Raw genomic sequence first — 56,542 nt, 5'->3', positions numbered from 1 at the left:
TCGCCATGAGATGTGTGGCGTTCACCGGGCCGCCGCGCGTCAGCACATAGATGAGCTGGAAATCGGTGAAGGTGAACAGCACCGAAAAGGTCATGGTGATGGCGATGATCGGCGTCAGCAGCGGCAAGGTGACATAGCGAAACAGCTGCCATCGACCGGCGCCGTCCAGCGTGGCGGCTTCGTAGAGTGATTGCGGGATCGTCTGCAGGCCGGCAAGCAGCGTTATGGCGACGAAGGGAATGCCGCGCCAGACATTAGCGGCGATCACCGAAGCGCGCGCGTTTTGCGGATCGCCAAGGAAGTTGATGTTGTGGTCGATGAGGCCCATCTGCTTGAGGGCCCAGGAGATGATCGAGAATTGCGAATCGTAGATCCACCAGAAGGCGATCGCCGACAGCACCGTCGGCACCACCCAGGGAAGAAGCACCACGGCGCGGAAAAACGATTTGAACGGCAGGTTCTCGTTGAGCAGCAACGCCAGCCAAAGGCCGAGGGCGAACTTCAGGACAGACGCGCTCACCGTGTAGAGAAGCGTGTTGAACACGGACAGCCAGAACACGCTGTCGTTCCAGAGGTATTCATAGTTCTCCAGGCCGATGAAGACGCCCGGCCTGCCAATGCGGGCGTCGGTAAAGCCGAGCCAGACGCCGAGCCCCAGCGGATAGGTCAGAAAGACCAGCAGCAGCACCACTGTCGGCAGCATAAAGCCAAAGCTAAGCAGACCACGGCTTTCGGCAATGCGCGACAAGAAGGAGGGGTGGGGCGGGGCGGCGGTTGTCACGGCCATGAAACGCTCCTGTGGCGGGTCTCGAGTTGCAGCAGTCCTTCGACTTTCGTGGACTGCAGGCGCGCGGGCCCATTGGTCCGCGCTCTCTCCTTGTGGGCGCGTGCCTTTCGGCGGCACGTCGCGACGCCTGCTGGGCTCGACCGAAAAACAAAGCGTCTTCCCCCCGCGAATGGAAGAAGACGTCCAGACTACACCCGGTAATACCTGTTGGCGCGCTTTTCGGCCTCTTCCATTGCCTCCTGCGGTGTCGCCCGACCAGTCACCGCCTTGGCGAACATGTCGACCAGCACGTAGTCGGCCATGGTCGCGGCGGACGCGTAGCCGAGCGGCCCTGCGTAGCCGTTGTTGCGCAGCGTCGCTGACGCCTTGGCATAGGGCGCATAGTTTGGATCGGCCTTCCAGATCGGATTGTCGTCGTAGGCCTTCAAGGTCTGGCAGCAATAGCCGGAAGAGCCCTTGATCCATTCCGACATCTGCGGTTCCTCGAACATGAACTGCAGATAGGCCTTGGCCGCGTTGGGATAGGGCGTGTAGTTGAAGATCACCGCCGAAGTGACCTGGTAAAGCTCCACCGCCTTGCCGACCGGACCGATCGGCAAGCTGGCCGTGCGGATGTCCTTGGCCATTTCAGCCAGCTTGGGATCCTTGTCCTTGTTGATCCTGGCTGTTTCATAGGCCGAGATACCGTTGGCGATGACCGACAACTCGCCGGCCAGGAAGGCACGATTGTTGTTCACATCGAGCCAACTTTCGGTGCCTGGGATAAAGGTCTTGTAGAGGGCCTGGGCATATTCGATCGCCTTCAGCGTCTCGGGACTGTTGATCACCACCTTGCTGTTCTCGTCGACCATCTTGCCGCCATGGCTCCATAAGAGCCAGTGGGCGTAATTGTTGCCGTCGCCGACGCCATGGCCATGGGTGAAGCCGGCTGGGTGGCCTTTGGCTTGCACAGCCTTGCACAATTCGAGGAAGCTGTCGGTGTCCTTCGGGAACTCGGAAAAGCCGGCCTCCTTAACCCAGCTCTCGCGGTAGACGATGGCGTTGCCTATGGTAGCTAGCGGCAGCCCAATGAACTTACCGTTCTTGGTGGCGTAGCTCTTGGGGCCCTCGTGCCAGCCGCCATATTTCTTGCCCAGATAATCTCCGAGATCGGTCACATCGAGGAGCTTGTCGGGATATTGGAAGGGATCGTCGAACCAGACGAACATCAGGTCGGGACCCGAGCCGACATTGGCGGCGACCGCCGCCTTGGGACGAATGTCCTCCCAGCTCTCCTTGTCGACGCGCACCTCGACACCGGTGGCATCGGTGAATTTCTTCGTCTGCGCCAGCCAGGCGTTCTCATCGCCCTGGACAAAGGGTGACCAGCGAAGGAGCCTGAGCTTGGCGCCCTTTTCGGGCGTGTATTTCGGCCCATCCTGGGCAAAGGCTGACGTGCCAAGCAGCCGGCTACCGATTGCTCCGGCAGCCGCAGCACCGGCGCTGGTGCGGATCACGTCTCTTCTGGTGTATCTCATGGCCATTTCCTCCTGTTTGATTGACTGACCTCGACATATTCAAAGCCGGCGACCCGTATCTGCGTCAAAGAGATGGACCAGGCTTGGCTCGGCGGCGAGCCTGACGGTTTGGCCCGGCTGAAACGGGTGGCGCTCTCGAAAATTCGCGACGATCTCTTCGCCGCCGGGCGCGCGGCCGATGATCTGCAACTCCGACCCGGTCGGTTCGATGACGGATATGGTGACGGGAAAGCCCTGGTCGCAGAGGCGCAGATGCTCTGGCCGGATGCCAAGCACCACTCGACCTCCATTCAGGCCTTTCGGCGTCTGCGGCAAGGGTACGGCGACGCCGGAGCTGCCTTCAAAGCCGCCGGCGCCAATGCGCCCTGTCAGCATGTTCATGGCTGGAGAGCCAATGAACATCGCGACGAAAAGATTGTCCGGGCGGTCATAAAGGTCGAGCGGACGTCCGATCTGCTCCACATTGCCGTCATGCATGACGACGATCTTGTCGGCCATCGTCATCGCCTCGATCTGGTCGTGAGTGACATAGACCGTCGTTGTCTTCAGGCGCTGGTGCAGTTCCTTGATCTCTGCGCGCATCTGCACGCGCAGCTTGGCATCGAGATTGGAGAGGGGCTCGTCGAACAAAAACACCTGCGGGTCGCGAACGATCGCCCGGCCCATGGCCACGCGCTGCCGCTGCCCGCCGGAAAGCTGCCGGGGATAGCGTGACAGAAGCGGCGTGAGGTTGAGAATTTCCGCGGCACGCGCAACCTTGGCATCGCTCTCCCGCTTGGAGACACGCTTCAACATCAGGGAGAACGCCATGTTCTCACGCACCGTCATATGTGGATAGAGCGCGTAGTTCTGGAACACCATGGCAATGTCGCGCTCCTTGGGGGCGACCGCGTTGACAACGCGCCCACCAATGGCGATCTCGCCGCGCGTGATGCCTTCCAGGCCCGCAATCATGCGCAAAAGCGTCGACTTCCCACAGCCCGACGGGCCGACCAGCGTGACGAACTCGCCGTCTTCTATTTCGATGCCGACGCCATGCAGAATCTCGGCGGCGCCGAAGGACTTATAGACATCGCGGATCGCAACGGACGCCATCGATTTCCTCCCGAGCGATGAGACGCCTGCAGGAAGACGTCCACTTCACATACGCAGCTTTCGGTCTTGCTGCGCCCTCCATCTGAAGTGGTAGCGCTACCAGCAGTGCGTGTAAAGCACAGCCGGATCTTCCCCGGACTGAGTGATCTAGATCGGATTTCCAATATTTCTCGAGGCACTCGGCCGCTCGGGACAAGCGCAGCATTCCATCGGACATCGCGGCCTCATCCTTGTGCAATTCCGATTCTCCAAGTATCGCCGAACGAGGCGGCGGCTAGGGGGGCCGCTGATGGTCGGCGACAAGTTGGTTCGGCCGGCGAGGCTCGACTCCTAACTAGGGCACTCGCGGTCAACTGCTAGAGCCCGGTCGTCCTCATCCATGCCGCCCGTCTCCTTCGCCGCATTGGTCCGCATCGCCGCCGCTGCCGGAGCGCTTGCGCGGTGGAATCTGCGCTGCCCAGCTTGGCGCAAAATTCTTGAGCCTTTCTCCAGCCGAACCAGTGACAATGTGATTGTCTTCGATCCCCGGAGCGCGGAATCGTTCCCTGCCGAGGCACGCGCTGTCGACGCCGGTGCGGGTGATCCGTGCGCGACTTGGCCTTAGCAGTGCCGCAGCAATACCGCTTGCACGTCTAGAGCCGTGCCAACCGGCCGCCATCCACGTTGAGCGCCGCGCCGTTGACAAAGGCGGCGTCGTCTGAAGCCAGGAAAGCGGCGGCCGCGGCAATCTGCTCCGGCTTGCCCACATCTTCCGGGCTGATGGATTCGACGCCTGATTTGATGTTCGGATTTTCCCAAAGCATCGGTGTGTCGATGGCCCCTGGCAGGATAGCATTGGCGCGTATGCCACGCGCCCGGCCTTCGACCGCAGTGGACCGGGTGAGCGACAGTAGGGCCGCTTTTGCCGCAGCGTAGGGGGCAACGTGCGGCGTCGTTTCAAGCGCGTGCACGCTCGAGATGTTCACGATCGAGCCGCCATGGGTCATGTGCGCGAATGCCTCACGCGTGAAATGGACTGCCCCCAGCAAGTCCACACTCAGCACCTTCAGCCAGTCGGCGCTGGTGAACGCCTCGATGGGCTTGAACATTATCAGGCCGGCGTTGTTGACGACGATGTCCAACCTGCCAAATCGCGCGAGGGCCAGTTGACAGCACTGCCCGACGGCAATCTCGTCTGAAACGTCGCAAACCGAGACGGCGGTGTCCAGCGCGCCGGCTTTTCGGACTGCCTGTGCGGCCGCCTGCGCACTGCCTTCATCCAGGTCGGCGATGATAATCCGGGCGCCTTCGGCGCCCAAGCGGGTCGCGATGGCCAGCCCAATGCCGCTTGCGGCGCCAGTCACAATCGCGCTCTTGTCAGCCAGGCGCATCGGGTTTCACCTTGTCTTTGGAGGGTTCCAGCGGTTCGGCCCCAGCCTCGGCGATCCGGTCCACATGCAAAAGGTCCCGCGCATAGTCCTGTTGCGCCCGAACACTTGGGTCGTCCTGCTCGGACGGCAAAAAGACGGGCAAAGCGAGGCAGACACTTTGGGTGGCCAGCAGCTTGTTCCAGTTGGCGATGAGCGCCTTATATGCGGTTCCCACCGCCCTGGGGTTGCGGTCCAGATCATAGAGGCCGACCGCATTGACCCTTCCGTTGTTCTCGCGCAGCGCGCTATCCCAGTCCACCTGATCGGTGAGCGAGTACCAAGTGAAGCCCACGATTGGTATGCCGTCGTTGCGGATCCTAAGCACGTTAGCCCACTCCTTCCACAACCAGTAAACGGCTTCGTCCCCGTTCGGCCCTTCGCGGATGTTTGTCTCTGTATGCATCACAGGCAGGCGGTAACGGTTGAAATACTGGCGCGTAATTTCGTCATAGCCGAACACCTCGCCGGAAGCCGACGTGGTTCCGTCTGCCCAAACCCGATGCTCGTTGGTCTGATAATAGTCAGTGCCCATCACGCAATGCCTGCGCAAATGATTTTCCAGGAAAAAGCTGTACTCCTGCGCGGTCATCCCGTTTTCGAGCAGGTAGCGATAAGTGCGCGCGTCGACGTCATGCCCGTAATTGAGGTCGAGCGATAGGAAACGCTGGCTATTGAAGCGCTCCGCCTTGCCGATGGCCGCGGGGGAGTCGGCGTGAAAGTACTCCGAGGACTCGCTTTGAATGAAGATAGCGTCGGGCCTCGCTTGCAGGATTGCCCGCATCGCCACCACGTTGCCCTTCACGATATGCTTGAGGGCGGTGACGAAGGCGGTGTCGGTGCTCAGTTGCTCGTTCCACCAACCCCAGCGCGCTGAAAAGGTGGCGCAGATGAACATCTCATTGACCGGCGTGTAGAGCTGGATCCAAGGAAAGCGGGTTGCGAAGTCGTGCGCATAACGTTCAAACAGCCGTGGAAAATCCGGGTTCTGGAAATTGCCCACCCAGTCTGGAACGCCGAAATGGCAGAGGTCGACGATCGGAAGAACATCCCTGGCCTTCAGGTCAGCGAAGGTCTCATCGGCGAAGGTCCAGTCATAGTGTCCGTCGCCCAACCAGGTCTTGTGAATTGGAGGCCCGTAGCGGAGAAAGCGAAGACCCAGTTCCTGCAGCAGCTCGAAGTCGGTGCGCCATTGCTGGTAGAAGCGACATTTCTCCATTTCGTCGACCCGCTCCCGTCCTCCACTGATCGTGGGAGCGCTGTTTTCAATGCCGGTGGCAAAGACGAAATTGAACATCAAAGGTCCTGAGCAGCCAAGCTGCAGCAATTTCGTAACGTCCAGCTTGCAACGCAGTTCCGGGCCGGCAGGTCAGCACGACTTTTGGCGATACGCGACTACGGTACCGAACGGACGGCGGGTCTCGCCAGCTATATGCGGGACCTGCGTGTTCAGTTCCTGCCGTTCGAGCCCGGGTGAAGCGGATTGCCGCCGAAGGTGATTGCGTCACATATCCACGCGACGAGATCGCCAGGCGATGTGGGATTGCGATCGTTGATTTTTCCGCCTGGATGGACGGGCGCCAAGGGGGAATGCCAAGCGAGGCAGGCATTTATAGGACGAATCTCCCGTTCGTTCGAATGATGGCAACTGAGGAACCACCAGTTAGGTTCCAACTGATGCTTTGGCGCGCGCGGTGGTGTTTCGCTCGCTTCGCGCTTTTGCTCGGCACCGGAAATTTCGACAGGTGGAGATGCAATGCGGTGAGGCTGCAGTCTCGAGGTTCAGCGATGGGTCATGTGCAGAGCACGAGGGCGAATTGTCTCCTCGATGCGTTCAGCTCGATTGGACGATGGACTTCTTTTTTGCCGCACGAGACGCGCGGAAGGCGGGCGGAGGCCATCGTCACCCTCTTTCCGTTATGCCTTGTTTTGCTGTTCGCATCTCCGGCACACAGTCAGCGCGCGCCTGACGCCTCAGCGCCTCTCCCAGCCAGCGACAGTTCGTCCGATGCATTTACGGACAACGTCGATGTCGGCAAAGAGCCCGGCAAGGCAACGGCAGGGGCATTCGGATCCCACGCAGTTGGAGAGCTGGTGCCCAGCGAAGCACAGGCACCCGACGCAGAGGCACAAACGCCGCCAGGCGAAAATCAGGAGATGTTACGACGCGAATTGGATGCCGCACGAGCGGAGCTAGCCAAGCAAGCACAAGTTCTAAAAGAGCAGCAGCGAAAGGACGAAGCCCTTTCGCTCGATCTGCAGACGGCGCAGCGCGCCATCGAAAGCTTCAGGGCCGAAGCCACTCTCTGGGGCGGTGACAAGCCCGCCGCCGGTGCAGCCCAGCCCTCCAAGGACGTCCCCGAGACTGCTGTGACGCAAGCTCTTGACGACGAACGGCACAAGGTTGAGCTCTTGGGACAAGAGCTCACAACGGCTCACCGAACCATCGAGGCCCTCAAGACAGCCGCAAATGCGGCCGCCGTCGAGCTGGCCAACGCCAATAAGAACCGTGAGACGGCCGAAGCAGGTCTACGGCAAACTGGAGAAGCGCTCGAGCTGGAACGCAACCGAGCCGATTCAGCTGCCCGTGACCTCGACGTAGTTCGCAAGGAGCGCGACGCTTCAAGCCGGACCTCGGTCGGGTTAAGCGCGGCGTTCGAAGAAGAACGTGAACGGGCGACCGGTCTAGCCCTGAGCCTCAGTGCCGCGCGCGAGGCAATCGACGACCTCGCAACCAGGAACCGGCCTGCGGCTGCAGCGCGCTCGCGAATGATCCATAAGCCGGCAGGTGTGGTTGCACGTGCACCACCCAGATCAGGTGTTGAACCGAGGCGCAAACCGCGCTCGCGAGAAAAACAGAAACAGGCTGCTGTCTTGGGCCCGCTCTCTCTTCCCCTCGCATTGCTGCCGACCCGACCACCGAAAGGACTCGACCCGCGCCAGTGAACAGACGTGGAGCCGAATGTATGCCGAGGTCAACATAGCAATGAAACAGTACGTCGCCGCCGCCCTGATGATCGGGATTGGAATCGGACCTGCCTACGCTCTCGACAAAGGGGTAGGCGCCAGCGTCGGCGGAATCGGAGTCGGCGCCGGAGTAAACGCGGGTTCGCAAGGCGCAACGGTCGGGGTGGGAGCGAGCGTCGGCGATGCAGGGGGATCACATGTCGGAGCTTCGGTTGGCGCGGCCAAGGGAGCAGTCGGCGTTGGCGTTGGTGCCAGCGGCAGTGTCCGCAACGCAGGCGCAGGCGTTTCGACCAGTATTGGTTCAGGCGACGATTCGGCGGTCGACGACGGGTCGCCTCCCGCTAGCGGCAGTCCAGCCACCACACCCAAAGGAACGGCTGGTCCCACCGCCGCTGCGTCCGCCAGGAGTGGTAAGCAATCGATTGCCTTGCCACCAATTCTTAAGCCTTCCATATCTGCTGACGGCGGCTTCACCGACGGCTATCCTGTCAAGCCTCAGAGACCCCTGAGAGCGAAGCCCGGTATACCAGCTGCTGTTGTGCAAGCCTGCCGCTCCGCGATCACGTCCGCCGCCACACCGCTTGGCGCCGTCCGCGTCAGGGCGTTAAGCGCAGGATTGTTGCGTCGACGTGGGGGTACACTCACGGCACCAATCAAGGTTCAAATAGATTATGCAAGGCAAGGGGGCGTCGAGGTTCGGCAGGCCGACGTCGATTGTCGACTGGACATGGCGGGCAGGGTCACGGCGATAAAATGAGAACTGGTTGGCCAGTTCGAACGCCGCGCCGTTCGGCTGCCTGGGAACTATACCGTCATCTTGCGAGCTTGTTGCAAGCCAGTGAACATCGTGATTTCTAAGCGATCATCGGGGGGCGGGCCATGGGGCATGTCAGGTATTTCATTTCAAAGACCGGTGACCAATGGCTGGTCCGGTTTGACGGTAAGGACTATCCCTATTCAGCGCATTCGGAGGCCGTGCGTGCGGCTGTCAAGGCAGCCAGCAGTGCCTCGGCCACTGGCTACGATGCAGAGGTATTGGTTCAAGGCGTCGATGGGAAGTGGCGAACGGAATGGCCCATCGATTGAGTGGGAACGCCCTGATGAGCGTCCTGCGCCGGCTGTACTGTGCGTTGGCGCTCATCTGTTCGCACTTTGCGCGCGCGCCTTTGGGGCGACCAACATAGGTACCCTCTTGGCACACGCCGGCGATGTTGGTCTCCGGTAGGTTGCACATTTCAGCTGGCCCATAGGCCCCGGCTGCCTCGCCTCAAGTAATTCGAAGAACCGATTGCGCGGCTTTACAGTCCGGTTCGAAACATCACATTGGAAACCTTGTAGGAAGTCGGGCGTTATCGCTGACCTCTCTCAAATGAGCAAAGAGTGCCTGAGAACGCCAAATCATCGTCAGCCCTCCATGGCGACGCGCCGGCCGCAGCAGCCACCACCGCATGGGCGGATCGCAAGGAGCTGGCATCGGCGGCGTTCGAGCGCACGCGCATGCCCATCGTCATCACCGATGCCCGGCAGCCCGACAATCCCATTGTGCTCGCCAACCGGGCCTTCCTGGATCTGACCGGCTATACATCCGATGAAGTCCTGGGGCGAAATTGCCGCTTCCTACAAGGGGAGGGAACATCACCCGCGGCCGTTGCTGAAATTCGAGCGGCGATAGAGCGTGAACGCGAGACCAATGTAGAGATACTGAACTTCCGCAAGGATGGTTCGCCGTTCTGGAACCAGCTCCATCTGAGCCCCATCAAGGACGATGAAGGCGCCCTCCTTTACTACTTCGCGTCGCAGATCGACGTTACGAAACATCGCATGATCCAGAGCCTGGAGGCGGCGGAGCACCGCCTCCTCATGGAGGTCGATCATCGCGCAAAGAACGTTCTAGCGGTTGTCGATGGTATCGTTCGGCTGAGCAAGGCAGACAATGCATCGCTCTATGCCGCGGCCGTTCAACGACGGATCCACGCTCTGGCAGTCGCACACGCTTTATTGGCCGAGCGCGGCTGGCGCGATGTGCCGCTGGACGAAATCGTCTCCAGGCAAGTCGCCCAGTTTGCGTCTGGCAGGACGGCAATGAGCGGTCCTGAAGTACTGATCCCGGCGGTGGTCGTTCAACCACTGGCTCTCGTGGCCCATGAATTGATCGTCAACGCCGCCACCCATGGAGCTCTCGCCCAGGATACGGGGCGGTTGGAGGTCAGCTGGCATGGGACGGGCCACCATGGCGGCTTTAACCTGCGGTGGGAGGAACGCGGGAGATGTAAAGCTGGATCTCCGCCAGGGGCGCCCGGCTTCGGGACGACCATGGTCAATGCGATTGTCCAGAAGCAGCTTCAGGGTGAGATCCTGCGGGATTGGACATCGGACGGTTTGAAAATCAGCATAAGCATCCCGGGAGCAGCTGCCGTTTCGACAGCCAAGGGTGCCTGAGACGCTCGTTGATCTGGCACTCCCATTTTCCATAGCTGCATCGCAGGCCGGCCCCCGCTAGACGAAGGTTCATCAAAAAGTCTGGCCATGAACTATTTCATCAAGCCGGCAGCGCGAAGGGCGCTTTCGATAAGCGGACCGGGCCCAGCCGTCAGACCGCTGCGCGGCTCGAAGGGTGGGTGTGCGACCACCAAGAGGGAGCGCCCAACAGATTTTGCCGGTAAACGCACATCTGGCGATGGGACCTGAGAGCCCGCTTCTTCAAATCCCCAGAACCGGGAGATGAGCGAGGTGGACGATATGCCGGTGTCGATCATAAAGGATCCGCCGTGACTCAATCCGTCCGCAGAGTCCACGGGGGTCCCGTGCGCCATGCCTGCGATCCAGTACGATTCGATGACTTCCTCATTGGCAGCGTTCTTCCAGACCTCGCGGCGGTAGCCCTGATGCACCTGCGTCTCGGGTTGCACTCTACTTTGACCGCGCAATGCAAGCCACTGCCCGACGAGCTGATCGGAGTTGACCGGACTGACTGTTGTGTCGGCGCTTCCATGCCAGACGGAGAGTTTCGGCCATGGTCCGTCGTGACCGGAAGCTTGCTGGACGGCCCTCGCCAACCGCTTGGCAGTGGGGCCGCCGTGGCCTCGCATGCGGTCGAAAGCCTGCGGCAGGCTACTGGCGCTGCCATAGGGTAGACCGGCTATGATGGCCCCGCCGGCGAAGACTTCCGGGTAAGTCGCCAACATGGCGGCAGCCATTGCCCCGCCGGCGGAAAGTCCGGTGATAAAGATCCTGGTGCGGTCGATGTCGTGAGCGGCGCCCACGGCCTCTATCATTTGGCGGATCGAAAGCGCCTCGCCGGAGCCCCGCCGTGTGTCGTCGGGGACAAACCAGTTGAAACAAAGATTGGCATTGTTGCTGCGCTGCTGTTCTGGAAAGAGGACGGCAAAGCCCTTGCGATCCGCCGTCCTCGACCAGCCGGCGCCGCTGTCATAGGATGCAGCCGACTGCGTACAGCCATGGAGGACAACCACCAGAGGGGCCTTCGCCGCAAGGTCCTTGGGGCGGTATGTCCAGCCCCGCAGGTTTCCGGGATTTGACCCGAACGCCTGAAGTTCGGAAAAGCGGTCGTTTTCGTCGGGACCATTCAAGACGCCGTCGATCTGTTTTCGCCGCGCAGCCAAGCGTGCAACGGTATCGGCGAGACTTCTCATGTCGGTATCCTTTCGCGTCGATCCAGAGCGGATCGAATAAACGGAACGCCGCGTCTCCAGGTTGGTTGCTGCAGTGCAGCATAAATTGCCTGCAAGCAATCGATCCGCATGGCATTTGCTTTGCATCGCCGGTGCAGAGAGCCCTCCGATCGAGCAGCAATGCCTGGAACGGACTGGCCGCTCTCGACTTTCACACACTGACATCCTCTTTTTGTGGCTCACAGAGCTTTCCCCAACAAGCCCACAAAGTGGCGGCTTGCTGCTCATCAGGTACACAACTGCTGCATGGCCTGTGTCCTCAAGAAATTCCCACGACGCTTTCGCACGGCTCGCGCAAGGCGCTGGGCGTTTATCTCGCCAAGGCAGAGGCCCTCCACAGGCAGCTTCTGACGTCTGAGACAGGACGATATTGACGACGCGGAACTCTGTCCTTGGCGACCAGAAGTCCGGTGAACCTGCCTTAACGGGGCGATCATCCCGCTTGGACACTGCGCCGGGAAAGGCTCGGCGTCCGGCGGATACCAACACGGTTTCGCCGCGCCGGTGATGGTTCCGGCTTCGGTCGAAGCAAGGCGAAAACGGTTGACACGGGGCATGCCGTCTCGGCGTCGAGAACGTCCAGAAGTGCCACACGGGAGCGGAACATCAGAGCTTGCTGACGGTTCTACCTTGTGGATCTTTCCAATTGAGAGGACGACCGTGTCAGCCTTTGAATTCGTCTATTTTTCTGGTCTGACGGGGAATGATTTCCTAGGCGGTGTCGTCTCGTTGTTGGCGTGCTGCGTTCTCTACAACGTTATCGCTGAGGATCGCCCGCACCGGTGAGAGCGGGACCGCAACGGGTGAGCCCTTGACCGGCCGCTCTCTACTTTGGACGCGTGTGGCCGGTATCAACTTCGTATCGCTCACTAATACTCGCCGCGGTCCTCATGTGACCTGCCGTTTGCTCGGCCGGGCATTCGCGACGACATCGCATGCGGTTCATTTCTGTTTCTACGGTGGGACCTACTCCGCCAGTCATAGTTGGCCCCGTCGGCCGACTGCAGAGTTGCCTGGCGGGTCCCGCCCGGCCTGGCGGGCTGGAACATCTGCGAGAGACCGAGGTTCGGGTGCCGGCCCGCCTGCTCCCGGGCGGTCCTTCCCATGTGAACTGCCCGTCTGACTTACCGGCAGCGGGCTTTTTTGCGGCTCTGGCCAACCCGCCCACCCGCCGCAGTTCTCTCCGCATTGAGGACACCCCCCCGGGAGCCCGTGAAGAACACTTACGAGAGACGCGTTCTGAGCAAATCTGCACGCCCGTCAGTCGGTGGCCACGACCTCTCGGGGCCATGATCGTGACAGGGCAGCTGGGGAACTTTCCGGACCAGAGCGAATTGAGCCACGGCGGCCGATTCCCACTCCGAATCCGCCGCTGACCAAAGACCCAATCTTGGTCGGCCCGCGACTCCTCAGGAAGGCGCGGGCCAATATTTTGGCAGGATTCGGGTGCGCGGCCTGGGGCGATTCAGTATCCATGTGAGATAGCGGCCCCCTCAACCACAGCTGATCTTGCCCTCTGCAGAGACCCGCGAGCGAAGGGTATGACTTCACCACGGCAAGGCAGTTGCGCGTTGCGTGAGAGATACAGACCTTGCGAGCAGGCCGGAGATCAGCCGCGCGTCAGGAAAACCGAACCGTCACGACCCCAAGATTCCGCACGACGAGGTGCCTTCATGCATGCGGAATTTTTCGCGTCCATTTGGCACAATGCGCATCTCGCACCGTGACGAACTCGCCTGCTGCCCCCGCAGCAGGGGGCGTCGGGATTAGGCGTGGCTGTCTGGGGAGGATCGCGACGAAAACGAGTCCCGCTCTTCCTCGACATGGAAAACGATGCTTGCTCTAAGGGCCAGATCGCCGCCCTCATCTCTTACGACAATCGCCAATTTGTGGTGATCACCGTCTGGAAGCGCGTCTTTGGTCATCTCCGCCAAAGCTTTGATCGCTTCATATTTGACCACGGGCAGGTCGGCATTCTGTTCCCTCACCGTCAGGGGATATCGTTCCGTTGTCGTCGAAGTCGAAATAATATAGCGCCATCGCCGCCGAACTCAAAGGCTCGCCGTTTGTTCCCGCTCTCCCCTGATGCTCCATTACCAGAGGCAGCCTCAACCACTCTCGCACGCGTCAAATGCGCAAAACCAGGTCCTGAGCGAAACGCGCGCCAATTCACCCTCCACAGCCTTCATCTTCGACCCGCTGAAAGCGGGAGCGCGGCCAAGTTCAGGCCACTCGATGCCTGTGCGTACAATCCGAGCTTCCGCGTTGCGAAAAATGGTATCGTGCAAAATTGCCTGCAGGCGTCTCGCCTGTCTGCGGGCTTGCGACACTGTGCGTCGGTAGAATTTCTTGGCCAATCAGCTGGACCCCGTGTTTGGTTCGGTGGTGGCCGACCTAGGATGCTTCGACTACCGATCGAACATTCGAGCTAGAATGTCCCGAGGGCGATCGATCCCGATTGGCTGCGGCCTTGGCGAGCAGAGTTTTGTCGGCTCGGCGCCCTGAAGGAGAGTTGCCTGAAAGACGCCGAGCCTAGCCAGAGAGATGAGCGGGGGGCCGCGTCCTCTCGCCGGCTAAGAGGTTATGCGCTCCCTTAGGCACTCGTGAAGCATTCGAATGCACTAGGAGGCCAGGACATTTTCCCTGAAATCCGACTTGCTGGACCAATTTATCCCGCGACGATACGAATTGTTTCGTCCGATCGTCTGGTCACGAAGGACCTGACTTTCCCTGTCCGCACTGCAACGCTACGCCGGCTCGGGAGGGACTTCTGGGTCGAGGCCGTCACGAGGTTCACCTGAATTCGCTGTGCAGGCAAGATCGTTCACGCGACGGCAGATCACCTTCATCGGCCGCGAGTGCCTAACCTCTTGAAGCGGGCCTATTCGTTAACCCGCTCGGCCAGAAACGCCGCAAACGGCTTCACATCCATGCTGCCGCTCGCCTCTTCCAGGCCCGCCAGGTACGCCTTGCGGCCTTCACCCTGACAACAGTCCACGGATAGCCACCGGACCTCTTCGTCGATCACGGTCACAGGGCCGACCGGCTAACTGAAAAGGGTATATCGTTATCACCCGCCCGCTGCCTCACTGGTCGCGGGCTTTTTGATCGCCTGCGGAACATGTGTCAGCGACAAAGGTTCGTGACATGGCCGCCTTACTCCAGCGGCCTTCCCAAGTGACCTGCCCGCTGGGTCACACCGGCGGGCTTTTTTGCTGTGCGGGAATAGCCTGATCAAATTGCAAGTTTGGGCCAACACAGCGCACTCCGACGCTCCTTCGCGCCGCTTGCCAAGGCCAAACCTGGTCGGTCCGCGCTTTTCTGCCGAGGGGCGCGAGCTTCCAGGTCGAAGGGACGCGCGGTGCGCTTGTCGATCAAACCTGGCGATCCTGGGCATAGATGGAGCGTGCCAGCGCGTCTAGGCGCTTGAGGCCCTTACTCGGCTGATCCGAAACAATCATGTCCTGATCTCTTGCGGCTTTGACAAAGGCTTCGAACGCGACGGATTGCCGGCAAGTTCCTGCCTGGGCCTCATCCAGCAAACGGAGTGCCTGTCGATAGGAATGCAACTTCTTGTTCTTCCATTCGCCATCCATTGCCGCTCTGGCTTCGGCAACGGACGAGACGGCCCTCGCCGTTTGGAGGCTCATAAATTTAATCTGCACAGGCAGGAAAGCGCTCAAGGCCAACCCTCTTGATGGTGATAAGGCCTTGCAAACTGTTCAGCCCGAGATTGGTTGCACTCGCCGGCGGGCTTTTGGAATTGTGCGGTGCGGAGCGATCGAGATTCACATCTGTCAGACAGCCACGGAAAAGGCCGAGCCTCCCGAACCGATACCGGACAGCATCCTCGTGCAGGTCCAAAGGGGCAGGCGCGATGCCGGAACTTGCCCTCATCGGAGGCGCCTAGCGGCCCGACAGTTGCAGCTATCGCCGGTTACAAGTCCCCTGAACCGGCCTTCACTACAAGACCCGTCGCCATTAGCCCGGTGGCGGGTCTGCCTCTTTTGGGACCATTTGCGTTTGCTGATTGAGGCTCGGCTGCTGGTTTCGGCTGCTGGTCAAGTTTCGCCATAACCTTGGTCGGCCCGCGTCCGCCGCAAATGGACGCCGGTGTCACCAAGGGGAACCGAATCAGAGGCTTACGACTTGTTAGCTTCACGAGTTTCATAAGGCGCGCCTAGTGTTCAGGGATAAAGAAACACGAATTTTAGAAGCGGCCCTGCTCGCGGCGGTACCAATCTCGGTCCTGGTTGCGGTGGCGATGGTCAGCCTTACGTTCGGTTGGTTCGGATGAGCACCCGAGACACAGACTTCTTCGACCAGTGGATCCAGTCCAACGTTCAACGCAGTGCCTCGACCGCGCCGGCCAAGGCAGCCCGCCGGTCCGCCGCGCGCCGACAGGAGGCATGACCATGGTCACACGGCAAACGGATCAGGCGTGGCTGTGTGGGGAGGATCGCGACCCCGGCTTCCCATGTGAAAGCCCGCTGGCTCGGGCCAGCGGGCTTTTCTGCATCTTGGAGGGAACGTCTCGAGGGCACACAAAGTCGGGTGAGCGCCTCCCAGTTCCGGCCGGAAAGGCGCCGGAAAGTTGTGCTCGAGGCGTGATCTCGGCATGAGGGCGCGCTTCGACGCGGGAGTGGCAACCAGGCTCTTCGCGATCTCTGGGACTTGCAAATATTTTCTCACTTTTGTGGAAACAGCTACACGGCCCCCCAAGATTGTCGCTTGCGTCGAGTTCCGCCGGCATCCAATTAAGGCGGGGCGAGGAGGGTTGCTGGCTTGGTCCTCTATCTGCTGTAAGCTTGGAAGAGCAGCGGCGTCTGAACGTGCCCGTTCATACCGACTGAGTGCCATCCGCTTCCTCAGGCACGAGGTTCCGGACTTGTACACCGGCCAAACGAGCTGCGCGCGGTCTCTCGGCTGCGCGAACAGCGCCGTATTGCAGCATAATGGACTGGCGTGGGCGCCGAGTTCGCGACCAAGGGCGGCCGCGCGGCCGTATTCTGCAGGGAAACCTAGCGAGTTTGATGCGGTCGGAACCAACGCCGATGCCAGAGATTTGCTTGGAGTCATTGACAATGCCGGAGGAACCATCATGCGGATCGGAGACTTCGATACCGGAAGTGTGAAACACAGCGCGTTGTACCGCGACGCCAGGCTCGCAATGCTCACCCACCACGTCCTGTATCGCATGCAGCTAACCGAAACGGCGGTGAGTGGAGTGGAGCACGCACTGGCGCAGTTCGCTCAAGCGACGGATCAGCCTGCCCACGACGCTGCTCGTCGCTCACTCGCAGCTTTCCTTCATCTGGAGCCCGATCAAACCTTGGGGATGTGACCCGCGGCGACACGTGGCAAGTGGATTCAGCAGACTGCGAATGCGAGTTTGGGGCATTTCCGCGATTCCACGAACGACTAGCCTCCACGGGCCGACGCCGCTGACCACCAACGCTCTGATCTCGGACATCCGACTGCGTGATGGGCATCCGCTTGGGAGGTGCCCGGCAGTGCGGCAATACAATGCAACGATGCCGGTGGTTGACATAGGCGGGACAATGCCTCGCATTGGGGCGCCGAGGGAGAAACCATCATGATCAAGAAGCCGTTTGCTTTGCCTCAGGTCATCACGGCCCTTTCCAAGCTGCTCAACCAAATCCGCAACCATCAAACGAACCAAGCGCGTAATTGCCTTCGCGCGCTTACGCGGAACGGACCTGCGGCAGCCAAAAAAGGCTCGAAGCGTTGCCTCTCTGCTAATCCCGGCCGATCCTTGGCAGTTGCTTAGCCCGGTGGCTCATCGCGGACTACCGCCGACAGCCCACCCGAGCGAGACAGCCAGGACGAACCCCAGTACTACGGCCGTAAAGAACCACATCACGCGTTCCTTCGCTGGTTGTGCAGCTCAACGCGGCAAGCGATTTATAGTTGCAGAACCGCACGGGCAGTGATCCGCTCGGGCCGCGCCCTCCGACGCGTGGAGGCCCATATCTGGTTCCCCGGTCTCTGAGGAGGTCCTTGTTGGACGTAGTTGCCACCCGTCGATGGACCGTTCCCGTTCCAGGTCGGTGGATATGGATTGTGCGGTGGTAGGGGCCGCCCATGAAAGCAGGGCAACGCTGATCGAGAAGGAGATCAGCAAGGCGAAGGCGGTCGCGAGCATGACATGGTCCCCAGTTGAAGGCCGGGCATAACCACCGCCAATCTGGTTCGTTCATCACGTTGTGCTTGCTCGTACGTCATAGTTACCGCGCAGTTAATAAACGGCCGCGCACCTTCCCAACTCAGTTGGCAGGCTGGGGAATAACTCCTCGGCCGCCCGCTGGAACTTTTTTCAGCCGCGCGGATTGCTGTGCATGACAAAAGCCCCTGAAGTTGCTCCACCCATTCTAGCCGAGACCAGCCCGGACCGACCTGTCAATTGCGAGGTCGCTTTGGAAACGGCCTTCGACGCCCTTGTCGCTACCTCCATCGCTCAAGGATGGACCCCGGAAGAGACGGCGGAAACGCTGCACAAGCTGGCCATAGAGCATCTCGAACAGCTCAAGGTAATAACAGCCTAATCGCTCCGGCGCGGCTCCAGAATTCGACACGTTACATGTCGAAAACGCTATGGATGCCACCTCCACATTCTGGGAGGAGAGCATGGCTCCCCACGAGCAGCATGCCGTTGAAATCATCCGCGAGAAGAAATGGACCGTGCGTGTAACCGTCTGTGGCAGCGCCGTCCGTTCACTTCCGAATCTGAAGAGTACGCTCCTCATACGCGCATGGGCAGGCGTTCCGCCTGGGCGAGGTCGTCGAATTCAAGCAATCCGCCTTGCTGCAAACCCTCGAACTTTTCCGCAGTTCCTTTCGGCCTGAAGGGGAACTTGGGGCCAAGGGCTTGAGCAGATCGCCAGTCTGCTCCGGCCAAGTCTGCGCATGCAGTCGGGAGGCGCCAGGATGCGGGCATGCGGTCGTAATCCTCGCAATCTGTCGTTGGGCTCATAGGTAGCGATCGCCAGCGTGCGCACGACTTCGCCGGTTGTGTTATCAGAATACACCTCTCAAATTCAGGCTATGCCGAAAGGGTTTGGACTTCATGGCCCTGCGGAAGGAACGCTGTTCCTTTTTACCGGCTCACCAACTTCTGCCGTTCGAAGTCACCGTCGACGCCACCAGGGCCTTTCTGGTTGCGAGATACGCTGCCGATGGTCTCACTAGGAGCATTGACGGCTAGTCGGCCAGCGCCTTCACGAGCTCAGCCCGCCCGACCCAGCCCGCCGAGACGAAGCGGCCATGTTGTGCAACAAAGCGAGGCGAACAACGTTGCCCCTGAGGAGTGGAGGAACGAAGATGGCGGACGACAAGAGCAAGAGAGACTCTCGGGATCGGAACCGCGTCTCGGTCGAAGAAGACTACGAAGTGCGATATCTCGCTGAGAAGGCCGGGATTACGGCCCAGCAGGTCCGCAAGCAACACGGTAGTGACCGCCCAACGCTCGAACGCGAAGCGAAGGGTTGCTGAGGCCAAGATGGCAAGGTACCAGGTGGAAGAGATCTACGGCGACACTGTCGTGTCGTCTGGCGTCGTCGTGGAGGACGATCCGATGAAAGCAGCCGAAGCGGCTGCCGGGCAAAGAATGTCCCCAAGGGCACTGCAGGAACATTGGTTCCGTGTGGTCGATGAAGAGCAAGCCGCCGTCTACGAGTACAGCTTGGCCGCACATGAGGAGCATCCAGATCCGTTTGAAGGGAAGGACCGCTCCGATCTCGGTCGGCGATCAACGGTAAGGTGCAGGGGTCACTCGCGGACGAGCACAACCATTTCAAACTACTTGCTGAAGGTAACCGACCAGCTTGCCGGCCGCGTCCGCACCTGCCCGAATGCCGACCCCCTTTCACTGAGCCCGCTTTTGCGGCCAATTTCGAAGGCGCAAACGCTCTGTTGGTGCTGCCGCGGGGTGCTGGTCGCGCGCGCTCACTTTGATCAACGGGCAACAGAAGCCCGCATCTCACGACACTCAACTCTTTGCAGGTGCTCTCGACAAGTGAATGACCTGCTGAATGGGCAAGCGCATTCCGATTCGACACGGTCCGGCTCCCGTGTTGGACGCATGGAGCCGGACCGCAGAGGGATCAGTCGTCCTGCTGGATAACGACGGGCCGATGGTGGTGACGATGCATCGAGCGGGTGATGACGACGGTGTCACGGCGATGATGCCGATGGCGCCAGGCGCGACGGCCGTTGTCATAGAATGCTTCCTGGCCGTGATGCCGGCGGTGAAGACGGCCACCTTCGTCGTTGTATATGACGGTGGTACCATGGTGATGCCGGTGATGTGTTGAAACCACCACGTCAGCTTCGGCGGCAGAAGCGACCACCGGAGCCGCAAGCGAAAGAGCCAAAGCGCTTAAGATCAAAACCTTCATTTTGCTATTCCTGTATGCCTGAAAGACGTCCCTTCACGAAGGCAACGAGGCAGGGGTGTCTTTGTTCCTGCCGCATTGTTCCAACATTGGTGAGGGCCATCCCTCCGTAGACACGCGTTCATTCATCAGCACCGTTTGGTCGGTTAGGCCACATGTGCGCTGCGCGCGAGAAGATCCCGCCACCGAAGCGATGCTGGGACTGGAAGAGGTATGGAGGTGATCGCCCCGGTTTGCAGCTTCAGCTTGCCGGTCTGGCGGCGAGGCGAGCGCTTCTTATCAGCCTGCGGCAGGCGAAGTGGGAGCGGGTGCGTTGCCGCCTTGGTTTTGCTCGGGGGCAACCTTAAGCGGTGTCGCTTGCCGCGAAGCGTTTGACAAGGGCGCAAATATAAAAAAGGCGAGAAGGCCTAGAAAAACGAGGGCGATCACGAGGACCGCCCAGCTCGCGATCCGAGCTGTACCTCGCCGTTCCTGATTGTGTGAGAGATCGTTGGTCATTGGACATCCTTCCGGGATCCAATAGTCGGATCCCAATCGGCTCCCGAACTTCAACTAAGCGCTGATGTTCCTTTCGTTCGGGAACACCAAAGCTATTTTCTGGGCTGATCCAAACGGTCACTTGCCAAGGGAGAGAGCAGCGCGCCGCGCGCAAGAGGTCGACGCCGAAGGCTCCCTGCGGAAGCGGCTGCATGGAACAATCCATCGCGTTCAGATTTCTCGGAGCCGGTTGGCCATAGCCTGGAGAATGCTCCAAGCCATTGGATGGCCAATGGTAACAGCGCTGCTGCCGCCGCGACCCTGCGCCAGCCAACCCGCCTCACCTGGGATCGTCAACACGCCTGAATTGCGCCGGGTTGCCCGATGTTCTTTCGGCGATTTGGATCGGCGCGGCAGTCCACTGCCAAACGGTCGTAGCTGGTGTGCGAAAGAACTGGATGTGGCCGCGAGTGCCGGCAACCTCTATGTGGGGCCATGACTCTGCAATGCTGTTCCGATCAGTGCCGTAGGACCGTATTGCCTGAGCAAGCACCACGATCGTGTCGTACCCTTCCAGAGCAACGAAGGAGGGCGCCTCGCGCAACTTCTCCCGCAGCGCCTTTTCGACGCGTGAGCCTAGCGGGTTGAGGTGTCCGGGTCGGTAGCGCAGGAAGGGGATCGCGGCGCTATCTTCGCCTAGCAATGCGGCCCATTCAGCGAATTCCGGTTGCCCAGCTGGAGCACCGATCTTGATAGTGGACAGGCGACCGTCCTTGCGAACTGACTTGACTATTGAGATTGCTGGCTCTGGCTGGCCTACCAGAAGAAGAAGGACCGTTGCGCGAAGATCCATGAGTTGGTCGCACAACATTGATGGGTCCAGCGAGCTCATGCTGATGTCCGATAACGTCGCGCCATTTGCCTGCAGGCGATCACGCAGAATGTGAACGCCAGATGCCCAATAGACACTCTGCTGCGATGCAACTGCGATCCGATCGTGGCCAGCGCGCGACAGGAAGTCGGCATATGTTTGCCAGCCGCGGGACTGTGGCGGGGCAAGACGTGCGACACACTTGGTTGGTTGATCCGTTAGCTTGTCGAGTACCGCCGACGAACAGAGAAAAGGGATTCCGAGCTCGTCGGCCCTGATAGCCGCCGCACGAGCAACGACACTGTGATACTCTCCCGCTATCGCTACCACGCCCAAACGGGCCAGTTCATCCACTGCCGCGACAGCCTTCTGTGGATCGGCTGCAGTGTCTCGGACGAGCAGCTCAAGCGCCTTGCCGCCAGCGCCGCCAGCGCTATTGATTTCGCTAACAGCTAGCTCAAGGCCCGCGAGCAAATGCCTGCCTGCCTCAACCCAGCCGGGGCGAGACAGAGGCACGAGCGCCCCGATTGTGGTCGTTTCGCCCGATCCAGTCCATCCCATGAGTCCAATGTCTCCTGGTTACGCAATGCTCGCCGCGTAGCCACTACAGCGGATATGCGGCGACCCACAGAGACAGTCGGATCTCCCACAAACAATCTGTACCATTGCGACTACCGACACAGTCCCATTCGATGTCCGATGCGGCAGGTCTTGAGCGGACTGGCTGCCGGCCCGGTCCCTTCTATTCTGCGCTATCTCCGGTGTGCCAAGCGGTAGCGGGCCGCCTTGGCGCGGTTGCCGCAACTGTCCATCGAGCACCAGCGCCTCGGTTTGGAGCGGCTGTCGTCGATGTAAAACCCGCCGCAATTGTCAGCCTCACATCGCCGGATATCCTTTCCTGAGGGGAACAGCACCAGCATGGCAGCGGCCGCTGCTGAGCGGCGCAGCGGCAGGTATAGCCTTTCGTTCGCCGACGAGGATTGGAGGTTCAAGATGCCGCCAAGGCCAGCCGAGCCGCCCGCCTGCGCTATCGCTTTATGAAAGCTGCGCAGGGCAACGCGTTTGGAGGCGGCGTCATGGCCGAGGTTTTTCGCACAGACATTGAGCCAGGATTTGAGGGCGGCGCGTAGCGTTAGCACCTCCAGATGCACATCGCGGGCGACGCGTGGGTAAGTCACGGCACGACGCTCGAGGACCCGCCCTTCATTTTCCGACAACAACAGGGCCGGAATGCAAAAGACCAACAGATCCTGATAACTCGGTATGCAGTCGATCTCTGCCCCGTCGCGCCAGTGCAATGTGTTGGCAAGGTCAAGGGCGGGCGCACCACCCAGCATGCGCATAGGGCCGCGCGGCGAGACGTAGGTCCGGACAAATTCAGTTGATTCCATCATCGTCAATACGTAACCTGATAAACAGTTACTCAAGAGGGCAGGGCGGGTCAAATGAAGAAGCCACTGTTGACGTTCTTGTCCTGGTTTGCGTTTGCAGTCACTGCCCACGCAAACGACGATGTCCTTTATCGCTCAAGCGTGATCGTCACCGGAGATCGCGAGGAAACGCGCGTCCCTGCCATCACTGAGGGCTTCGCACTGGCAGCGCAAAAGCTGACCGGAAATCCCGACATCGTGCACAATCCGGCCTTCGCTTCGCTGGCGACCGGGGCGCCTGCCATGGTTTGGTCCTACACCTATCATGACCGCATGTTCGGCAGGCCAATTCACGACGAGCAGGGCACACGCGATCGCCCTTTCGATCTGACATTCCAGTTCGACCGCAACCGAATGGACCATGCGATGGCGCTGCTGGGTGAGAGACCATGGTTGGGGCCGCGCCCAAAGCTGGAGCTCGTCATCGAGGTTACCGATATGACGCGTAGCTATGTGCTCGCCGCCGATGGCGTCCACGGATCGGACCTGCGCGCAAGCTTTGAAGATGCTTCGGTGCGCTTCGCAGTGCCGATCATATTTCCGAAGGAGGCCGACCTGTCGGCGCTTGCGCTGGAAAACGTCGCTGCAATACCTGATGAGAGCCTGGCCAGACTGAAATCCAGGTTGGGAGCTGACGCGATCTTAGTCGGGCACCTCGATTGGGAAACCAACGAGCCGGGCTGGCATGCGGTTTGGCGCCTCCCCCTTGTTACAGAAAGTAAAAAGTGGGAGATTTCCGGCGTAAATTTCGATGCTGCCTTCCGCAACGCAATCGGAGGTGCCGCCAAGCGCATGCGACCGACCAATTAGGGCGGGTGCCATGACATTGCGGGAGGTCGCATGACCCGCTCACCCAACTCGCACCGCCAGCTGCTGCTTTGAAGCATCGTCATGTCGCGAACCAGATTGAGCGGCTAAGCCATTTATCAGGTTCACTCCCAATCCGGAGGAGCTTGCGCAAAGCGGCTCCTGTAGTCGCTTGGAGCAACCCCGAGCGATCTCATGAAAGCCCGCCGAAAAGTCTCAGGGTCGCCAAACCCAACCTCATGTGCGATCTGCTGGACAGATTGGCGGCTGGTCTCCAGACGGTCTCGTGCCGCCTCAACGCGTAGAGCCTCGACGGCTCGTCCTGGGGACTGTCCATTTTCCTTAGAGTAGACGCGGGCAAAGTTACGCGGGCTCATCGCCATGAAGGATGACAGTGCCGAGACGGACAGATCGGTGCCAGGATTTTGCCTGATCCAAGCGTGCAGACGGTCGAAGCGGCCGACGCGGTCTCTGATTTGTTGACGAAGCGCAGTGCTGAATTGCGATTGTCCGCCGGGCCGTTTGAGGTACAGGACCAACTCCCGTGCGATTGCCAAGGCTGTCGTATGCCCGAGATCTTCCTCAACCATTGCCAGCGCCATGTCGATGCCGGCGCTTACCCCTGCTGATGTCCAGACGGCCCCGCATCGTACGAAAATTGGATCTGGCCTGACGTCGATCGCGGGAAATCGCTGTGCAAGTTCGGCGCAACGCTCCCAATCGGTCGTGGCGGGTCGGCCATCCAACAGGCCGCACTCGGCCAGAATGAACGCTCCCAAGCAGATGGAGCCAAGCCGACGCACGTCTTTTGCTTATCTGATCAACCAACCCCGAAGAGGACGGGATTTTGCGGCCTCTAAGGCCGTCGCCCCACCTGAAATCAGGAGTGTGTCGATCGAGAGCTCACGGCAGTGATCGAAACTGACGGTGTGGAGAGCAACGCCCGCATCCGTCTCGATCGGCCCGCCTCGTTGCGAAACAAGGATGGTACGAAACGCGGGTTCTCCGCTTGCTCGCTTGGCGTCATTGAAAACTTGCAGCGGGCCGGTGACATCGAGAAGCTTCGTGCGATCGAATACCAGAAAGGCGATCAGTCGTTCGCAGTGCGCGTTGGCAGAATGCGAGGTCATAATGGCATTTATGCCACGAGAACCTTGTGCGATCCAGACGGCGAGGAAAGAGATATGGTCCATGCTCGAGATCAGGCCCAATTGCGAATGGTGCGACCGCGATCTGCCCCCGGGCAGTTCGGAGGCTCGAATCTGCAGCTACGAGTGCACCTATTGTGCAGAGTGCGTTTCGACGGTCCTGCACGACGTTTGCCCGACTTGCGGCGGAAATTTTTCAGCAAGGCCGATCCGGCCCAGGCGTGAATGGCGCGCGGGCTTTTGTCTCGGGCTTGAGCACGATCCAGCGAGCAGCCGACGAACACACTCGAAGTGGACAGCAGAGCAGGTTGCAGATCTCGCGAGGCGCCTGCACGACGTGGCGCCGGAGGGCCGATAATAAAAAATCCAAACACAGAAGAGATATAGCAATGGCTAAATTCCACGACTACACCTGCCGCATAGGATGGACTGGCAATCGCGGCGCCGGCACCAGAATGTATCGGGGCTACGACCGGACATGGGATATAACCACGATCGGAAAGCCTGTGATAAAGTGCTCCAATGACCCGCTGCTTGGGGGCAATCCGGCGCTACCCAATCCCGAAGATCTCCTTCTCGCATCCGTTTCGGCCTGCCACATGCTTTGGTACCTCCATCTGGCTAGCGACGCGGGAATTGTCGTCCACTCTTATACTGATCAACCCGTGGGCCATGGCGAGAGCGAGCCAAACGGAGCCGGGCGTTTCGTGGGCGTCACATTGCGGCCCAGGATCGAGGTCGAAAGCGGCATCGATCTCGACAAGGCTGCAGCCATCCATCATCGAATTCATGAGATTTGCTACATCGCGCGTTCCGTCAATTTCCCAATTCGTGTTGAGGCCGATTACCGAAAATTGTGAACGAGAGAACGGCACCCGCAGCGTGCGGTATCATCCTCCGACTGCAAATGCATTGATGTTCAGGCGGCTCGGCCGCCCAACGCCGCCCAGCGCCATGGTGCCGGTCCGACGGTGGCAAGGACCAAACGCCGCTAGCGAAGCGGGAGATCGGGTGCCACCGGAAGCGAACGCTTGTGAGCGGTGCTTAAATACGCATCAAGGATACGCTTTCGCGCCGCTTCGTCGATTTCCTTACCTTCGAGGAAATCGTCAATCTGATCATATGTTACTCCATACGCATCTTCGTCAGGACGAAGCGGCACGAGGTTCTCCAAATCTGCGGTCGGCACCTTGTTGACGAGTTGCGGCGGAGCGCCCAGATGCGCCGCCAGCGCGCGCACCCGGCGTTTGTTTAGCCCGGCAAGGGGAAGGATGTCGGCGGCGCCGTCGCCAAACTTGGTGAAGAAGCCCATCATTGCCTCGGCCGCATGATCGGTACCAATGACCAGCCCTCGTCTGGCAGCGGCGAGTGTGAATTGGGCGATCATGCGCTGACGGGCCTTTATGTTGCCCAGCAAGAAATCTTCCCGACGAGCATTGCCGAGCTCCACGCCAGCCGACCTGATCGAGTCGAGCATTGCGTCCGCCGCCGGTTTGATGTCGAGCCTGTGCGCTTCGTCAGCTCCGATGGTCTCGAGTGCTCGCTGAGCGTCCTTCTCATCGGCCTGCGTCCCATACGGCAGCCTGACAGCAAGGAATTTGGCGTCGTATCCTGCCCTCCGTAGTTCGCTTACGGCCTGTTGAGCCAGAAGTGCCGCCGCGAGCGAATCCACACCGCCGCTTATGCCCAGCACGTACGTGCAGAGCCCTGCTGCACGCAGGTACCCGCTTAGAAAGTCGATGCGTCGGCGTGCCTCCGCGGCGGCATCGAAACTCGCAGCGACGCCCAAGGCGCTGATGATCGCTTCTTGTTGTGTCATATCCCTTTCTGCTCCCGCCGTTCAAAGAATGAAACGTCGTTGGTGCCGATTCCGGCGACCCGGTCTGCGCCTGCGTGGGAAAACCGGAAAGCGTTTTGGCCATGCCGTCAGACCAGGGCGCGCTTGATCTTCCCAAGCGTTCCGCCGCGGATACCGACCCATATGGTGCGGTATCCGCGAGTCTCTCTCGGCGAATGACAGACACCGTAGTCGCAGTTCCTAAGCTGCCTCGGCAGCGACGTTCACGGCTGACACTGCGAGCTGCGTAAGGGCTTCATCGGTGTCCTTTTCCTCGCCAAGGGTAAGCTCGAGAAGCTTAACCGCTTCGGCCATGCCGAGCTCGCTAGCCCAGGTCCGCAACGTACCATAGCGGGAGATTTCATAGTGCTCTACTGCCTGAGCCGCCGCAAGGAGACCAGCATCGAGAGCCTGAGAGCCCTTGTACTCGTCCATGATTTCGGCGCCCTCCTCGGTGATGCCCATAATGGCGGCACAGGTCTTGCCCTGGGGCTTCTTGCCTAGGGCTTCGAATATTTTCTCCAGGCGCGCGACGTGCTCCTGGGTCTGGCCGCGGTGCTTTTCGAAAGCTGCCTTGAGGTCAGGGCTTTGCGCTGCCTTGGCCATCTTGGGAAGAGTTGCCAGGATCTTCTTCTCGGCGAAATAGATGTCCTTCAAAGTGTCGACGAAGAGTTCGTTCAGGCCTTTCGTTGAGGCCCTTTTGGCGGTTGCCATGACTGTCTCCCTTTTTTCACTGCCTCACAAACGGGGCGGACGAGAAACAAAATTGCGCCAATGCAGTTCCATCGGGATTAGACTGGCATGCCGAACGGCTCTTGCCGGCGGTGCATGCAGATGCAAAATCACCGCCGAATTCCGACAAGCCATCGCCACTGCCGGCACACCGTCTTAGTCGCCGGCCCGATCCATCGTCATCACCACCTCGACTCCTTATCGAGCCAGCAGGACGACTGATCGACTTCCGCGCGCCAACAGAAAGGAGCAGGGTTAACCCTGTCGACTCTAGATGCGCTTGGACTTCAGCAGGCGTATGACAAATCACCCGGAGGGCATCTGGGAGCAGCCCGCTATAACTGGAGTGCGAAGCTGTGTCGCCATGCTGGTGAAACGCAATGGGTTTGGAAGGATCTACCGTCCCTCGCGCGTAGTGCCAAACAGCGAGCGATGCAGCCGAAGCGACCACAATCGCCGATCAGCCGGTTCACAACAGACCCGGCCAGCCAAACAGACTGGCTCAGCGGCACCATCACGCGGCGAGCAACATGTAGGCTGTCAGACGCCGGATGGGCCGCGCCTTCTGCCGGTGCGGCCCTCGCCGTGTGGTGCTATTGCGGTTGCCTTGAGGTTATCCTCGCGAAGCTGGTGGGAACCTGTTACCCCTAGCAGATGCATATCCCGCACGCTAAGCGCGAACGTAGCCCTTTCTTCGTCGCCATCGGCGCATCGGGATCAGATGGCCTCAGCGACATCAAAGACCTCCTTAGCAACCTGCCCAAGGACCTGCAGGCCATCGTCCTTGTGGTCCTTCATAGGCCCAGTGACAAGGTAAGCCATCTGAAAGAGGTTTTGAGTAAGAGGTCACAAATGCCGGTCCGGGTCGCCGATGAAGATCACGTCTTCCGCGTCGGAACTTGCTACGTCGGCCAACCCGACGCACACCTCTCATTAGCCGCCAGAAGCAAGGTGGACCTTGTTGAAGGCGCCGGGCACATTCACCGAGGCCAGACCGTCGACATCCTCTTCAATTCTGTCGCCGTTCACGCAAACACCCATGCAATCGGGATTGTGTTGTCGGGTTCACTGAGTGATGGCTCGCGCGGACTTGCCGCAATAGCCCACGCTGGCGGTGCAACGATGGTTCTCACCGAGGCCGGCGAGATCAAGGCCGGGATGCCTATGAACGCGGCGATGTATGATGGGCCGCTCGACTTCACCGGTTCTGCCGATGAGATCGCCCGTGAGGTCATTCGAAGAGTGCGGCGGGTCCAGCCCCAGCCATCACCCGTTTAGAAGACGAGGGGGGCAACTCTTTCAATCGGGCGATTTGGGATCTCCATCTCAAGAAGCTCGCAATGCGTCTCTCGATCAGGTGCGCACCTTTCCGGCGCACGAGGTCAATAAGAGCCGAGATTGCTGAGCGCAATCTAATGGCTATGCCAGGTGCATGTCCGTGACTCCACTCCACCTGAGATCAGGTTCGATCCTTGCGCGTTCGTGAGAATCGAGAGTCGGCTGGTCGCAGGGGGATGCCTGCCCAGGTGGTCCTGCGGGACCGGCGCGTCGAACCAACAGATTTCGATCCAGCGCCCGGTGCGGGCCCATCGCGAGCAATGGCACTTCAAAACTGCTTGTGCCGGGCGCCGCTGCTCGGTTACCGCGGATCGCTATTTCAAATGGCTGAAGGTCGAAGCGTCGGCAAGAAGGCCGACGAGCCCTTTCCCCATGGCGGGCAACCATGCTGGTCTACGGCCCACAGAGGCGGCTGGGGCCCGTGCCGGCCCGGGGGCGTCGATAATCCCGCTGCTGCACCGATTGAGGCGAAGATCGGCGGCTACTGATCGCAAGCTCGTAAACGCTTCTGAGAGACGGACTCCGGAACCTCGCTGCCCCGACTACGTTTCGACTTCGTATCAAAGGAAGGAGGCCACAATGGACTGGAACCGCGTTGAAGGGAACTGGAAACAGGTCAAAGGCAAGGTCAAGGAACAGTGGGGTAAACTCACCGACGACGACCTCGACCGCATCGCCGGCAAGCGCGATCAGCTCGAAGGCACGATTCAGGAACGTTACGGCTTGGAGAAGGATCGGGTCCGCCGCGACGTCGAGGACTCGATCCGCAGCGGGTGAGCGCAAGTTGCTCCGCCAACTCTCCCGTGGCAGCGCGGCCGCCAATGTGAAGCTCGTCTACCGCGATAGGTCCTCGATCGTGCTTTTCGGCCTTCCAATGCGGCAAGACCATCACGGATCAAGCTGTCTCGCGCGTAGTGGTCAGCAACCTGTGACCGCGGAGCCGCTGCCACATCATCGCTCCTTTGTGCCAGCCTTGTGGATGATCACCGCTCTACGATCGCGCCGACGCGCCATCGGACCTCCCCGCAGCGCCCCTGCCTGTTCATAGCATTTGATCCATGTTCAAGCCACAATATGCAAGACGTCACCCAGGCATTTCACCGCTCGCGGCGGCCTTTCCGCCGTTGGCCTAGCGGCCTGTCATTGGGCCCTGCAAACGCGACTGGCATTGCTGCACCTACTGATCAATCCCCACATTGCTGCAAGGGCGACCTGCGCGAGCGACCAGAGGTCTTTAACTCCCGAAACCGCTTGCGCTATCGCCGTCACGCCCGTGTCGTCAGCGTGGAGAGCTGATCGGTGTCATAGCGGCTTCTGAGCTCGGCCAGCGCTTTTGGATCGGGCGCACCCTGCGCCGCGAGCTCGGCGAGCTCTTCGAAGTAATGCTCGTGGCCAGGCGGAGAGAAGGTCATCAGCACGCGCGCAGGCTTCTCGCTGACATTGGTGATGTTGTGCGGCACTCCCGGCGGGATGAACAGGAAGGTTCCCGGCGTTGCGCGGATCGTCTTGTCTCCGACATGCCATTCACACTCGCCCTCGAGCAGGTAGAAGCTCTCTTCCTGTACCCGGTGAACATGCCGCCCGGTGGCGAAGTCCGGCGGTATCGTCCAGTCAAACATGCTCGTATGCCTGGTATGTTCATCGGTGACGAGAAAAGCCATGGGGTGACCACGCAGCATGACGCCCTTCTTCTCGTCGGGCATGCAGATGACGGCTTCAGCGCTCATTTCGATCCTCCTCTGAGTAAGCGTTTGGCCAACATCGGCCGCCCGCGGGAGAAAGTCGTGAATCCGTTCCCAAAAATTTGCTAAAAGACTCCAATGAAAGTCAGGGGCGACGTCCACCAGTTCGGCATGTTTCGCCTCGATCCCGAGGCGGGCATTCTCTTTTACGGAGATGAGCCGACCATGCTTGGGCACCGTGCCGTCGCGCTGCTGCGGCTGCTCATCGAAAACGCGGGGGTGCCCGTATCCAAAGACGCGCTGATCGACGCTGGCTGGGGCGGATCGGCGGTTGCCGATAACAATTTGACGGTTCAGATCGCAGCCTTGCGCCGCACACTGGACGACGCGGCGAATGTCGCGGACTGGATCGAAACCTTACCGCGCCGTGGCTATCGTTATGTCGGACCGGCCATCGCCACCAATGTTGCCGATGCCTCTGCCGCGGCCCGCGCCGCGTCGGCACCGAGGTTGCCCGAGAAGCCCTCAGTCGCCGTCCTGCCGTTCTCGAACTTGAGCGACGATCCACAGCAGGAGTACTTTGCCGATGGGATGGTGGACGACATCATCTCGGGCCTCGCACGCATCAAATGGCTGTTCGTCATCGCGCGAAACTCGACCTTCACCTACAAGGGCCACCCCGTCGACGTAAAGCAGGTCGGCCGCGAGCTTGGCGTTCGCTATGTACTCGAAGGCAGCGTGCGCAAAGCCGGCGGTAGCGTGCGAGTCACCGCGCAGCTGATCGATGCCATAACCCGCACGCATGTTTGGGCCGAGCGCTACGAGCGCAGCTCCGAAGACATCTTTGCGCTTCAAGACGAGATAGCGCTGTCAACCGTGGGGGCGATTGCGCCAAGCGTGCGGAAGGCCGAAATTGAACGTGTCAGGCGCAAGCGTCCCGACAGTCTCGGTGCCTACGATCTCGTGCTGCAGGCCCAGCCTGACGTCGATTCCGGGATGCCGGAGCAAGTGACCAGAGCGCTGGTCCTTCTCGACCGCGCCATCGCGCTCGAACCGGCTTACGCGCTGGCGCATGGCAATGCCGCCATGTGCCATCACTGCTTGTTCCTTCGCGCCGGTCTGCGGGAGATCAACCGCGCCGCTTCGGTCCGTCACGCCCGCTTGGCCATTGTCCATGGACAAGATGATGCGCTGGCCCTCACATGGGCCGGCTTTTCCATCGGAATGGATGCGCATGATCGCGCCGCTGCATTCGCGGCGTTGGAAGCCGCCCTCGCCATCAGCCCGTCCTCGGCTCTGACCTACATCCTTGGCAGTGTGATACTCGGATGGGGTGGTGAAGCGGAGCGCGCGATAGAGTGGAGCGAGCAGGGCATGCGGCTAAGCCCCTTCGATTCGTGGGCTTGGGCAGCGTTTGATGCACAGGCGATGAGCCATTTGCTGCGCGGCCGTTACCAAGAGGCCTGCCGTGCCGCCTACAAGTCCGTCCAAGCCAATTCGGCGCACAGCATTACTTATGTGCAATTGGCTGCCGCGCTGGCCAAGCTTGGCCGATTGGACGAAGCGAAAGCGGCCGCCGCTCGCGTGCTCGAGCTCCAGCCTGGCTTCCGCTACAGCCGTCAGTTTGCAGGCGTAAATTGCGCGCCCGCCCTCGCGCAGGTTCTTGGCAGCGCGTTGTATGCTGCGGGCCTCCCAGAATAGCGCTTAAAGCCCGCGCGTCCTCGCTGTGGGCGGCGGTTCGGTATCGGCGCAGCGCAACAGAAGCCGACAACGCCGCTGCGCTTGGCATTGCCTATCTGATGCGCACCGGCTCCGCCAAGCTTACATCGAGATCAACTCGGAAAGCTGCTAAGGACCAAGCTTCGACTGACGCCGGCGCAACCTGAAGAGTTTCTGGATGACGCTACCCGCCACTCGACAAGTCCTTCCATTCGCGGCCTGGGCACGGTCGGACGCAGTGATTCAAGCCGGCGGTGCGCACCGCGATTGGCGACTATCCGGTTTCGGCAGAGCTGATGGACGGCCATGCCGATGGCGCCGGCGGCGCTGAAGAAACAGTACTGCCGGACGCAGACGGTGGGACGGCAGTGGCAAAGGCACGGCCCGAAGCTCGATCGCGGAGATATTGTGGTTGAATCGACGTTTCCGTCTTCCGCCGAGCAACCTTCCCGCCAATCGTCTGTGGAACGCTTCTCGATTGTGCTGCTCAGGACGTCCTCCCAAGCTTTGACGCAGCCGTTCATCGGGCGGCGGCAGATAGGTGATTACGTCCTTGGGGCCGCAAAATCGCGACAACACGATTTCGCAACTCGTTCCGCCCGTTTTGATTGTTTTGAAAAAAAATGAACTTGCGATGTCGACTGAGCATCAAGCTGCCCGCCCTCTTTCCAATTGCTAAACGAAGGCAACCGAATTTAGTTCATGACGATGATCGAATAGCGCAGCAGAGGTCACATCGGTCTTGAGCTACCACGCTCGCTTCCCTCGCGCGGTTTCCCTGCCCTTTACCATCGCGCTGGACAGCCCCAGTTTCAAACCTTCGCCTTCAAAGGCAGCCTGCCGCGTGCTAAGGCGGATGTCCATGCAAATATTAGCGCCGTCTTTTGCAAGGTTGCTTTCGACGCCCAATGCCAAAGAGCGAAAGCGCATATTGGCGTCTATGCCAGCTGGGCCGTTCACTTCGAAAACAACTCGGCCTGATCGGTTTCTGGAATTGGATGCGGCCATCATATCGGCCACTCGACGGCTACCTGTGGATAAGGAAGTCACCGTTCACGATATGGCGGCCTCTGACGGCATCACCTCGTTGGAACTGTTCAACAGGCTAAGCCAGGAGCGTCCTGTCAGGCTGACGGCAAGCGACTATTACGATGAGATTAGCGCTGCCCGGAAAGGGGTGTGCTGGGTCTTTTACGACAGCGACAATGTTGTCCTTCAGGTAGCGCTGGGTGCTATCGCATTGCGTAGCAAGCAGGCAAATGAGTTTCTCGCCTGGCTGTTGTCCCCCAGCTTTGCAACGCGAACTCGCGTGTCGCTTTTTCATCCCGATGTCATTGCAAAGACGAAGTCTGACGGTCGCTTCATGGCAACCAGAGATGATTTTTTTTCGCCCTCGCCAGTGCGGTATGACGTCGTGCGCGTGATGAACGCCCTTGGGACGAGGAACTTTCCTCGTCTTCAAATCGAACGCGCGGTAACCGCCGTGGCAAAGACAGTTGTCGATGGCGGTTTGCTGGTTTTGGGTCGAAGTGCCGATGAACTCGATGGCAGGTCACAGGCCACGATATTCCAGCGACTCCAAAATGAGTTCATAGCTGTTGCGGATATGGCGGGCGGTTACGAATTGAGGGATTTCGTGTTGAAACTGCAAGCTGACGCTTAATGGGGAAGGCCGTTTCTTGCTTTATCACTCGCGCATGCTGGCCGCCGCCGTGCCTGACACCCCAGCCCAACCTAAGCGAGCCTCAGCTTTGAGAAAACGATTGGAACAAAAAGAGATCAAACGCATTCCCTAGGCTACGACAGAAGATTGCAATGGAAGACTTGCGCGCAAAAACCGATGCAAACGTCGAGAAAGATCCTGACCAATGGGTGAGTGGTGGCGACCCGATGACGCCGTCCCAGGAGTCCTATCTGAAAACCCTGTGTGAGCAGGCTGAGGATCAGGAAAGCTTTGCAGACAACCTCAGCAAGGCAGAGGCGTCTAAGCGCATAGATGCACTGAGGGCAAAGCTGAAACTTTAAGCACCGGCTCGGGCGCTCTGTCTTTACCGTCTCGACCTTCCGTCTCGCGCGGGCAGGCCTCATGGTCGGCTGGGGAGCGGTCGGGATTGCCAAGCCCTTCCTGATATTGCTGGCAATCGCGGAACTTTTGGCAGGGCGAGACCTTCTCCATGTTCGAAACCACAGGAGGAACGAGTGGCCAATCTAGGAAGACTTGCGATCGCTATGCTGGGGGTTTTGGCTTATCAAAACCGCGACAAGATCGCGGAGGCGATCCGCGGAGCGGGAGAGCGCGATCCCAATAATCCGCAAGGCGGGATACTGGACCAGGTGTCGAAGGGCCTATCCGGCACCGTGCTGGGCGATATTCTTGACCGCTTTAGAAATGCAGGTGCCGGGTCGAAGGTGGACTCCTGGGTTGGCATTGGGCCGAACCAGCCGATCGAGGCGCACGAGGTGGAAACGGCGATTGACGCTCAGACACTGGAAGCACTTTCCCGCCAGACCGGCCTCTCGCGCGAGGAGCTGATTGCAAGGATTACCAGGGATTTGCCCGATGCGGTTAACCAGATGACCCCCGACGGCACCCTCCCAGCAGACCACCGAACAAAAGTCCCAGACCAGCCCAACCTGCTCGACGACGTGCCTTCCCGGCCGATACAAAGCTAATTCCACATGACGGAAGCGGACTGGAGAGGTGCGAAACCGAGGAGATTGGATCGAGCGAGCCATGGCAGCCGGAAAGTAGGGACAAGCGAAACGCCTATTGTGGATCGCCAGACTGCGAGGGCAATCGCCGAGCTCGACCTCTTGGCAGTGCTGCTTGATTCGCGCTGGCGAATCCCGGGAACGCCAATTCGGTTCGGACTGGATGCTCTGGTAGGCCTGGTGCCTGTGCTGGGAGATACAGCAACCGGGTTGATCTCGGCTTACATTGTGCTGCGAGCCCGCAAATGCGGCGCTGGGAAGCTGTTGGTTGCTCGGATGTTGGGCAATGTGCTGTTTGATACCGTCTTGGGAAGCGTGCCCGTCCTCGGATCGATCTTCGATGTTTACTACAAGTCGAACAACCGCAACATCCGCCTGCTTCGTGGCCATCTAAGCCGTCAGGTTGCTGAACGGTAGTTCGCAGGGCATCACCCACGCGGCGTTCGCGACCGGGAAGCGGCCGGTGTTGGCCGGAGACGATGCCGTTGCCGCCAACTTGGAATGTTTCATCCAGCCGCACTCTCGGAACTGGCTGCGGAATCTGCGCCACCTTTGTCGATGTGGGTTCAATTAGTTCGGCAAAATCGGTGAAGACCGATCTTTGTTGCGCCGCTGGCAAATCTGCGCAGCGATCAGGTGATCGGTAAGGTCGATTCCGACAGAGACAGCCAGCGCTTTGCTGAGATAATCGGAGCTAGGCCGCTTTTGCGCCCGATGCCTAGGAACCATGAACCGACCTGCTGGTTTGGACAGCACGCCGGGTGGTCGGCGTGGCAGTTAATGGAGAAACCCAATGACACGAGCATTCACGACTACAGTATTGGCGGCCGCGTTCGCTATGCTCGCCCCGTCCGCCTTTGCGCAATCGGCGGATGTTCCCAAGCCCGCATCACCAGCCCAGGATCGGACGGCGGACGAAGCCGGACAGAACCAGCAAGCAATGCGCCAAATGATGCGCGAGATGATGGATGAGATGCTGCAGGAAAAAACAGCAAAGGATCGAGACCCCGAGGCAGATTGGCGACACAGGGGCCCAAGGCTTCAGGACGACGAGATGAGCGATCGTGATACGGGACGTATGAAGCACGGCCGCAGGGCGGGAGCCGATATGATGCAGGGTGCCAAAATGAGGATCATGTTCGCCATCATGGACACCGACGGTGATGGTACACTGTCGCGGACGGAGGTTCAGGATTTCATCGGGCGAATTTTCAACGCTGTCGACGAGGACGGCGATGAAAGCGTCGACATGCAGGAACTCCAATCCTTTTTCCGTCCCGGAGGAGACCAGGACCGACGTTAGCACCGACAGGTTGTACCTCGGCCTGCTCGACGTCTGAAGCTAGGGCCCACAGGAGATGGCTCGGAGCACGGTATTTGGCTCCCCACCGTCTTATGCTCCGCCGATACTCGGTAGGATCAACGGGGTAAAGACCTGCGCAGAGCTCGCACGAGGCTGGACGGCTGTGCCCGTCGACGACCATAGGCCAAGCATTCCAAAGAAGTGGCTCTAGGCAAGCATTGCGAGGTTTAGGGGCAAACATGCATCTGGTCCAGATTCTGCTACCTCGCGCCGACAACGCAGGAAAGCCCTTCGCCAAGCAAGAGTTTGACCGTGTGAAGGAGGAGCTCGCGCTCCGCTTCGACGGTGTCACCGCGTATTTGCGCGCGCCTGCGGAAGGTGTGTGGAGGCAGGGAGCAGACGAGATCGTCATCTTCGAGGTTATGACTCACGAAGTCGATCTGCCCGATTGGCAAAGGCGGCGTTCGGAATTGGAGCGGCGGTTCCGCCAGGAGCAGGTTGTGATTCGATATCTGCCGATGGCTTTGGTCTAGCGCCTGCGGCAATGGTGTGGCCCAGACGATGACCGAGTGCATGCCGCTTCACGTCTGAGGTATCTGAGGTATACTGCAAGGCAGCTTCGGACTCAGTGCGCCAAACCGCTGATTCAAACTCAGTCAACGGTGGCTCGGCTGTCCTCAAAGGACGATGGCTAGCTGACGGTCTGCACTTCCTGACGGCCACTTTGACAAGATAAACGCCTAGCTCATGCGAGCGGTGCGCATATCGTCAACGATGTCTGGGGTCTGCAGCGTGAGCCCGACATTGCGCGGGTGGCGGCCGAAACCGGCGCCGGGCTCGTCATCATGCATACCGGACGGGATCGCGACAAGCTGCCCGATGTGATCGCCGACCAGCTGGCGTTCCTGGGAAAATCGCTTGAAATCGGGCGCGGGCAAGGTGTCGCCGACGGCCATATCGTGCTCGATCCCGGCTTCGGCTTCGCCAAGGAGACGGCGGAGGAAAACCTCGATCTGATGGTACGGTTTGCCGAGCTTGGCGCGCTCGGCTTCCCGCTGATGGCCGGTACGTCGCGAAAGCGTTTCATCGGCACCGTCACCGGCCGCGACGCCGCCGACCGGGCGGCCGGCACGGCGGCGACCAGCGTCATTCTCCGGCTCAAGGGCGCGCATCTGTTTCGCGTCCATGATGTCGCAATCAACGTGGACGCGCTGGCGGTGGCGGATGCTATGCTGGCGCGGGAAACCGGATCGGAACGCTGAGCCATGTACGTCATCCGCATGAAGAATTGCGCCTTCTTTGCCCGGCATGGCGTGCTGGACGAGGAAGAAGCGCTGGGGCAGCGCTTCTATGTCGATGCCTCGCTCACCGTCGAGCCGGGACGCGCGCTCGTCGATGACGCCATCGGGGAAACCGTCAACTACGGCGTCGCCTTCACCGTCATCGAGGAGATCATCACCGGACACCGGCGCTTCCTGATCGAGGCGCTGGCCCTGGAAGTCGCGAAGGCTCTCAGCGGGCGCTTTCCCCAGATCCGGAAAGCCGAGGTCACCGTTCGCAAGCCCAATGCGCCGGTGCCTGGCGTGCTCGATTACGTCGAGGTGACCGTTGTCTGGCCCGAATAACACCGTCTATCTGAGCCTCGGCGGCAATCTGGGCGCTCCGGCGGCGTCGCCCTCAAGCTCATTTCCTGTAAATTTGCATGTTGGAAGATCCCTCTGGACAGGGTTCGAACTGCCTCAACCCTGGCTTCGTCAACGCACCGCACCTTCTGCCGCCCAGCGTCACCGGTCAGCCGCCGGCTAGACGGACGACCTGTCAGGGCTCGTTGTTGCCCAGACGCACTGGTGCTACGGGATGGCGGTGTCAAAAAGATCCGCTTGCCTAACACACGTTAGTTTCTTCCGCTTCCTTCCAACCTATAAAGGCGAGCGATGAGTGATCCCCGGCAAGCACGCAAGGTTTATTTGGAAGCAGCTCACCTCGGTATCCGTCGGGCGCGGGCGAGCGCTGATGACTTGCTTCGTACCATTGAGGAGACACGGCGCCTTATCCAAGCGTCCCGCGACTTGCTGTCGCGGCTCAAAGCGGCTGAGCTTCGAACCTGATCACCACCTCCAGAACCGCTCTGATCTGCTGGCAGATTGTGTGGAAACATCCCCGTGCGGCAGGGCGTCCCTGGCCATCGCGGCCAGTGCTGTGATTGGCTTCTCTCTGGGCGGCTTCCAACTGGGGAAGCACTGTGCCCTCGGTACCAAAGACTTTGCCGTTGGAGGTTGGTTGCGTGGAAAAGGTCACGCTCATCGGTTCGCTGGCAGCGCTGTGCTCAATGACCAGTTTTGCCCCTCAAGCCTGGAAGATCATCAAGACCCGGGACACAGCTGGCATATCCGCGTGGATGTATGCCATCACTGTGCTGGGCTTCGCGCTGTGGCTGACTTTCGGCATCATCAAAGGCGAATGGCCCATCATAGTCACCAACGCTGTCTGCCTCGTGCTCGCCACTTTTATCCTGCTGATGAGGGTCCTTCCCAGTTCCAAGAGGGAGATGGTGGCGGACGCAATCGATCCTTCGCCTGGCTCCGAGAGGCCTCGGCCGCCCGCGTCCTGAGGCCTGCCTCGTTAGCTTGACCGCGGCCCTACAGAGTTCAGTCGTGTTGGTGGCGTATGTCACGTGCCACAGAAGGTCTGCAGAACGCCCTCGTGCGGCTTAGGTGGGTCCGCGTAATAGGACAGTTTGGGCTGTTCCTCGAACGGCCGTGACACGACTTCCAACAATTGCTCGAAGATTCGGAGTCATCGTCCTCCACCGCAGCCTTGATCATTGCCTCGACGCGATGGTTGCGAGGAATGAATTTGGGATTGCTGCCGTGCATCACGGCTTTGCGCGTCGAGGTGGCGCCGCCGTCCCGCGCCAAGCGATTTCGCCAGCGCATCGACCAGGCATCGAAGGGGCCGGGATCCTCAAACAGCCGCCTCGCGGTAGCTTGGGCGCCAGGGATGTCGAGGTCATCTCCCAGCAAGCGGAAGGTGAGCGTGAAATCCGCTCGCCCACGCGCCATCACATCTAACAGATCGTTGGCAAGGTCCAAGTCACCTTCAGCTTCATTCAGCAGCCCAAGCTTAGCCCTGAACCCGCGATGTAAAATAGCTTCGTAGCGAGCGTGAAATTCCCCTAGTGCCTGCTCGGCCTGCGAGATTGACTCACCCTCGCGCTCGCTCAGGAGCGGCAGCAGAGTCTCGGCGAAGCGTGCCAGATTCCAGACTGCCACCCGAGGTTGGTTGCCGTAGGCGTGCGGCCATGTTGATCGATGGAGCTGAACACCGCTTGCGGATCATATGAATCCATGAACGCGCACGGTCCATAGTCAATCGTCTCTCCGGATATCGGCATGTTGTCGGTGTTCATGACGCCGTGGATGAAGCCGAGCAACATCCACCGCGCCACCAGTTCCGCTTGCGCCGCGATCACAGCCTCGAGCAGAGCCAGGTAAGATCTCGGTTTCCTGGCCGCATCAGGAAAATGACGCTGGATGGCATAATCGGCAAGGAGCTTCAGCGCTTCTATGTCGTTGCGGGCGGCAAAGTATTGGAAAGTGCCGATACGGATATGACTCGCTGCCACCCTGGTCAGCACGGCCCCTGACAGCCGGCGCTCCCGGTAGACTGGGTCCCCGGTAAGCACCGCCGCAAGGCTTCGAGTGGTCGGTGTGCCGAGCGCAGCCATTGCTTCGCTGACCACGTATTCACGAAGCACCGGACCAAGCGCAGCACGGCCATCGCCGTTGCGCGAAAATCGGGTCGGTCCTGAACCCTTCAGCTGGACATCCCGACGCACTCCGTGCACATCGACGACCTCGCCCAGCAGTGCTGCGCGTCCGTCGCCCAGTTTGGGGACGAAGTTGCCGAATTGGTGGCCAGCGTAGGCTAAGGCTATAGGGTGCAGTCCATCTGGAAAATTGTTCCCGGCAAGCACGGCGATCCCAGCAGGGCTCCCGAGCTGATCGGGATCAAGCCTTAACTCCAGAGCTAAGGGGCTCGTTCAGCCGGATTAGCCTGGGGTTTGAAACCGGGTGGAGAGGGGCACGCGCGAAGAAATGATCCGGTGACTGGGCATAGCTCTGCTGAAAGGGCCAGATCGGGCTCCGCACGGCTGATCCGGCTGTGGATGAAGGCATGAGGTTCTCCTTTGCTGTGGCAGAGGTCGGAACCATGTCGATCACTGCGTCGATGCCGATGTCAACCCGCGGCCGCCGGCTCGCTCCCGGTTCATCCCGCGGCTTTGTTGGCTTTCCCGAACTTCTGCTCCGGTGCTGCCGCCGCACCCGCGCTCCAAACGCCCGCAGCGCGCCCGGCTCGCTAAGGCGTCGTTCCTGCCCTGTGCTACCGCACGCGCGGCTACAGCATTTGGTCTGCTTGGGTTTCAAAGGGGCGGCCTGCATTTCCCTAACCGCCTTCTCGGGTCGCAGGGCACTGCTCCAGTGCTGATGCTTCACCTTGTGCTTTGATCGGGCCATCTGTGGAGAACCGAATGCCGCCCGCTTCAAATGCATTTCGAATCGCTGAAAGTTTACGAGGGCCAGGCACTCGCGACCGCTTTCGAAATCTCGTATCGCACCTTCGCTGAGGCCTGACTTCACGGCGAGCCGCACCTGCGGCCAATTCAGCAGACCTCGCGCTATCCGCGATTGCTCCGGCGTCAGATCAGTCACTGAACTCTCGCCATCGAGCCCGAGGCCATTTGATGCATCGAACGGCCCCAGGCTGCTCCCCAGGATGCGTCTCAGCGCGGCCAACCGCGACAACGGCGACATCACGGCCGCCCATATATCTGCGCGAGCCAGGTCTGCCGGTTCCTAACCAGTTCTGAGCCTCTCCGAGGAGGAGGTGTCTGCCGCTGCGAGACGTCGAGCGAGAGGGCTGGGGTTCTACGTCTCGTGCGCATCGGGGGCCCGGAGATGAAAATTGGACGCATTGGCGAATTGGAGGTGGTGGTCATGAGGTCCTCGATCAGGTTCTCCGAAAGGTCCTCGATCAGGTTCTCCGAACCGAAATCAACCCGATTTGTTCCGGCTCGATGCCCATGACGGCCGCAGCATAAAGAAAAGCCCGAGCGGAAACTGCTTAGCATTCCTCGCTACGCACTTCGACGCCCTCGGCTTCGCCGCGGGGAGAGAAATGAGCCTGGAATATACGTCAAATGTCTATAGTCAGGATCCCGTCCTATGACGCTTGAACCTGATCGCGGCATTGTTCAAAAGCTCGTGAAAGGGACTGGAATCACAGCGCCACAGCGCGGGAGTTCATATCGCTGCTCGGGACGAATTGGGCATCACTCGTCCGAGAGGCGAAAGCTCTGGCGAAGGGTCCAGGCGCCCCGGAACTGCAGCCGTTGAGTTGGCAAACGCCTCGGGTCCGTTAGCTGGTCCTTCCCAGACCGGGGGCGGGGAACATTAGCGCCCGGCCCAAGTTCGGCACGTAACGCAATCCGGTCACAAAAATTGACACAGGCCACTTCCCCGAGCATTTTGACCCGTAAGCTTCAGATAATCTGTGATCTGACGGACTCAGATATCGGTATATTGGAGGGAATTCAATTCCAGAAGCGGGACTTTCAGGCCAATCAGGACATTGTGCGCGAAGGAGATCGTCCCACCCATTCATTTGTCATCCTGGAGGGTCTGGTCGGGTCCACAAAATTGACTGGGGAGGGTAAACGGCAGATCACGTCGTTCTTTGTTCCGGGCGACATTCCTGATCTGCACGGAATGCATCTGTCTGTTTTGGATTGCACCTTCACACCACTCACGCGCGTCAGCGTTGGCTTCATGCGGCATGATGCGCTGCGGGCCATTTGCGACCAACATCCTTCGATAGCGACGGTGTTTTGGCGCTCGACGCTGATCGACGCGGCTATATATCGAGAGTGGGTCACCAACGTTGGAAGGCGCGACGCGTATGCCCGTATGGCGCATATTCTGTGCGAACTCATCGTCCGCCTTCGCTCTATGGGGCTTATCAAGGACCATGTGGCGGAGCTTCCGATTAGGCAGGCGGAACTTGCCGACGCCTTGGGCTTGTCGGCCGTGCACGTGAACCGAACGCTGCAGGATCTTCGAGGCGACGGACTGGTTGTTACCGAGGGCTCCCGATTTCACGCTGTTGACTGGCCTGGCCTCGTTCGAGCCGGAGACTTTGAGACCGGCTACCTTCACCAAAGGAACGCGACGAGCTTGTGAGGGTGGAGGTGGGTTCGATGGCGAGATATTTCTTTGACACCTATGAAAGCGATGCGCTCATCAAAGATGAGACAGGCATCGAATGTGGGGGGATCGAAGCCGCACGAAACGAGGCGCTAGCAGGTCTAATCGACTTGGCTAGAGACTCGCTGAAGGGCGTCGACGGACATCAATTGGCGATTGAAATTCGGGACGAGAATGACAAGAAGCTGGTCAGGCTGAGCCTCTCTCTTCAAATGCTGCTAACGCGCCGTCCTACTGCTCCGACTGCCGAGCGGTGATACGCGACACAGCGGGGGGTCGAGACGTCATTACAGCGAGCAGGTTTTGCGGAAGCCGACCGGTGCTGGCGGCAGTCGCGGCCCAATCAAAAGATGTCAAAGCATCTGCTGCAAGCGCACAAGGCTCAAAAGCAGCGAGAAAATCCAAGTGAAGACGCTTCAAAGCAAGCCGGCAGCATGTTGGTAGATGGCACGCCCTATTGCGGTAATCCAGAGCACCAGCTGGGGCCCGTGGCAGAGGCAATTCGATTGTCGGATTGATACCAACTACCCTTCACTTATCATTTGAGCTTGCTCGGTCCGATGCCCGGCTTAGTCTGTAAACGGCTCTATCAGTCCGGCCTGCGGACGCTTCAAAATTGACTCTGGTGCTTTATGCGTTCGCGCCTCCGTTGATGGTCAGCGCGGCTCCGGTGACAACCGCCCCAGAACAGCCATGGAAGTCATGCTTCAAGACCAAACCGATAGCCGAAAAATTCTCCAGTTTGCGGCAGATGAACTTTCCGACGCAACAGATCCACGCCTGATTGCCGCGCTCAGATTGGTCGCCCGCTCCTATCGAGCGCAATCCGTCGAGGCTGCAGATGATCTGGTGGAGCTCACGCTGCGCACCGCCATTCAGGAGGCGGAGGGGCGACCTGAGGAAATCAGTCTGTTCAACTGGCTCAGCGCTATTATGGCGCGATATCGAAAGTGAGAGTGACGGGGGCCGCCGGCCCGCTCCCAACCTGCAGGCACGTCAAATTGCCTTTCCGATGCACCCAGAAGGCGCCGCGTCTTGCTCGTCCAGGCAGGTGGGGCATGCTCGTCGGGAGCGCTGCTTGCAAGAGTGCCGCTGTTTGAGATCCCACTGCCGGATCGTGACCCTTTGCGAGCGCCACCCAATGCTGAAATTGCCCGGCATCATGGAAAACCAAATTTAAGTACTTTCTACTAGGGTCGGCCGAGGGTTAGTCCCGGGAAAGGTATTTGGGTCAATTGGCCACCACCGCATCCAGTCTCAGCCGGTTGAGACAGTCGTTTTTTTCTTCGGCAAACGTGCCGGCGGCGATCGCTTTTGTGGTCCTTGTGATCTGCGCCGTTTTGGCGGACCGGGAAAGCAGGCTCGTTTCAGGCCAATTGGCGCGCGCCGACGTGTTGGCCAAAGTGAACATCATAAGGGCCAAGCTGGAAGGCAACATCAACGGCAATCTCCAGCTTACGCGCGGCCTCGTTTCGGCGATCGTGACCGAGCCCTATATGGGGCAACAGAGGTTTGCGGCGCTGGCAAGCAACCTGCTTGAGCAGGAATCTCAACTGCGCAACATCGCCGGCGCGCCGGACCTCGTTATCTCGCTCATGTATCCAATGGCTGGCAACGAAAAGGCCATCGGCCTGGATTACCGCAAGAACGATGCCCAACGCACCGCCGCCCTCAAAGCGCGCGACCTGCGGGCGCCCGTGCTGGCCGGTCCGGTCGACCTGGCGCAGGGCGGCCACGGCTTCATTGGCCGCTTTCCGGTCTTCGTGAAGACGGCGGGCGGTGGTGAGCGCTTCTGGGGCATCGTCTCGGCCGTCGTTGACGTCGAGCGCCTCTATAGGGCAAGCGGCCTTTTGGACGTCGATCTCGACATCGAGATCGGCCTGACCGGCAAGGACGGCCTTGGCGGGACTGGTGATCGCTTTTTCGGTGGCGAGAGTATAACGCGGGCCAACCCCGTGACCGAGACGGTGCACCTGCCGTCCGGTTCCTGGCAGATCGCCGCGATCCCAAAAGGTGGCTGGGCCTCATCGGCGAAGAATCCCTGGATCTTGCGGGCGATCATGCTGTTTGCCGGTGCGCTTGTCGTCCTGCCCATTCTCGTTGCGGGGCGGCTGTTCGGCGAAAGGCAGAAAAACTTCGCCGAGCTCAGGCGATTGTCCGGTCGCCTGGAACTCGCGCTGGATGCGTCGGGGATCGGTGTCTGGGAGCACAACATCGCCACCAACGAGCTGGTGTGGGACGACCGAGTCAACGAAATCTACGGCAAGCCGGCTGACCGGAAGCCGCGCGGCTATGATGACTGGGCGTCAGTGATTCATCCTCAGGACATCGAACGGGCGCAGCAGGATTTCGATGCCGCGGCGGCGGTGAAGGGCCCCTATTCCTCGCAATACCGGATTGTCCATCCGAATGGCGAGATCCGGCATGTGCGCACGCGCGCGACCTATTTCCAGGAGCGCAACGAGACGCCCAGGATGATCGGCGCCGAATGGGACGTGACAAGCGACGTCGAGCTCAATGAAAACCTTGTGCGGGAAAGGCATCTGTCGGAACTCAGGAACGCCGAGCTTGAAGTGGCCAAGGGGCGCATCGAACACGTGGCGCTCCACGATTCGCTCACCGGGCTGCCGAACCGCCGCTATCTCGACGACATGCTGGCTACGAGCACGCGTCGGGTAGAACGAACTGCGCTCCTGCATTTGGATCTCGACCGATTCAAGCAGATCAACGACACGCTCGGACACGCGGCCGGTGACGCCATGTTGATGCATGCCTCGAAGGTCATCACGGCTAATGCGGGACCAGCCGACTTCGTGGCACGCATTGGCGGCGACGAGTTCGTGGTCATTTGCGCCGGGCGCGACGACGCCGAGCTCGCCGCGCTGGCCGACCGCATCATCGATGAGATGCGGCAACCCGTCGATTTTCGTGGCCACCAATGCCGGTTCGGCGTCAGCATCGGTATTGCGGCGAATACGGGCGAGGGGTTCGACGCACGGCAGCTCCTGGTCAACGCCGATCTCGCCCTCTACCGGGCGAAGAGCCGGGGCCGAAACCGCTACGAGTTCTTCAACGACGAGCTGCAAAGTGAAATCGTGCAGACCAAGCGGACCGCCGACGAGATCCTGGGCGGTCTCGAGCGCAACGAATTCATCGTTTTCTACCAGCCGCAGTTTGACGCCGACACCTTGGACATTGTCGGCGTGGAGGCCTTGGCACGCTGGCAGCACCCGACGCGCGGGATCCTGGGTCCTGACGTCTTTCTGAGGGTAGCGGAGGAACTGAACGTCGTCGCGCTGATCGACCGAACGGTCCTCAAAAGGGCGTTGGCCGACTTTGAGCGCTGGCAGCTTCAGCACCTCGACATTCCACACGTTTCGGTCAACGTTTCGGCACGCCGGCTTGAGGACAAGGACCTGATCGATGGCCTGCGCAAGCTCAACATCCGCGAAGGTACGGTCTCCTTCGAACTTGTCGAGTCCATCTTCCTCGATGAGAATGACGACCTCGTGGCCTGGAACATCGAGCACATTAAGGACCTCGGTATCGACATTGAGATCGACGATTTCGGCACGGGCTACGCCTCGATCGTCAGTCTGCTCAAGCTTCAGCCGCGCCGACTGAAGATCGATCGCCAGCTTATCACACCCATCACCAGCTCGCTGCCGCAACGCCGTTTGGTGTCATCCATCATCGAGATCGGGAAGTCGCTCGGAATCGAAGTGGTGGCCGAGGGCGTCGAGACGATGGAGCATGCGCGCATCTTGAAAGAGCTCGGCTGCGACCTGCTGCAGGGCTACGCGCTCGGCCGACCGATGGACGCCAAGGCTTTAGAATGCTTCGCGCAATCTCGCAGATGGCCGGCCACCGGATAGCCGTCTGGCTCTCACGGAGTTAATGGGCGTGGCATTCTTTCGGGACGACAGACAGGGTAGGTGAGGGGATCAGAACTCGCGCCGCTGTTCGATAAGATGGGCCGCCGACCAGCAAAGGATTGCCCAAGCTGATCCCACGCACCATCCTGCAAGTACATCCGTGGGGTAGTGGACGCCGAGATAGATCCGGCTCAATCCGACCATGATTGTCAGGAACACCGCGAGGCCAACGAAATACCCTTTCACCCGGCGATCAGGACTTGCCCTGGCCAGCAAAGCTCCAAGCGTAAGGAAAGTGACAGCGGACAGCATCGCGTGGCCGCTCGGAAAGCTAGCGGTAAATACTCTGGTGGTGTGGAAAATGTCGGGCCTGTGGCGATCAAACGCGACCTTCAGAACTGTGCTCAGCGCCTCACCACCAGCCACGGCGGCGGTGACCAGCCAGGCGTATCTGCGCTTCTGCGTTATCAGCAGGTAACCTATGGCCGCCAGCGATGCAAAACCCAGGAACGCAACGCTGCCGAGGGCCGTGACGTCGCGGCCCATTTCTTCAAGCCACGGCGGGCCAATCAGATTCGTTGGATGATCGGCGCTCCGAAACGCCATAAGAACGGCGCGGTCGAATGCGCTCGTGTCACCCTCGACAACTTCCTCGGCCAGAAGGCTGAATCCGAGGACAAGGCCGCCAGCCACAAGCAATGAGGCGATCAGCCAAATAGCGTCGCTGCGAAAGCCTCGCAGGAAGCCGTTTGACGAAGAGGGCGGGTTGATTTCCATCCGCTCAAGCTAGTGAACCGATAAGTCTCGTCAATCCTTGTGCCCCCGCTCGCTGCCGAAGCGCCATCAAGTTAAGTCCGAACAGGTTGGTCCGCTGCTGGGTCACGCTTCGTCCAGCGCCCATCCATCTGGACCCAGACCGAACGAATACTTCGCCGAAGTGGAGAACTGTCCCGCCTGCGGCTGCCAAGCACGACATTCAAGGCGTATCCGTGGACGTTCGACGCGGATTGTGTTGAAGGAGTTGGCTGCGTCGCGACCTCTCATTGAGACGGCGGTGCCTGCCTGTATGAGCAACGCTGCATATCGCGCTTTCGCATAATGAACGGTACTGAGATTGGCTTGTTGGAGGTGGTGATGGCCTGACAAGTCGACGCGGCTTTCGAGAACGCCTCCATGGCCATTTTGGCTCGTCCGACGTCCGGTTGCGATATCACGTTGCCTTCAGCCACAGTGGCGCGACGCTCGGGCTGATCGCGGGCGAACTGCTGCAGGCGAGATTGCGACGGGAAACGAATATCCCTTGTTGGCCAAATTCCGCCCAGCCCGGTTCGGGTGAGTAAGCGTCGAATATCTATCGACCGTCAACTCTTGAGGGCCGGCAACCGCTTGTCTGTTCATCCTGCCTAAAAAACTCGCTGGGCTGAAGGCGCACAAATGTTACGTCGCAACGATCTGCGAAAGCATAATCAGACCTAATGAGGCTAATGCCCGAGCCTGCAGCTCCATCATGGTAAGACCCGGATGCCCGCCGGGGGCTCTAAGGTCGCCCCCGGGAACAAGCTGGACCGTCCTGCGTTGGACAGCCAATGGAACAGCTTGGATCAGATTTGGCGGTGATGGCGCAACCTGGCTACTGGTTGGCTATGGTGCTTTTGTTCGTCCCTTACGCAATCGGCGTGTTGTTTCTGATCAGGTCGTGCCACTGCCTTTGACTTCATCCGCCGGCGTTGAGCTGCAGAGCGCCACGGCAATATGCGCGACTAACCGAGTTTGCGAACAGCCACGTATTGTGACGAGCAGTCCGAGGTCGTCGTGAAGAGCTATCCGTGCCGCGCCCCAGTTACGCCGGTTGGCGACTCCCTGCCGTGAGGATTGGTCGAGCTACCTGCATATATCGGGACTACGCCGCCTGTGCAGGCTCATTGAGGTCGAACTCGACAACCTGTCCTCGATCGATCGCAGCTCTGGCGATAAGCGTTGCCAATTCACGATCGGAAACGAGGTTTTCGCGGAAAACTGTCCGTATCGCCACCACGGCCGCCGATACTGACAGCGGCCAAGGTTTGCCCCTCCTGCAGTCAATATAGTGCTGAACAAGGTACTCCAGATCGCGGCGCTTTTGGCTCATCTCGGCCTCCATACTTGGTGAATGTACAGGAATGAGGCTCGCACTCACTTAGATTTGTTAAAGGCCGCCACTTTTTTGGTGAAGGACAATTCAGCCCGGTGCTTGGCCAAGAAAGAAGCCGAGCGTCTGATGGAAGCCTCACGCCCCGGCTGCTTCCGTTGTCCCCCTTCGGTAGGTGGTTGTCGCCCCTGCCATAGGGACGGCTGCCCTGGTCTCTCAAGTGGTCATCAAACGCGACGGCACTCACGGCAAGTTTCGCACCGCCGTCGCTGGAACACAGCCTGGCTCTCTTGGTTTGGTCGCCAACGATTGCCAGTGACGCGAAAGAGAACCTCAATGCCCTTTGCGACCGCAACTGTTTGGAGCGCCTCATCCAGCACCGGCACCTGTCCATGAGCGATGGTCTCGCATCACTGGCAAAAGCTATCGGCCGCGGTAGTGCGATCCTCTTCGTCGGGCCGGGTGTCTCGATCAGCGTTGGGCTTCCGTCTTGGGAAAAACTGATCGAGCAGATGGCAAAAGAACTTGGGATCGATGACGAGTTTTCGAAGCGACGCGACCGTTTTCAAACTCTAGCCGAGTACTATCGGATACGGCATGGCAGCATCGGACCGCTGCGCAGTTGGATGGACAGAACTGGTCGCTCGCCAAGGATCGGATCGAAAAATCGGAGTTGCATCGCCTCATCGTGATGCTCAATTTCCCCATCATCTATACCACGAATTACGACCGGAATCTGGAACTGGCGTTCGAGATATGGTCGGCGATACGTCAAGGTGGCCAATGCACGCGATGCAGCGCAAGCCCGCCAGGGGGTTACCCACATCGTCAAGTTCCATGGCGACTTCGATGAGGATTCTTCCCTCGTCCTGACCGAAACGGATTATCTCGACCGGCTTTCCTTCAATTCCCCACTCGATGTGCGGTTTCGTTCCGATGCACTTGGCAGCACAATCCTCTTCATAGGCTGTAGCCTCTCCGACCCGAACATCCGGTTGCTGTTGCATCGCCTGTGGCAAACCTGGCATCGATCCGGGTATGAAAAAGATCGCCCTCCTTCTTTCATCTTGATGACCAGCCGAAACCCTGTGGAGAAGGCGGTGCTTGGGCGTTGGGGTATTTCAGTGGTCGTCGGCGAACTCGATGATCCGCAAGCTGCTCTGGTGAATTTCCTCAGTCAATTGGCCGAAGCGGTTGGGCATGAGCCGGAGTTTGGACTGGCGAAATCTGGCGGAACAATGCCGACGGGCGCACGGATGGAACGTCGGGCTAGGAAGGAAGTTAGGCGGGCCCTCTCGAAGGAGCCGCTAGATGGCAGAGAATTCCGTTCGAAATTTCAACATCAATTTCGGTCCCCAGCATCCTGCGGCTCACGGCGTGCTACGCCTGGTTCTCGAGCTCGACGGCGAGGTCGTCGATCGTGTCGACCCTCATATCGGCCTGCTTCATCGCGGCACCGAGAAACTGATCGAAACCAAGACTTATCTCCAGGCGCTGCCGTATTTCGATCGTCTCGATTACGTGGCACCGATGAGCCAGGAACATGCCTGGTGCCTTGCAATCGAGAAACTGATGGGTCTAGCCGTGCCGCGGCGTGGCCAGCTGATCAGGGTGCTGTTCAGCGAGATCTCGCGAATCCTTTCTCATCTGCTCAATGTCACCACCCAAGCCATGGACGTGGGAGCACTGACCCCGCCCTTGTGGGGGTTTGTCGAACGCGAGAAACTGATGGTCTTCTACGAGCGGGCCAGCGGCTCTCGGATGCATGCCGCGTATTTTCGTCCCGGCGGCGTGCATCAGGATCTGCCGCCAGACTTGATCACGGACATCGGCAATTGGATCGACCCGTTCCACAAAACCGTGGACGACCTGGACAGGCTGCTGACGGACAACCGCATCTTCAAACTTCGTAACGTGGACATCGGTCAGATCTCGCAAAGTGACGCCTGGGCGTGGGGTTTTTCAGGTGTGATGGTGCGGGGATCAGGTGCGGCCTGGGACTTGCGAAAGTCCCAGCCATACGAGTGCTATGCCGAGATGGGCTTCGATATACCCGTCGGCAGGAGCGGCGATTGTTTCGACCGGTATCTGGTGCGTATGGAGGAGATGCGCCAGTCGGCCAAGATCATGCGGCAGTGTGTCGACCTGCTGGTAAGCGAGGGACCTGGGCCGGTTTCGAATACCGACGGCAAGGTCGTCCCCCCTAGACGTGCGGCCATGAAGCGTTCGATGGAGGCTTTGATCCATCATTTCAAGCTCTATACCGAGGGCTTTCGTGTGCCTGCCGGCGAGGTTTACGCGGCGGTGGAAGCGCCGAAGGGGGAGTTTGGCGTCTACCTGGTGGCCGACGGCACGAACAAGCCGTACCGATGCAAGCTGCGTCCTCCGAGCTTCGCTCATCTGCAGGCAATGGACCTGCTCTGCCGTGGCCATATGTTAGCCGACGTCACCGCCATACTAGGTTCATTGGACATCGTTTTGGGCGACGTGGATCGATAGCGCTGCGAAGCCGCCCAGCCCAGCCGATAGCTAGCCGCCGGTTGTCTTTATTGGCTCTTCCGCCGGCCGGCAACAGTTCATCTCCATGCTCGCTCGTCGGCGTATGGGGAATCGGATGCGGCCAGATCGTCGAGCAAGGCGAGCCGGACAGCTTCTTCGAGAATCCCCAGCATACGCGGACCAAGCTCGCGATGTTCTTCATCCTGGACGTTTCTGAGCCAGCTTTTGAAGCACTGACACAAACTTTGCCAAGCCGCAGCCGGCGAGTTGATGTGTCCGAGACACTCACTTTCTTATCCTTTCCCTGGACATTCGGGGGGTGGCACAGCGTTCATTGTTGTCGCATGTGAGGGTGAATTGGATATCTTTGGGGGCCTCGAGGTTTTGATAGACGTGCCCAAGCGGCAGCGGTGGAGCACGTGCGAGAGCTGCTAGCATAGCTAAGGGAGAGGTCAGACGCCGCAGCCGACACGATCGAGCAGTTTCTGCTCGACCCGATAGGTTGAACTTTGTCGTCGAGTCCTGTCACCCGCAATTCCATGCGCCGGCCCATAAAATGGCGCGAATTAGACTGACAATGCTCAAATCCCGTGCGGAGCTCCCGTCTAAGGCCGCGCTGCGTTTCCGGCGCAGGCAGCCGCGCGTGCGTGATGTACGGCGCTGTGGAAAACCTCTCCTCGCGATCTGCAGGGCCTACCTCGGACATCGAGGTGGTCGGCCTCCATAGGCTAGCGGTCAAATGGCCGATGATCGCTCGGCGCATGTACGAAGAAGAGGCTCCGAGCGGAGGCAAGGGTCGGTCCACTTCAAAAATCAGCCGCTGGTGATATCGAAGTGATGTTGCTCCTCCTCGCCATAGGCACCATCCGTGAGTTTTATCATTCCGGTACGGTCGACGATCGTGATCTCGCCGCGCTTGGCATGCACCAGCCCCCGATATTCGAGCATTTGGAGGGCGGTGGTAACGCCCGGGCGCCTGGAGCCAAGCATGGTCGCCAGAAATTCATGCGTCAGGTAGATGATATCTCCTTCAGCGCGATCGTTGACCATCAGCAACCAGCGGGCGAGCCGTTCCTCGATTTTGGAATGGCCGTTGACCAGCGCCGTTCGCGACGACTGGACCAGGAATGCGTGGGCGTAGCGAAGCAGCGACGGTCTGGCTCTCGGCAATCGCAATGCGCAAAGGCGCGGCTTGGTGCCCACCGGTTAGCCCGGGCGCCAAGAAGATGACCCCTTTGCCGATCTTTTTCGCAGCGGAAGTTTGTCGCTTTCGGCGATGTCGCTAAGAAAGCCAACCACCATCTTCGCCTGTTCGGACGTACAGGAATAGAAGCGCCGTTTACCTTCGGTACGGGATCGGGCGATTCCGAGTTTGGCCATGCCGCGCAGATGCTGTGAAAGGGCGGTCTGTGTCCCGCCCACCAGAGAAAGTAGGTCCGATACGGATTTCTCGCCATCCATCAGGTGAACGACGATAAGCAAGCGCTTGCTGAAGCCTAGGGCTGCGAATAGCTGCGAGGCAACGGACACCTGCCGTCGCGAAAGTTTTCCTTTAGAGGGGCGGGTGCGAAGGGCGGGATCCGCTTTGATTTCCGCAAGGCGTTGCCGGACGTACGAGGCCAAGGAGGAGCTCCCACAAAGCGCCCGATGTGCCTTGGTGATCGAACGAGTGTCAACACTCCACACTGCAAAAGCCCGCCTTTACGACGGGCTTTCTGACCGGCCTGAGGCCAGGAGAGTGCGGCCAGAACCTCACGGCTATTTCCGCAGCCCGCTTCGGCGTCAGCGGCGTGCTATCAGCAGCCAGAGCTGGGCAGGTCACGATCATAGGTCGCCTTATTACCGACGACGTTGGCACACCACTGCCGTATTAGCCGAGGCGCGGTGCTTTTCGACGGTGCCGATCTTTTGTCAATGAGCGAAGCCCGTCGTCGGCGGCTTCGGGGCTCCCGCATTGCTTATGTGGCGCAAAGCGCAGCCGCCTGGTTCAACCCTGCTCACCGGCTCATGTACCAGGGGCAGGTGGTGGAGCAGGGTTTGAAAACCGAGGTACTCGCGCCACCCCACGCCGCCTACACCGAACTGCTTCTCTCCTCGGTGCCGCAGATGGATCCAGACTGGCTCACGGGCCTGCTTACTCGACGGAAATCAATTTGCAGCTAATCCAGCGCCACCGGCACCCCGACATTCGGCAAAGATGCTCGTAGGCCGCTGGCTCACGCCTGCGGGCTTTTTTCTTGCCGCGCTGCATCGGCTTAGACAGCTCAGTTTCGCACACCTGTCGCGACGACCCATGCCGTTTCCCTGGTCGGTCTTCGAAGCTCGGTCTCGCTGAACCCCACTCCTTGCAAAGCAGCGATGATCTCGTCAGGCTCGCGTGGCGTGAAGATATCTGCTGGCATGTTCATCCGATCCATACGCGCCTTGGGAAGGAAGCCCAACACGATTCGCCCGCCAGGCGTGAGTACTCGTGCCAATTCCGAAGATCCGGCCTTGAGGCTTTCCCAGAAGTATACGGTGTGAACACTGACGGCTTTGTCGAATGTCGCATCCCGCAACGGCAGTTTTTCAACTGCCCCGACGTGAAACTCGGCTCGTCCGGCGCGCACCGCATCGGCAAACTTGCGAGCGGCAGCGCTCGCCACATCCTGAGAGCGGTCAACACCGCAGACGAATGACGCGCCACGAAGGAGCCGCGGCAGTGCTGCGCCGCCGCCGAATCCGACTTCCAGCACTCGGTCTTCAGGAACCAACTGCAATTGGTCGAGAGCGAAGCTGTTCAGTCGGGCGTTGCCCCGGTTCATACCGGCTCGGACGAGCCACCCGCCGAACCCAGCCGGCCAAGAAAGCTGTTTTGCTATGAACCTCGGCGCCATCACATTCCCAACCCGTGCCGATGATAGGGCGCTTGGCGGGTTGCGGGCAACCGATTTGTACTTGATCCGCCGGCTACACGCCACGCGTCGGGCTTTGCCGTTTCCTAGGGGCACAGGTTCGGCACCGAGTGCCTGGTGGCATCTGCCTGGCGTACCAAGGCCGGGCGTCCCTTTACTCCGGGGACGCCTCCGCACGGCCTAATCGAGCGGAGGCAATTTTGCGGCAAAACTCGAAGTGCCATTGCGATCCAGAGTTGACGGAGCCGTCGCATCCGAATTGCTTCCAATCGCGCCTTTGGGGGCAGATGGCGCACATCTGCGGCTCAGCGGGGAATGATGATAAGCGCCGCGGTTGCTGGTTAAGCTCGGTCTTCCTGCCCATGCGCGATCAATCCACCGAGCCGCTTGTCCTGACGAACTGGCCTCCGTGCCCACGTGGGCAAACCTCAGATGAATCGCCGGCCTTGATCCTCGCCAGGTGCTCTCTTGCTTCTTAACGCGGCGCTGGGCGCCTCTTCGATGCCCACGCCGTAGCGCTTGTCCGATGTCCGCTCGACACGTTTCAGTTCCGACTCTGCTTGGCTCACACGCAGCGTACCCCTCCGGTGACGGCCGCCTTGCTGAGGTAGGCTGAAGGGCTGCAAGTGCTAGTGCAATCACTAGGAGTAGCCCTATGACGAAGCATCAGATTGAAGTGATCACCTCGGTCGAGCGGCGCCGGCGCTGGTCACGCGAGGAGAAGGAGCGGCTGGTCGGGGCGACATTTGAGCCGGGGGCCAGTGTTTCGGAGCTTGCGCGATCGGCCGGCATTCATGTGAGCCAGCTTTTCCGGTGGCGCAAGGAACTCTGCCAGATCTCCACGCCACAACTCGTTCCCGTGCAAGTCGTCGAGGCACTGCCAGCGCCGCAACCACCTGCGCAGCCACCACTGATCGTCCGAGCGCGCAAGAAGAGCATGGTGACGATCGAGCTTGGCGGGGCCCGCCGCCTGCGGGTCGAGAGTGATATCGACAGTGAGGCGCTCGGCCGGATCCTGGATGTGCTGGAGCGGCGATGATCCCGGTCCCGCGCGATGTGAAGGTGTGGCTGGCCACTGGTTATACGGACATGCGCAAGGGCTTCCCCGGCCTCGCATTGATGGTGCAGGAGACCTTGAAGCGGGATCCGCACAGCGGCCACTTGTTCTGTTTCCGCGGACGGCAAGGTGGCCTGATCAAGGTGATCTGGCATGACGGCCAGGGGGCTTGCCTGTTCACCAAGAAGCTTGAGCGCGGCCGCTTCATCTGGCCCTCGGCGGCAGACGGGACTGTGGTGATCACGCCTGCACAGCTCGGCTATTTGCTCGAAGGCATCGACTGGCGAATGCCGCAAAAAACCTGGCGTCCAAGCTCGGCTGGATGAGCAAAATCGCTGGCATGGCGAGGGCGAATATGATTCCCTCGCGCCATGACCGATGCGGCCGATCAGCTTCCCGGTGACCTTGCCAGTGCGCACGCGATGATCGTCGCCGAGCGTGCGGCCCGCCGTGAGGCGCAAGCGCTCGCCGCCCGCGCGCAGGCCGTGAACTCGCACTCGGATGCGCTGATTGCGCGGCTCAGGCTGGAGATCGAGAAGCTGAAGCGCGAGATCCATGGCAGCCGCTCGGAGCGGAAAGCCCGGCTTCTCGAACAGATGGAGCTGCAGCTCGAGGAGCTGGAGGCTGATGCCAGCGAAGACGAACTGGCAGCGGACCTGGCTGCGCGGTCTTCGGCGGTCCGGGCCTTTGAGCGCAAGCGCCCGTCAAGGAAGCCGTTTCCCGAGCACCTGCCTCGCGAGCGCGTCGTCATCGCCGCACCGTCAAACTGCCCGTGCTGCGGTTCGGGGAAGCTGGCCAAGCTTGGCGAGGATATCACCGAGACGCTGGAGGTAATTCCGCGCCAGTGGAAGGTGATCCAGACCGTTCGCGAGAAGTTCACCTGCCGCGCATGCGAGAAGATCGCGCAGCCGCCGGCACCCTTCCACGTAATACCGCGCGGCTTTGCCGGTCCGAACCTGCTAGCGATGATCCTGTTCGAGAAGTTCGCCCAGCACCAGCCGCTGAACCGGCAGAGCGATCGCTACACCCGAAGGCATCGATTTGAGTGTGTCGACGCTCGCCGACCAGGTTGGCGCGTGTGCCACAGCGCTGAGGCCGGTGCATGCGCTGATCGAGGCGCATGTGCTCGCTGCCGAGCGCCTCCATGGCGATGACACCACCGTGCCGATCCTGGCCCGCGGCAAGACCGATACCGGTCGCATCTGGACCTACGTCAGGGATGACCGGCCGTTCGGTGGAATATCGCCGCCGGCGGCACTCTACTATGCCTCGCGCGACCGGCGGCAGGAACATCCCGAGCGGCATCTGAAGACCTTTGGCGGCATTCTGCAGGCCGATGCCTATGGCGGCTACAATCCGCTGTTCAAGGGGGACCGCGATCCCAGTCCGCTGACCCAGGCGCTGTGCTGGGCGCATGGGCGCCGCAAGTTCTTCGTGCTTGCCGACATCGCCACCAATGCCAAGCGTGGCAGGGACGCCGCGCCGATTTCCCCGATCGCGTTCGAGGCGCTCAAACGCATCGACGCCCTGTTCAATATTGAGCGCGAGATCAACGGAATTTCCGCCGGCGAACGCATGGAACGCCGCCAGCAGGAAAGCCGCCTTCTCGTCGATGCTTTTGAGGAATGGATGCGGACCGAGCGGGTAAAGCTGTCGCGCAGCTCCCCCGTTGCCGAGCCGATCGACTACATGCTGAAGCGCTGGGACGGCTTCACGGCCTTCCTGAGCGACGGCCGGATTTGCCTGACGAACAATGCCGCCGAACGGGCGCTGCGTGGTTTTGCTCTCGGTAGGAAAGCTTGGCTGTTTGCAGGCTCCGATCGCGGCGCCGATCGGGCCGCCTTCATGGCGACGCTGATCATGACGGCGAAGCTCAATGGGGTGGATCCGCA

General features: G+C 60.1%; 53 protein-coding genes and 4 pseudogenes (2 of these 57 running past the window's edge). 34 read left to right on the top strand and 23 right to left on the bottom strand.

Translation table 11 applies throughout. The features are described from left to right. The 5 genes from LB555_RS01790 to LB555_RS01770 form a co-directional block, all read right to left on the bottom strand. A protein-coding gene (locus LB555_RS01790) for a carbohydrate ABC transporter permease (protein ID WP_140877321.1) crosses the window boundary here: on the bottom strand, positions 1 to 787 show its 5' portion. 149 nt of this gene lie to the left of the window's left edge; the window shows 787 of its 936 coding nt (coding positions 1-787); the start codon lies at positions 785 to 787; its stop codon lies off the left edge, out of view. A 188-nt stretch (positions 788 to 975) separates the two neighbouring features. Further along, entirely contained in the window at positions 976 to 2,304 is a 1,329-nt protein-coding gene (locus LB555_RS01785; RefSeq protein WP_140877323.1) for an ABC transporter substrate-binding protein, read from the bottom strand. Positions 2,305 to 2,343: 39 nt separating this feature from the next. Then, complete coding sequence (locus LB555_RS01780; RefSeq protein WP_140877325.1) at positions 2,344 to 3,399, bottom strand: ABC transporter ATP-binding protein; 1,056 nt, start codon at positions 3,397 to 3,399, stop codon at positions 2,344 to 2,346. Between the two features lie 632 nt (positions 3,400 to 4,031). After that, positions 4,032 to 4,769: an SDR family NAD(P)-dependent oxidoreductase gene (locus LB555_RS01775; protein ID WP_140877327.1), complete on the bottom strand. Its 738-nt coding sequence runs from the start codon at positions 4,767 to 4,769 to the stop codon at positions 4,032 to 4,034. Next, a complete protein-coding gene (locus LB555_RS01770; RefSeq protein WP_140877329.1) occupies positions 4,756 to 6,102 on the bottom strand; it encodes a family 1 glycosylhydrolase in 1,347 nt (448 codons plus the stop codon). The genes LB555_RS01775 and LB555_RS01770 overlap by 14 nt, the downstream gene beginning before the upstream one ends. A 491-nt stretch (positions 6,103 to 6,593) precedes the next feature. Here LB555_RS01770 and LB555_RS01765 point away from each other — a divergent pair, with 491 nt between their 5' ends. The 3 genes from LB555_RS01765 (at position 6,594) to LB555_RS01750 (ending at position 10,211) form a co-directional block, all read left to right on the top strand. After that, on the top strand, positions 6,594 to 7,751 hold the full coding sequence (locus LB555_RS01765; RefSeq protein ID WP_140877331.1) for a hypothetical protein: 1,158 nt from the start codon (positions 6,594 to 6,596) through the stop codon (positions 7,749 to 7,751). A 900-nt stretch (positions 7,752 to 8,651) separates the two neighbouring features. Next, positions 8,652 to 8,858, top strand: a complete 207-nt coding sequence (locus tag LB555_RS29460) for a DUF2188 domain-containing protein (protein ID WP_140877333.1) — start codon at positions 8,652 to 8,654, stop codon at positions 8,856 to 8,858. A gap of 294 nt (positions 8,859 to 9,152) precedes the next feature. Next, entirely contained in the window at positions 9,153 to 10,211 is a 1,059-nt protein-coding gene (locus LB555_RS01750; protein WP_140877335.1) for a PAS domain-containing protein, read from the top strand. A 92-nt stretch (positions 10,212 to 10,303) separates the two neighbouring features. Here LB555_RS01750 and LB555_RS01745 read toward each other — a convergent pair whose 3' ends face one another. The 4 genes from LB555_RS01745 to LB555_RS01735 form a co-directional block, all read right to left on the bottom strand. After that, entirely contained in the window at positions 10,304 to 11,425 is a 1,122-nt protein-coding gene (locus LB555_RS01745; RefSeq protein ID WP_140877337.1) for an alpha/beta hydrolase family esterase, read from the bottom strand. A gap of 1,805 nt (positions 11,426 to 13,230) precedes the next feature. After that, positions 13,231 to 13,425, bottom strand: coding sequence for a DUF6894 family protein (locus LB555_RS29455; protein ID WP_411970745.1), 195 nt, complete (start codon positions 13,423 to 13,425; stop codon positions 13,231 to 13,233). A 920-nt stretch (positions 13,426 to 14,345) separates the two neighbouring features. After that, positions 14,346 to 14,498, bottom strand: a complete 153-nt coding sequence (locus tag LB555_RS01740) for a hypothetical protein (protein ID WP_181174072.1) — start codon at positions 14,496 to 14,498, stop codon at positions 14,346 to 14,348. Between the two features lie 340 nt (positions 14,499 to 14,838). Beyond that, the gene (locus LB555_RS01735; protein WP_140877341.1) at positions 14,839 to 15,147 is read right to left on the bottom strand and encodes a DUF982 domain-containing protein; all 309 of its coding nucleotides are present in this window, start codon (positions 15,145 to 15,147) and stop codon (positions 14,839 to 14,841) included. A 1,418-nt stretch (positions 15,148 to 16,565) separates the two neighbouring features. Between LB555_RS01735 and LB555_RS01730 the strand changes: the two genes are divergently transcribed. From LB555_RS01730 to LB555_RS01715, 4 genes are all read left to right on the top strand, one after another. Next, positions 16,566 to 16,808, top strand: a complete 243-nt coding sequence (locus LB555_RS01730; protein ID WP_140877343.1) for a hypothetical protein — start codon at positions 16,566 to 16,568, stop codon at positions 16,806 to 16,808. A gap of 252 nt (positions 16,809 to 17,060) precedes the next feature. Continuing rightward, entirely contained in the window at positions 17,061 to 17,255 is a 195-nt protein-coding gene (locus LB555_RS01725) for a hypothetical protein (protein WP_140877345.1), read from the top strand. Between the two features lie 568 nt (positions 17,256 to 17,823). After that, positions 17,824 to 18,030 (top strand): hypothetical protein, encoded by a 207-nt coding sequence (locus LB555_RS01720; RefSeq protein ID WP_140877347.1) that lies wholly within the window; start codon positions 17,824 to 17,826, stop codon positions 18,028 to 18,030. 775 nt (positions 18,031 to 18,805) lie between these two features. Next, the gene (locus LB555_RS01715) at positions 18,806 to 18,976 is read left to right on the top strand and encodes a DUF3606 domain-containing protein (RefSeq protein ID WP_140877349.1); all 171 of its coding nucleotides are present in this window, start codon (positions 18,806 to 18,808) and stop codon (positions 18,974 to 18,976) included. A gap of 611 nt (positions 18,977 to 19,587) precedes the next feature. On the opposite strand, the gene LB555_RS01710 is transcribed toward LB555_RS01715, so the two are convergent. From LB555_RS01710 to LB555_RS01700, 3 genes are all read right to left on the bottom strand, one after another. Next, positions 19,588 to 19,881, bottom strand: a complete 294-nt coding sequence (locus LB555_RS01710) for a hypothetical protein (RefSeq protein ID WP_140877351.1) — start codon at positions 19,879 to 19,881, stop codon at positions 19,588 to 19,590. 814 nt (positions 19,882 to 20,695) lie between these two features. Further along, the gene (locus LB555_RS01705) at positions 20,696 to 21,787 is read right to left on the bottom strand and encodes an ABC transporter substrate-binding protein (protein ID WP_140877355.1); all 1,092 of its coding nucleotides are present in this window, start codon (positions 21,785 to 21,787) and stop codon (positions 20,696 to 20,698) included. A 191-nt stretch (positions 21,788 to 21,978) separates the two neighbouring features. After that, entirely contained in the window at positions 21,979 to 22,620 is a 642-nt protein-coding gene (locus LB555_RS01700; RefSeq protein WP_224682243.1) for a CGNR zinc finger domain-containing protein, read from the bottom strand. A 51-nt stretch (positions 22,621 to 22,671) separates the two neighbouring features. On the opposite strand from LB555_RS01700, the gene LB555_RS01695 reads away from it, so the two are divergent. Next, the gene (locus LB555_RS01695) at positions 22,672 to 23,466 is read left to right on the top strand and encodes a DUF2066 domain-containing protein (protein ID WP_140877357.1); all 795 of its coding nucleotides are present in this window, start codon (positions 22,672 to 22,674) and stop codon (positions 23,464 to 23,466) included. A 122-nt stretch (positions 23,467 to 23,588) separates the two neighbouring features. Here LB555_RS01695 and LB555_RS01690 read toward each other — a convergent pair whose 3' ends face one another. Together LB555_RS01690 and LB555_RS01685 are read right to left on the bottom strand one after the other, a co-directional pair. Continuing rightward, positions 23,589 to 24,266 (bottom strand): GlxA family transcriptional regulator, encoded by a 678-nt coding sequence (locus LB555_RS01690; RefSeq protein ID WP_224682181.1) that lies wholly within the window; start codon positions 24,264 to 24,266, stop codon positions 23,589 to 23,591. Between the two features lie 9 nt (positions 24,267 to 24,275). Beyond that, complete coding sequence (locus LB555_RS01685; RefSeq protein ID WP_224682180.1) at positions 24,276 to 24,656, bottom strand: hypothetical protein; 381 nt, start codon at positions 24,654 to 24,656, stop codon at positions 24,276 to 24,278. On the opposite strand from LB555_RS01685, the gene LB555_RS01680 reads away from it, so the two are divergent. Both LB555_RS01680 and LB555_RS01675 read left to right on the top strand, forming a co-directional pair. Further along, the gene (locus LB555_RS01680) at positions 24,655 to 24,969 is read left to right on the top strand and encodes a DUF1272 domain-containing protein (RefSeq protein WP_140877359.1); all 315 of its coding nucleotides are present in this window, start codon (positions 24,655 to 24,657) and stop codon (positions 24,967 to 24,969) included. The genes LB555_RS01685 and LB555_RS01680 overlap by 2 nt on opposite strands. Positions 24,970 to 25,000: 31 nt before the next feature. Beyond that, positions 25,001 to 25,471: an OsmC family protein gene (locus tag LB555_RS01675; RefSeq protein ID WP_140877361.1), complete on the top strand. Its 471-nt coding sequence runs from the start codon at positions 25,001 to 25,003 to the stop codon at positions 25,469 to 25,471. A gap of 131 nt (positions 25,472 to 25,602) precedes the next feature. Here the strand turns inward: LB555_RS01675 and nadE are convergent, their stop codons facing one another. Both nadE and LB555_RS01665 read right to left on the bottom strand, forming a co-directional pair. Next, the gene (gene nadE / locus LB555_RS01670; protein WP_140877363.1) at positions 25,603 to 26,430 is read right to left on the bottom strand and encodes an ammonia-dependent NAD(+) synthetase; all 828 of its coding nucleotides are present in this window, start codon (positions 26,428 to 26,430) and stop codon (positions 25,603 to 25,605) included. A gap of 219 nt (positions 26,431 to 26,649) precedes the next feature. Continuing rightward, positions 26,650 to 27,162, bottom strand: a complete 513-nt coding sequence (locus LB555_RS01665; protein ID WP_140877059.1) for a ferritin-like domain-containing protein — start codon at positions 27,160 to 27,162, stop codon at positions 26,650 to 26,652. Positions 27,163 to 27,834: 672 nt separating this feature from the next. Here LB555_RS01665 and LB555_RS01660 point away from each other — a divergent pair. Next, positions 27,835 to 28,458, top strand: coding sequence for a chemotaxis protein CheB (locus LB555_RS01660; RefSeq protein ID WP_140877365.1), 624 nt, complete (start codon positions 27,835 to 27,837; stop codon positions 28,456 to 28,458). A gap of 639 nt (positions 28,459 to 29,097) precedes the next feature. Next, positions 29,098 to 29,295 carry a CsbD family protein gene (locus LB555_RS01655; RefSeq protein WP_140877367.1) on the top strand — a complete coding sequence of 66 codons (198 nt, stop codon included), beginning with the start codon at positions 29,098 to 29,100 and terminating at the stop codon, positions 29,293 to 29,295. A 488-nt stretch (positions 29,296 to 29,783) separates the two neighbouring features. Here LB555_RS01655 and LB555_RS01650 read toward each other — a convergent pair whose 3' ends face one another. After that, entirely contained in the window at positions 29,784 to 30,245 is a 462-nt protein-coding gene (locus tag LB555_RS01650; RefSeq protein ID WP_140877369.1) for a cupin domain-containing protein, read from the bottom strand. A 93-nt stretch (positions 30,246 to 30,338) separates the two neighbouring features. Here LB555_RS01650 and LB555_RS01645 point away from each other — a divergent pair, with 93 nt between their 5' ends. The 11 genes and pseudogenes from LB555_RS01645 to LB555_RS01595 all read left to right on the top strand — a co-directional run bounded on the left by LB555_RS01645 (position 30,339) and on the right by LB555_RS01595 (position 38,545). Then, positions 30,339 to 31,901, top strand: coding sequence for a winged helix-turn-helix domain-containing tetratricopeptide repeat protein (locus tag LB555_RS01645; RefSeq protein ID WP_140877371.1), 1,563 nt, complete (start codon positions 30,339 to 30,341; stop codon positions 31,899 to 31,901). A gap of 324 nt (positions 31,902 to 32,225) precedes the next feature. Next, a complete protein-coding gene (locus LB555_RS01640) occupies positions 32,226 to 32,546 on the top strand; it encodes a hypothetical protein (RefSeq protein WP_140877373.1) in 321 nt (106 codons plus the stop codon). A gap of 115 nt (positions 32,547 to 32,661) precedes the next feature. Further along, complete coding sequence (locus LB555_RS01635; RefSeq protein WP_140877375.1) at positions 32,662 to 33,582, top strand: hypothetical protein; 921 nt, start codon at positions 32,662 to 32,664, stop codon at positions 33,580 to 33,582. A 152-nt stretch (positions 33,583 to 33,734) separates the two neighbouring features. After that, positions 33,735 to 33,944 carry a DUF3072 domain-containing protein gene (locus LB555_RS01630; RefSeq protein WP_140877377.1) on the top strand — a complete coding sequence of 70 codons (210 nt, stop codon included), beginning with the start codon at positions 33,735 to 33,737 and terminating at the stop codon, positions 33,942 to 33,944. Positions 33,945 to 34,118: 174 nt separating this feature from the next. Continuing rightward, positions 34,119 to 34,592, top strand: a complete 474-nt coding sequence (locus LB555_RS01625) for a YidB family protein (RefSeq protein WP_224682179.1) — start codon at positions 34,119 to 34,121, stop codon at positions 34,590 to 34,592. Positions 34,593 to 34,598: 6 nt separating this feature from the next. Further along, positions 34,599 to 35,048, top strand: a complete 450-nt coding sequence (locus LB555_RS01620; RefSeq protein ID WP_140877381.1) for a DUF4112 domain-containing protein — start codon at positions 34,599 to 34,601, stop codon at positions 35,046 to 35,048. A gap of 376 nt (positions 35,049 to 35,424) precedes the next feature. Continuing rightward, on the top strand, positions 35,425 to 35,934 hold the full coding sequence (locus LB555_RS01615; RefSeq protein WP_083882994.1) for an EF-hand domain-containing protein: 510 nt from the start codon (positions 35,425 to 35,427) through the stop codon (positions 35,932 to 35,934). A 239-nt stretch (positions 35,935 to 36,173) separates the two neighbouring features. Beyond that, positions 36,174 to 36,467 (top strand): hypothetical protein, encoded by a 294-nt coding sequence (locus tag LB555_RS01610; protein ID WP_015316681.1) that lies wholly within the window; start codon positions 36,174 to 36,176, stop codon positions 36,465 to 36,467. A 204-nt stretch (positions 36,468 to 36,671) separates the two neighbouring features. Then, a pseudogene (gene folP / locus LB555_RS01605) lies at positions 36,672 to 37,196 on the top strand (dihydropteroate synthase); the annotation flags it as partial. Positions 37,197 to 37,199: 3 nt separating this feature from the next. Beyond that, positions 37,200 to 37,559 (top strand): dihydroneopterin aldolase, encoded by a 360-nt coding sequence (gene folB, locus LB555_RS01600; protein ID WP_015316682.1) that lies wholly within the window; start codon positions 37,200 to 37,202, stop codon positions 37,557 to 37,559. Positions 37,560 to 38,218: 659 nt separating this feature from the next. Further along, positions 38,219 to 38,545: a SemiSWEET family sugar transporter gene (locus LB555_RS01595; protein WP_140877383.1), complete on the top strand. Its 327-nt coding sequence runs from the start codon at positions 38,219 to 38,221 to the stop codon at positions 38,543 to 38,545. 59 nt (positions 38,546 to 38,604) lie between these two features. On the opposite strand, the pseudogene LB555_RS01590 reads toward LB555_RS01595, so the two are convergent. Continuing rightward, a pseudogene (locus LB555_RS01590) lies at positions 38,605 to 40,112 on the bottom strand (protein adenylyltransferase SelO). 1,323 nt (positions 40,113 to 41,435) lie between these two features. On the opposite strand from LB555_RS01590, the gene LB555_RS01585 reads away from it, so the two are divergent. The 4 genes from LB555_RS01585 to LB555_RS01570 all read left to right on the top strand — a co-directional run bounded on the left by LB555_RS01585 (position 41,436) and on the right by LB555_RS01570 (position 46,072). Next, positions 41,436 to 42,173 (top strand): Crp/Fnr family transcriptional regulator, encoded by a 738-nt coding sequence (locus tag LB555_RS01585; RefSeq protein ID WP_140877385.1) that lies wholly within the window; start codon positions 41,436 to 41,438, stop codon positions 42,171 to 42,173. 17 nt (positions 42,174 to 42,190) lie between these two features. Beyond that, entirely contained in the window at positions 42,191 to 42,454 is a 264-nt protein-coding gene (locus LB555_RS01580; RefSeq protein WP_015316685.1) for a DUF6894 family protein, read from the top strand. A gap of 436 nt (positions 42,455 to 42,890) precedes the next feature. Continuing rightward, positions 42,891 to 43,151: a hypothetical protein gene (locus LB555_RS01575; RefSeq protein ID WP_140877387.1), complete on the top strand. Its 261-nt coding sequence runs from the start codon at positions 42,891 to 42,893 to the stop codon at positions 43,149 to 43,151. A 272-nt stretch (positions 43,152 to 43,423) separates the two neighbouring features. Next, positions 43,424 to 46,072: an EAL domain-containing protein gene (locus LB555_RS01570; RefSeq protein WP_411970740.1), complete on the top strand. Its 2,649-nt coding sequence runs from the start codon at positions 43,424 to 43,426 to the stop codon at positions 46,070 to 46,072. 69 nt (positions 46,073 to 46,141) lie between these two features. Here LB555_RS01570 and LB555_RS01565 read toward each other — a convergent pair whose 3' ends face one another. Beyond that, entirely contained in the window at positions 46,142 to 46,849 is a 708-nt protein-coding gene (locus LB555_RS01565) for a phosphatase PAP2 family protein (protein WP_140877391.1), read from the bottom strand. A gap of 431 nt (positions 46,850 to 47,280) precedes the next feature. Between LB555_RS01565 and LB555_RS01560 the strand changes: the two are divergent. Beyond that, a pseudogene (locus LB555_RS01560) lies at positions 47,281 to 47,408 on the top strand (D-amino-acid oxidase); the annotation flags it as partial. Between the two features lie 564 nt (positions 47,409 to 47,972). Here LB555_RS01560 and LB555_RS01555 read toward each other — a convergent pair. After that, positions 47,973 to 48,200 carry a hypothetical protein gene (locus tag LB555_RS01555; RefSeq protein WP_140877393.1) on the bottom strand — a complete coding sequence of 76 codons (228 nt, stop codon included), beginning with the start codon at positions 48,198 to 48,200 and terminating at the stop codon, positions 47,973 to 47,975. Positions 48,201 to 48,592: 392 nt separating this feature from the next. Here LB555_RS01555 and LB555_RS01550 point away from each other — a divergent pair. Continuing rightward, a pseudogene (locus tag LB555_RS01550) lies at positions 48,593 to 49,399 on the top strand (SIR2 family NAD-dependent protein deacylase); the annotation flags it as partial. A 112-nt stretch (positions 49,400 to 49,511) separates the two neighbouring features. Next, a complete protein-coding gene (locus tag LB555_RS01545; protein WP_140877395.1) occupies positions 49,512 to 50,699 on the top strand; it encodes an NADH-quinone oxidoreductase subunit D in 1,188 nt (395 codons plus the stop codon). 813 nt (positions 50,700 to 51,512) lie between these two features. Here LB555_RS01545 and LB555_RS01540 read toward each other — a convergent pair. Next, positions 51,513 to 51,869, bottom strand: a complete 357-nt coding sequence (locus LB555_RS01540) for a Crp/Fnr family transcriptional regulator (RefSeq protein ID WP_224682178.1) — start codon at positions 51,867 to 51,869, stop codon at positions 51,513 to 51,515. A gap of 36 nt (positions 51,870 to 51,905) precedes the next feature. Next, entirely contained in the window at positions 51,906 to 52,322 is a 417-nt protein-coding gene (locus LB555_RS01535) for an ArsR/SmtB family transcription factor (protein WP_140877397.1), read from the bottom strand. Positions 52,323 to 52,613: 291 nt separating this feature from the next. Here LB555_RS01535 and LB555_RS01530 point away from each other — a divergent pair, with 291 nt between their 5' ends. Continuing rightward, positions 52,614 to 52,862, top strand: a complete 249-nt coding sequence (locus LB555_RS01530) for a hypothetical protein (protein WP_181174073.1) — start codon at positions 52,614 to 52,616, stop codon at positions 52,860 to 52,862. 101 nt (positions 52,863 to 52,963) lie between these two features. Here the strand turns inward: LB555_RS01530 and LB555_RS01525 are convergent, their stop codons facing one another. After that, entirely contained in the window at positions 52,964 to 53,503 is a 540-nt protein-coding gene (locus tag LB555_RS01525; protein WP_181174054.1) for a class I SAM-dependent methyltransferase, read from the bottom strand. A gap of 745 nt (positions 53,504 to 54,248) precedes the next feature. Here LB555_RS01525 and tnpA point away from each other — a divergent pair. The 3 genes from tnpA to tnpC form a co-directional block, all read left to right on the top strand. Next, positions 54,249 to 54,632 (top strand): IS66-like element accessory protein TnpA, encoded by a 384-nt coding sequence (gene tnpA, locus LB555_RS01520; RefSeq protein WP_140877403.1) that lies wholly within the window; start codon positions 54,249 to 54,251, stop codon positions 54,630 to 54,632. Then, complete coding sequence (tnpB, locus tag LB555_RS01515; RefSeq protein ID WP_140877405.1) at positions 54,629 to 54,976, top strand: IS66 family insertion sequence element accessory protein TnpB; 348 nt, start codon at positions 54,629 to 54,631, stop codon at positions 54,974 to 54,976. Before tnpA ends, tnpB begins: the two co-directional genes overlap by 4 nt. Before the next feature lie 45 nt (positions 54,977 to 55,021). Continuing rightward, positions 55,022 to 56,542, top strand: a protein-coding gene (tnpC, locus tag LB555_RS01510) for an IS66 family transposase (protein WP_411970739.1) whose coding sequence is annotated in 2 segments (ribosomal slippage) — positions 55,022 to 55,680 and positions 55,679 to 56,542 — 1,635 coding nt in all (it continues 112 nt past the right edge of the window). Because the reading frame shifts where the segments join, the coding sequence is not laid out codon by codon here.

The sequence above is a fragment of the Mesorhizobium sp. BR-1-1-10 genome, from assembly GCF_020165595.1.
GTDB classification, from domain to species: Bacteria; Pseudomonadota; Alphaproteobacteria; order Rhizobiales; family Rhizobiaceae; genus Mesorhizobium; species Mesorhizobium australicum.
This window is presented reverse-complemented; position numbering and strand designations above follow the sequence as displayed.

What these genes read in the sequence shown, in the direction of transcription:
- LB555_RS01785 (WP_140877323.1), bottom strand. Translation starts at nt 2,304, where the DNA reads ATGAGATACACCAGAAGAGACGTGATCCGCACCAGCGCCGGTGCTGCG.
- LB555_RS01780 (WP_140877325.1), bottom strand. Translation starts at nt 3,399, where the DNA reads ATGGCGTCCGTTGCGATCCGCGATGTCTATAAGTCCTTCGGCGCCGCC.
- LB555_RS01775 (WP_140877327.1), bottom strand. Translation starts at nt 4,769, where the DNA reads ATGCGCCTGGCTGACAAGAGCGCGATTGTGACTGGCGCCGCAAGCGGC.
- LB555_RS01770 (WP_140877329.1), bottom strand. Translation starts at nt 6,102, where the DNA reads ATGTTCAATTTCGTCTTTGCCACCGGCATTGAAAACAGCGCTCCCACG.
- LB555_RS01765 (WP_140877331.1), top strand. Translation starts at nt 6,594, where the DNA reads ATGGGTCATGTGCAGAGCACGAGGGCGAATTGTCTCCTCGATGCGTTC.
- LB555_RS29460 (WP_140877333.1), top strand. Translation starts at nt 8,652, where the DNA reads ATGGGGCATGTCAGGTATTTCATTTCAAAGACCGGTGACCAATGGCTG.
- LB555_RS01745 (WP_140877337.1), bottom strand. Translation starts at nt 11,425, where the DNA reads ATGAGAAGTCTCGCCGATACCGTTGCACGCTTGGCTGCGCGGCGAAAA.
- LB555_RS01730 (WP_140877343.1), top strand. Translation starts at nt 16,566, where the DNA reads ATGCGGATCGGAGACTTCGATACCGGAAGTGTGAAACACAGCGCGTTG.
- LB555_RS01725 (WP_140877345.1), top strand. Translation starts at nt 17,061, where the DNA reads ATGATCAAGAAGCCGTTTGCTTTGCCTCAGGTCATCACGGCCCTTTCC.
- LB555_RS01720 (WP_140877347.1), top strand. Translation starts at nt 17,824, where the DNA reads ATGACAAAAGCCCCTGAAGTTGCTCCACCCATTCTAGCCGAGACCAGC.
- LB555_RS01715 (WP_140877349.1), top strand. Translation starts at nt 18,806, where the DNA reads ATGGCGGACGACAAGAGCAAGAGAGACTCTCGGGATCGGAACCGCGTC.
- LB555_RS01710 (WP_140877351.1), bottom strand. Translation starts at nt 19,881, where the DNA reads ATGAAGGTTTTGATCTTAAGCGCTTTGGCTCTTTCGCTTGCGGCTCCG.
- LB555_RS01705 (WP_140877355.1), bottom strand. Translation starts at nt 21,787, where the DNA reads ATGGGATGGACTGGATCGGGCGAAACGACCACAATCGGGGCGCTCGTG.
- LB555_RS01700 (WP_224682243.1), bottom strand. Translation starts at nt 22,620, where the DNA reads ATGATGGAATCAACTGAATTTGTCCGGACCTACGTCTCGCCGCGCGGC.
- LB555_RS01695 (WP_140877357.1), top strand. Translation starts at nt 22,672, where the DNA reads ATGAAGAAGCCACTGTTGACGTTCTTGTCCTGGTTTGCGTTTGCAGTC.
- LB555_RS01680 (WP_140877359.1), top strand. Translation starts at nt 24,655, where the DNA reads ATGCTCGAGATCAGGCCCAATTGCGAATGGTGCGACCGCGATCTGCCC.
- LB555_RS01685 (WP_224682180.1), bottom strand. Translation starts at nt 24,656, where the DNA reads ATGGACCATATCTCTTTCCTCGCCGTCTGGATCGCACAAGGTTCTCGT.
- LB555_RS01675 (WP_140877361.1), top strand. Translation starts at nt 25,001, where the DNA reads ATGGCTAAATTCCACGACTACACCTGCCGCATAGGATGGACTGGCAAT.
- nadE (WP_140877363.1), bottom strand. Translation starts at nt 26,430, where the DNA reads ATGACACAACAAGAAGCGATCATCAGCGCCTTGGGCGTCGCTGCGAGT.
- LB555_RS01665 (WP_140877059.1), bottom strand. Translation starts at nt 27,162, where the DNA reads ATGGCAACCGCCAAAAGGGCCTCAACGAAAGGCCTGAACGAACTCTTC.
- LB555_RS01660 (WP_140877365.1), top strand. Translation starts at nt 27,835, where the DNA reads ATGCATATCCCGCACGCTAAGCGCGAACGTAGCCCTTTCTTCGTCGCC.
- LB555_RS01655 (WP_140877367.1), top strand. Translation starts at nt 29,098, where the DNA reads ATGGACTGGAACCGCGTTGAAGGGAACTGGAAACAGGTCAAAGGCAAG.
- LB555_RS01650 (WP_140877369.1), bottom strand. Translation starts at nt 30,245, where the DNA reads ATGAGCGCTGAAGCCGTCATCTGCATGCCCGACGAGAAGAAGGGCGTC.
- LB555_RS01645 (WP_140877371.1), top strand. Translation starts at nt 30,339, where the DNA reads ATGAAAGTCAGGGGCGACGTCCACCAGTTCGGCATGTTTCGCCTCGAT.
- LB555_RS01640 (WP_140877373.1), top strand. Translation starts at nt 32,226, where the DNA reads ATGCCGATGGCGCCGGCGGCGCTGAAGAAACAGTACTGCCGGACGCAG.
- LB555_RS01630 (WP_140877377.1), top strand. Translation starts at nt 33,735, where the DNA reads ATGGAAGACTTGCGCGCAAAAACCGATGCAAACGTCGAGAAAGATCCT.
- LB555_RS01620 (WP_140877381.1), top strand. Translation starts at nt 34,599, where the DNA reads ATGACGGAAGCGGACTGGAGAGGTGCGAAACCGAGGAGATTGGATCGA.
- LB555_RS01615 (WP_083882994.1), top strand. Translation starts at nt 35,425, where the DNA reads ATGACACGAGCATTCACGACTACAGTATTGGCGGCCGCGTTCGCTATG.
- LB555_RS01610 (WP_015316681.1), top strand. Translation starts at nt 36,174, where the DNA reads ATGCATCTGGTCCAGATTCTGCTACCTCGCGCCGACAACGCAGGAAAG.
- folB (WP_015316682.1), top strand. Translation starts at nt 37,200, where the DNA reads ATGTACGTCATCCGCATGAAGAATTGCGCCTTCTTTGCCCGGCATGGC.
- LB555_RS01580 (WP_015316685.1), top strand. Translation starts at nt 42,191, where the DNA reads ATGGCGAGATATTTCTTTGACACCTATGAAAGCGATGCGCTCATCAAA.
- LB555_RS01575 (WP_140877387.1), top strand. Translation starts at nt 42,891, where the DNA reads ATGGAAGTCATGCTTCAAGACCAAACCGATAGCCGAAAAATTCTCCAG.
- LB555_RS01565 (WP_140877391.1), bottom strand. Translation starts at nt 46,849, where the DNA reads ATGGAAATCAACCCGCCCTCTTCGTCAAACGGCTTCCTGCGAGGCTTT.
- LB555_RS01555 (WP_140877393.1), bottom strand. Translation starts at nt 48,200, where the DNA reads ATGAGCCAAAAGCGCCGCGATCTGGAGTACCTTGTTCAGCACTATATT.
- LB555_RS01545 (WP_140877395.1), top strand. Translation starts at nt 49,512, where the DNA reads ATGGCAGAGAATTCCGTTCGAAATTTCAACATCAATTTCGGTCCCCAG.
- LB555_RS01530 (WP_181174073.1), top strand. Translation starts at nt 52,614, where the DNA reads ATGAGCGAAGCCCGTCGTCGGCGGCTTCGGGGCTCCCGCATTGCTTAT.
- LB555_RS01525 (WP_181174054.1), bottom strand. Translation starts at nt 53,503, where the DNA reads ATGAACCGGGGCAACGCCCGACTGAACAGCTTCGCTCTCGACCAATTG.
- tnpA (WP_140877403.1), top strand. Translation starts at nt 54,249, where the DNA reads ATGACGAAGCATCAGATTGAAGTGATCACCTCGGTCGAGCGGCGCCGG.
- tnpB (WP_140877405.1), top strand. Translation starts at nt 54,629, where the DNA reads ATGATCCCGGTCCCGCGCGATGTGAAGGTGTGGCTGGCCACTGGTTAT.